We start from the raw sequence: 56,594 nt of genomic DNA, 5'->3' as shown, positions 1-56,594 counted from the left end.
GCGCCGTGCCCCATAAACACCACTTTTTCCTTTTCGCCAAGCGGCGGCATCTGCTGTTGCAGCGCCAGCATCAGCTGGGCGTAATCTTCATGGCTGCTCAGCAGCGGTACGCCGAGCGTCAGGCGAGAAAACAGCGGACGCATACTTTGCACTTCGCGGACAATTTTTTCGTATTCATCGCCGTTGATGATGTGCAGTGACTGAATAGCCACATCCTGATACCCCTGCTCCGCCAGCTTTTGCAGCGCCTGCAGCGGCGTGTCGATATCAATGCCATCACGCTGCTTGAGCTTGCGGATAATCATCCCAGAGGTAAACGCCCGAAACAGGTCACGATCCGGGCAACTGGCCGCGAGATCGCGCTCACAGGCCACAATATTTTTCTCACAAGTGTCGTGATAGCTGGTGCCAAAGCTGACCACCAGAAGCGCCTTTTTCATCTCTAACTCCTTAAGCAGCGGCCAGCCAGCGCGTTAAACGCGCCCCAAATGCGGCCTGACTTTCCAGTAACTCTTCTCCCGTCACCAACGGTGCCGGACGTGTAATCACGATGCAGGGGATACCGGCATCCAGACAGGGTTGAACTTTTTCCTGATAACCACCTTCCGCACCGGATGCTTTGGTGATCACCACATCAGCCTGACACTGACGATAAAACGCGGCGTTGAACTCGGTGCTAAACGGTCCGCACAAGGCGAAGATCTCACCGACGCCAAAGCCCAGATCAGCGCATTGCTGAATGACCTCAGGTACAGGCAGAACGCGCGCCAGCAGCGTTTTTTCAGGCAACCCTTCGCGCCAGATGGCCAGATCTTTACTGCCGGTGGTGAGCAACACGCGTTTACCGAAGCGTCGCGCCACCTCGCAGGCTTGCTGAATACTCTGCACGGTATGCAGATGCGGGTGGGTTAAACCACTCAACTGTTCAGGACGCTGATAGCGGCTCAGCAGTACGCCCGCGGCTTCACAAGCGCTCATGATGTTGCGGCTCACCACCTCGGCATACGGATGCGAGGCGTCGATCACCCAGCGCGTCCGATTTTCCTGCAGCCAGGCTATCATTTGCTCGCGTTCCAGACGCCCGCAGCGCACCTGACCTTTGATGTCTCCCGCCAGCTGTTTCCCCGTCGGGGTCGCAACTGACAGGGTGTAGGCCACGTTTGCCGCATCCAGTTGCTGGCACAGCATGCGCGCATCGCTGGTACCGCCCATGACCAACACATCACCGTAATTCACAGCACATAACCTCGTGGCGTAATCATCTGGCCGTCCTGCACATAGGTTGTTTTGTTGCCAACGATCACCAGACTGGTCATATCAACCGGTTCAAAGTCCATTTCACCCAAGGTGGTCAGCCATTTTTCCTGCTTTTTACGTCCGGCTGACTTCACAATACCGACCGGCGTTTGCGCGCTCTTGCTGGCGGAAAGCAGCTCAAATGCGCGCGCCAGATGTCCTTCGCGACCCCGACTGCGTGGGTTGTAGAAACAGATAACAAAGTCGGCTTCACCAGCGGCAACAATGCGTTTTTCGATAACCGGCCATGGCGTTAGCAGATCGCTTAAGCTGATGTGGCAGAAGTCGTGCATCAACGGCGCGCCCAGCAAAGAGGCGGCGGCAATGCTGGCAGTCATGCCTGGGATCAGTCTGACCTCAACATCCAGCTTTTGCTTACTGACCAGCTCCAGCACCAGCCCGGCCATACCGTAAATCCCCGCATCACCGCTGCTGATGAGTGCCACATTGTGACCCGCCTGCGCCAGTTCGATCGCCGCCTGACAGCGTTCAATCTCTTTGCACATTCCGGTTTTGATCACCTGCTTATCGCCTGTGAAAGCCTTTACCAGATGGGTGTAGGTTTTATAGCCAACGATAATTTCCGCTGCCTGCAAAGCTTCAACGGCTTCCATGGTCATCATTGCCTGCGAGCCAGGGCCAATTCCAATTACGCTTAACATCAGTGTGAAACTCCCAAAGTGATAGTGACGCCCTGTTCTCGCAGGGTCTCGCCTAACAGTTGTCCGTGGCTCAGCAGCCAGGCTGCAGGACCAGAAACGCTTCCTGTCCCCACCGTTTTGCGAACAAACGATGAGGCCGGAAAACGGTGCTCATGCTCACGCAGCGCGTCAGCGGTAAAGGTTTCGAAAGGCACGCGGCAGCACGAGGCCAACTGGATGAGGCCCTGCTCATCTTTTTTCAGCGTGATACTGCCAATGGCTTTTAGTGCCAACGGATCGAGCTGCTGGGCTTCAAGTTGGCGGGCAAGCAGCGCAGCCAGCAGCGGGAACGGTGTGTCGCGGCGACAACCAATCCCAGCCACAACCCGCTGCGGCACCAGCTTCCAGTGCGGAACAGGCAGATCGGGTAAATTGGTGCGTAAGGTGATACACACCAGCGCATCCAGTTCGGGAAGCTGATTGAGATCGGTTACCGTGATAAAACCACGGCGATCACAATGGCTGACATCCTGCGTCAGTTCGTCATCCCACCACAGGCCAACCCGTTTGTTGCTGACCAACATCTGATTAACGATCTTCACCGCCGAACGGAAATCACTCATCCGCGCATTCAACTGGAATGCCAGTGTATCCAGGGCCGCCATATCATTGACATCCGTCGCCGTGGTGATTACCGGGTCGGCCCCCAACATGCCTGCCAGATAACGCGCCAGCGCATTCGCGCCCCCCGCGTGACCGGAAAGCAGACTGATGACATGCTGGGCACGTTCATCAATGACCACCACCGCCGGATCGCAAAATTTATCGTTGACCAGCGGAGCCAGCACGCGAACCGCAATGCCGGTCGCCCCGATAAAAATCAGCGCCGAGTAGTTCATAAACGCATCACGGGCGGTATTGGCAAAGCCGTTTTCAAAGGGAATAAACCCCTCCTCCAGCAGCTTTTCACTGGTAAAACAGGTGACCGGCAGCATAGCCGCCAGACGTTTCGCCAGCACAACGCCGCCTGGCGTCAGGCAAAAAAGCGCAATTGACTCAGGCTTTACGGTATTCATGGCTAAAGTCCGCCGCATAGAGTTTGGAGTAGTGATACTCCGAGCCCAGGAAATTACCGACCAGAATCAGGGCCGTTTTGCGGATGCCCGCATCGCGCACCTTGTCGCCAATATCCGCAAGGGTACCGCGCACGGTCTGGCTTTCCGGCCAGGTCGCTTTGTAGATCACCGCCACTGGCGTGGTCGCCGGATAACCACCTTCAATTAAACGCTCGGCCACCCGATGAATACGCTGAACGGACAGATAAATCGCCATAGATGTCTGGTGACTGGCAAACGACTCCAGCTGTTCGCGCTCGGGGACCGGCGTGCGCCCTTCCAGACGGGTAATGATCAGGCTTTGTGAGACTTCAGGCACGGTGTACTCCACGCCGAGTTCTGCCGCCGCACCGAGGAAGGCGCTGACGCCGGGCACCACCTGCCAGTCGATCCCGCGTTTGGTCAGTTCCTCGCCCTGCTCGCGGACGGAACCGTACAGTGAGACATCGCCAGTTTGCAGACGCACCACGGTCTTGCCAGCCTTCACGCCAGCTTCCATCAGATCGAGGATCTGCTCCAGATGCAGTTCAGCGCTGTCGTGACATTCAGCATCGGCGGGACAATATTCCAGCAGTTCGGTGTTAATCAGCGATCCAGCGTAGATAACCACCTGCGCCTGTTGTAGCAAACGGTAACCTTTGAGGGTAATCAGCTCGCGATCGCCAGGACCTGCGCCAACGAACCACACGCTACGGGGATCAAAAATCTCAGACATGGTTTCCTTCCTTCTGACAGGCGATAACAAATACGGGGTTATTCGGTTTGAAATAATGACCACTGCCAAGCGTGGTAAGCGAGGAAACCTGTAGCTGCAGGCAATCCACTCCCTGTACGCCCAGATGGTCCAGATGAACCAGCGCGGTGTTGAGGTTTTCCTGGAGGATAAACGTCATGACCAGCCGCCCGGCGGGATGCAGTTGACGCATCGACCAGTCAATGAGATCGGTCAGATGCCCACCGCTGCCACCCATAAAAATGGCATCGGCTTTTTCGGCGATGGTCATCGGCGCAACGCCGGGAAAAATGTCGATATTTGCGCAAGCAAAATGCTGGCGATTTTCATCCAGCAACCTGAGCGCCGCCGGGTTACGTTCGATTGCCGTCACGCGCAATCCGGGATATTGCAGCGCCGCTTCTATCGACACGCTGCCGGTTCCCGCCCCAATATCAATCAGGTGACTGGCACGGTGTAATTCAAGTTTTGAGAGGGCAAGTGCGCGTACCGCTTCTTTGGTCATCGGCACCTTTTCTCCACGCAGAAACAGCTCATCTTTCATCAAGGATCACCACTGCATTCATGTCATAGTCGGCGTTAATTTCACTCACAGGCAGGACATGGATCCGCTCGTTTTCCATCGCCAGGTTTTCGCCAATGACCATCCAGCGATGTCCCTTGCCTCGAGTGATTAGCTCCTGTGCGATTTCACGTGGGCCGCACAACGCATCTGTTACCATCCCCACCTTGTTATGTCGGGCCAGCTCATCGAAACAGACGCTGCGCCCGTGGCTACTGGTCAGCCACATATCGTTCATATCGATACCGGACTGCGCGCACAGATACTGCACCGCGCTAATACCGGGAATTATGCGTACCTGCCCGATGCCAAAATGCGCCACCATGCGCGTCCCAATGCCGTAAAACAGCGGATCGCCAGACGCCAGCACGACGACATGCTTATCCTGGTGCGCAGTTACCCAGTTCAGGAGCTCCGCAATATTGGCGCCAAGAGCAAACCGCTCACCGGTAAAATCCGGGAATTGCTGCAAATGCCGCTTTCCGCCGACCAGCACATCAGCCGTTGCGACCGCTTCACGCGCTGCAGGCGTCATCAAATGCAAACCCGCGGGTCCCATTCCCACAACGGTTAACATTGCATCTCCTCAGCAATTTCAGCGATCGGGCGATTACTACCAAGCACCTGATTGTCAAACGAGAACATGATGGCGTCGCAGGTCGGGGGATTTTTGGTAAAGCGCAACGTTTGCAGAACGCGCATACAGATACGCTCCGCCAGATGGTTATAAATATGCTGAAAGCCGTACGCGTCGATGTGTTCCATCGCCGCTTCGGTAGTATCGCAGTCGCTGACCAGCCTCAGCAGTTCCAGCGGTGCGCCAAGCAACGCGAGATGGGCCACCAGCGTTTCCATGCGCGCATCGGCAATATGGCTGTGGGTATGGAAGATCCCCGCCGCGATTTTGATAAGTTTCCCGGGATGTCCCACCAGCACGATTTGCCGAAATCCCAGACGGACGGCTTCTTCAATCATGTAGCCGACAAAGTTGCTCATGGTGACCACAACCTGCGTGTCGATGCCCATCTGTTCGCGCACAAAACGTTCACCGTGGTTTCCCGGCACCAGAACCACGCGATCCAGACCCGCCGCGCGTTTAATTTCCAGCTCCAGCGACAGCGAACGCTTCCAGCTCTCTTCCGACATTGGCGTGACGATACCCGTGGTGCCAATAATCGAAATACCGCCCAGAATGCCGAGACGCGAGTTGTAGGTTTTTTGCGCCCGCTCTTCGCCTTCCGGCGCGAAGATCTCAATCTGCGCCCCACGATTTGGACCAATCGCCTCACGTACCGCAGACTCAATGGTCTGGCGAGGTGTCCGGTTAATCGCCGAACTCCCCACCGGTAGACCGATCCCTTTGCGGGTAACCGTACCGACCCCTTCACCGCCCTGTAAGGCGATCACGCCACTATCATCTAACGTCACGCGGGCAAAAATCAGCATCCCATGCGTGGCATCGACATCATCGCCACCGTCTTTACGGATCGCGGCTATCGCCTGCTGCCCTTCGATATGCGGCGATTCGACGTTCAGGCACAGCGTCACCCCGGAAGGCGTCACGATGGAAACCTGATGGATCAGGTGCTGGCGCAATACCATCAGCGCCGCCACTTTTGCAGCCGCCGTCGCGCACGATCCCGTGGTATATCCTTTACGCAGCGCTTTACCGTTGTGCCACACCGGCGTATCGAAGGCCTCGCTCATCGCGCCCCCTGCATGTGATAAAGCATGGCGTTGACGATAGCAGCGGCGACGTTACTTCCCCCTTTACGTCCTAACGCAGCAATGGCCGGGAGGTTGCTTTGGGTCAGCGCATCTTTCGACTCCTCAGCACCCACGAACCCGACCGGTACACCAACCACACCGCTGACGGCAACATCATGCTCAAGCAGACGGAACAGCGCTGTCGGCGCATTGCCAAAGACAAACAGCTTTTCCCCCTCTTCTTTCACCGCAATATCGACAGCCGCCATTGAACGAGTGATCCCCTGCTCTTTTGCCGTTCGTACGACCCGTGGATCGCTGATATAGCAGCGGCACTCACCGCCAAATTTTGCCAGCAGCGTTTTATTGATCCCGGAAAGGGCCATCGTGGTATCGGTATAAATCACGCTCGAACGGCTAAGCGCCGCGCAGAACTGCTCCAGCACATCACTGGAAAACCACAGAATGTCCAGCCAGTCGAAATCCGCGGTGGTGTGAATGACCCGCTTGATAATGGCTTCATGCAACGGACTGGCAAACTGATAGTCCGGACGGGTTTCACGGATAATCTCGCCAATAATGTCGAAACTTTTGGCCTCAATAGCCTGGGGTTGCTGGATATATTGCATAGTGTTGTCCTCAGGCTACACCGACCAGCAGCCACCGCAGCGCGATAAACAGCGCCAGTGCCAGCGTCGATGCCACCCACATCAATCGAATCGTATGGGAAATGTCGTCTACCGAAATGTCGCGTTGTGCATCACCGATCCACGGTTTCTCAACGCGCTCGCCGAAGTAGTCATTAGGGCCACCCAGACGAATACCTAATGCCCCGGCAACGGAGGCCTCCGACCACGCACAGTTTGGGCTGCTGTGGTTGTAGCGATCGCGCCAGCCGATCTGCAAAGCACGCGAACCGTCCTGACGGCATAAAAATGCAGCCACTCCCAGCAGCAGCCAGCTCAGTCTCGCAGGAATATAATTTGCGACATCATCCAGACGCGCGCTGACCATACCGATAGCGCGGTATTTTTCATGTTTGTAACCCACCATGGAGTCAAGGGTATTTACCGCTTTGTAGGCCATCGCCAAAGGCGCGCCGCCGAGAAGAAGGAAAAACAGCGGCGCGATGATGCCATCAACGGTGTTTTCGGCCACGGTTTCCACCACGGCGCGATTGATCTGCTGAGGTTGTAATTGCGAGGTATCGCGCCCCACGATCCATGACAGCTTTTCCCGACTTGCGGCAAGGTTACCGGCACGTAGCGGGCGTTCAACATCCTGCGCGGCGTTCGCCAGGCAGCGCCCCGCCAGCACGGTAAAGATCATCCAAACCTCTACCACCCAACCAAGCCAGGGATGAATAGATTGCGCCAGCGCCAGTACGCCCCAGGAGACAGTCCAGGTCAGGCCAACCACCACTATCCACATCGCCGCGCCACCAATGCGCAACGCACGATCGCTATGGCAATAACGCCGGATAATTCGCTGCACCGCAGAAATCAGATTGCCAATCCAGCGCACCGGATGCGGCCAGTTCTGCGGATCGCCGATAATAAAATCAAGCAGCCAGGCAACACACCACGCAAGGATTGTCATAGCGCATTCCTCGCGGCTGCTAACCAATGGTTAAGCATCTGCGGACGTTGGGCAAAATGAACGTGCAGGTAGCTGGCGAAGGTGTTTCCGACCTGCCAGCCGCCGGACCAGGCCTGCAGCGTTTTGCCATCGCGCATTTTGCGGCAGTGCATCACCGCAGGTGTCTCAGGAGTGAAATCGGAATAGTGGAATTCATGTCCACGCAGCACTTCGTCTTTTGCGGCTAACAAAGTTTGCTGTGCGGCCTGCGCTTCACAGTAACCAAATCGGGTCAGACGTTTCCCCATTTTGCTATGACCGGGAATAATATCCGCCATCAGCCAGCAATCACCGTGGCTGTCCTCCAGCGAACTGCCGAGATACATCAGCCCGCCGCACTCGGCGTAAATCGCGACGCCGCGCTGATGGGCGGCTCGCAATTGCTTCAGCATCGAGACATTGCGGGCCAGCGCCGCAGCATGTAACTCAGGGTATCCGCCCCCCAGCCAGATCATCTGACAATCGGGTAAACAGGTGTCGTGCAACGGACTAAAACGGACAATCTTCAGCCCGGTGCGTTCAAGCAAAGTGATATTGTCCGGGTAATAAAAGTTAAACGCTTCATCATCAGCGATAGCAAGCGTTAACCCTTCTCCGGCGTCAGTAGCGGGAAGCGCAGGCCATTCACCCGCAGGAAGGGTGTTTAGCTGGCTTAATTTCAGTAGAGCATCAATATCCAGCGTCTGCTCCAGCGTCGCGGCAAAGGCCTGCCACGGCTGCTGATTGATAACAGACTCACGTGCAGTAACCAGTCCCAGATGACGCTCTGGAAGCGCAACGCCTTCCATCCGCGGAACGTAGCCTAATACAGGAACGGAACAGTAACGCTCAATCGCCACCTTCAGCAGCTGATAATGCGTTTCGCTGTTAACCCGATTAACGATCACCCCGGCGATGTTCAGCGTGGGATCAAAATGCTGAAAACCCATTACCGTTGCGGCTATCGAGGTGGAAACGGCTTTACCATCAACAAGTAAGATGACCGGGCAACCTAACTGTTTGGCCATCGCGGCGGTGCTGCAATAGTTCGGGTCGGTACCATAACCGTCATACAGCCCCATTACGCCTTCAATCACCGCGATATCGGCATGTTGCATCTGCTCGCGGAATAAAGCATTCAGAGTGGAAGCGGGAAGCATGAAGCTATCAAGATTGCGGGAAGCGGTACCGCATACCGCTGTATGCCAGCCGGTATCAAGGTAATCAGGCCCCACTTTGCAAGGCTGGACGCGTAAACCGCGTTTTTTCAACAAGCTCAACAAGCCCAGCGTCACCGTGGTTTTACCACAGCCGCTTCCGGTACCTGCAAGAACAAATGCGTGAAAATTGGCCGCCATACCCTGATCCTGTTCAGGGTGGTAGGGGTGTAGAGATACCCAGTCTCTCGACTGTATGCATCTGAACCACCCACTTCCCACCGAAGTTGTTGGTAGTCACTGACAGGCAGGTCTTCTGGCTTAGCGTCATCCTCACCCGTCCTTCCCAATCTTGCGATCAGTGGTCCATACGGGGTCGTCAGCATCACAGCAGCGGGGGCTGCGGGGGATTCTCACCCCCTTCCCTACCACAAATGTGGCAAACCTGTCAGTTCAAGAGCCGTAATTAAGCTCCCTGTTATGAGGTAAATTCACGACCTCATGACAATAATTCAATTTAATATCTTACTGGGTTCATTCAGCCAATTTTCTGGCGTAAACCCACTTATTCATAATGTTCACATTTTGAATGAAAGTATCTGCAAAGAATAAAGAAAGTCATGCACACAGACACTGTATCTCATCACAAAAATAAAAACTGGTGCAGTTTATCCCTCTAATACTATTATTTTGTTGCGCTATGACAATTTATTGACTGCTGTTGTTACTTTTCATTTTATAGTGACTGACATAGCTCCCTATATCAAAAATCGGCAATAGCAAAATATTGCTATTTAAGCGGACTCACCGCGTGAAATGACATTTATTTGCTGGCGAAATGCCTGTGGCGTAACCTGATACGTCTGGCGGAATACTTTGCAGAAATAACTGGTTTGTGAAAAGCCTAAATTACGCGCAATGCTGGCTATGCTCCAGTCACTATGACAGAGCAACTCTTTGGCACTCGCCATTCGCTGTTGATTTACCCAGGCGTTAAACCCGATACCCTGATATTTTTTGAACAATTTACTGAAATAGTAAGGGCTAAGGTAAACATGAGACGCAACATCCTCCAGGCGTAACTCATCCGACAAATGCGCATCAATATAGCGCAGCGCTTTTTTCATTTTGCTGTCGTGAGGATTCGGTGTTCGGTTAGCACGTACCGGCTCTGCTTGCTGTGGGTTATCCTTGATAACCACAAAATTAAGTTGTTTCTTAAGACAATTTTCTACGATGAGCTTTAGCAGGTCCGCTGAGGCGATGACTCGCGAATAGTCCATCTCCGGCACATTACGAAATTCACTTAGCAGCTCGGGATCGGCTTGCCAGCGGTCATCGACGTTCAGGATATCAACCAGGCCAACATCGTTACTTAAACGCACCTGGCCACACAATACAAACCCAACCAGGTGACCCGCTATGACCAGCGGAATTGAGAAGTCGGTAAGCCCCGCGTGGCAGCGATAGATGCAGGGTTGATCGGATTTTGAAGCTTCCAGTCCTCCACAGCGATCGCTCATACGACAACGGGTACTGTGCTGAGGATGCTGGCGCATCAACTGACAAAAAGGGGTGAAATTAAAAAGCTCAGAAATTTCATCACCGTGAATATTGACAACCACAACAGCCAGACTGGTGGCCTGCGCAAAATCCTGTGCGATTTTATTAATGAGTTCTGAGTTCAGGGCACTCGCAGAAATCATGATAAAACCTCTCAGTTAATTTATTGTTATAAATAAAACATACTATTTACACATTCATTTTCATCTCGCTTTCCTGGGCGCTGATGAAAGTCATCATCGAACATAACAAAAGTCTCCCATTGTGGGGAGACTTTTTCAGCGGTTCAGGAAACCGGATCACGAAAACAGTTTTTACGCTTCAAAAATAAACATCTTCCGTGAAGCTAGCTCTCATTTTCCTCCAGCTTACACGTATTACACGGTAAATTTTTGCCAATAAAATAACGATAAATTGCTGCGCCCGCGCAAGCACCGATGATAGGAGCGACAATCGGTACGATGAAATAAGGAATATCACGCCCGCCGGTCATTGCCACATCGCCCCACCCGGCCATCCATGCAAACAGTTTTGGACCAAAATCACGTGCCGGATTCATTGCAAATCCGGTGAGCGGCCCGGTGGATGCGCCGATAACAGCGACCAGAATACCAATCAGCAATGGCGCCAACGGACCTTTAGGAACACCGTTACCGTCATCAGTAAGCGCCATGATCATGCCCATCAGAATGGAAGTGATCACCACTTCGACCAGCGCAGCCTGCCAGACGCTGAGCGCCGCCGCTGGATAAGTACTAAAAATACTGGCCAGTTGCAGGCTTTCAAGGCTGCCGCGCACCATTTGATGTGCCGACTCATACTCGGTAAATAAACTTCCGTACAGCAGATAGGCTAGCAACGCGCCGCCAAAGGCACCCGCAACCTGCGCTACGGTGTATGGCAATACTTTGCGCCCCGGAAAACAGGCAAATAACCACAGGGCGATGGTGATTGCAGGATTGAGATGCGCGCCAGAAATCCCCGCCGTCAGGTAAACGGCAAGCGAGATCCCCAACCCCCATATGATGCAGATCTCCCATAACCCCAAACTGGCACCCGCGACTTTAAGTGCGCTCAGGCATCCGATGCCAAAAAACAAAAACAGCCCGGTACCCAAAAACTCAGCAATGCATTGTGCTTTTAGTGAATCGTTCATTGTGACACCTTCTAAGCAGAGTTCGTGTCTTTACCAGCGGACTCCTTGCTGGCAAGTAGAATACTTCAAGGCTTACTATAAAAAGGCATGTCGGCAAATTGTTGGCAATCTGCGAGCGGTATGATTTTTAAAATCGTGCTGCGATAGCAAATTCTTGCTATCACCTTTATTAAAACAGGCCGAAAAACGGGGGAATCCACTATTAATGGTACATTTGTAAAATAATAAAATATTGTCATGGGCAGAATTATGATTTCAGACAACCATCACAATTTCATTTTTTCGCATAGCAAATGCTATTTTTAATGTCACTAACAAAAGTGTAAATATGGAATTAACATAGCCAAATATTCACATTGGAAAAATAATAAACAACCAACAAAAACAGATAGATACAATAAATCACAGCAATTTTATATCACCATATCCTCACTATTTTTTCACTCATACTTTCAACTCAGCCATTCTTTTTCCTCGCTTCTTTTTATAGTCATGAAAATCGGGACAACCCAGGCGAGGTCTTTATGCAACAAGAAGCGTTAGGAATGGTAGAAACCAAAGGCTTAACTGCAGCCATAGAGGCCGCAGATGCAATGGTGAAGTCAGCCAATGTAATGCTGGTCGGCTACGAAAAAATTGGTTCGGGGCTGGTAACAGTTATTGTCCGCGGCGATGTCGGCGCAGTCAAAGCAGCAACAGATGCCGGTGCCGCCGCAGCCCGTAATGTGGGAGAAGTGAAAGCCGTACACGTTATCCCACGCCCTCATACCGATGTAGAAAAAATCTTACCGAAGGGAATTAGCTAATGAGCAGCAATGAGCTGGTTGAACAGATCATGGCGCAGGTGATTGCTCGCGTGGCAACCCCAGAACAGCAGGCTATCCCTGAAAATAATCACCCAACACGAGAAACGGCTATGGCAGAGAAAAACTGCAGTTTAACGGAGTTTGTCGGTACTGCGATTGGCGACACCGTCGGTCTGGTTATCGCCAACGTAGACAGCGCCTTACTGGACGCGATGAAACTTGAAAAACGTTATCGCTCCATTGGCATCCTTGGCGCCCGTACTGGCGCGGGTCCGCACATTATGGCCGCCGATGAAGCGGTAAAAGCAACAAATACGGAAGTCGTCAGTATTGAATTACCACGAGATACCAAAGGCGGCGCGGGCCACGGCTCGCTGATTATCCTCGGCGGCAACGATGTTTCCGACGTGAAACGCGGAATTGAGGTTGCGCTGAAAGAGCTGGATCGCACCTTTGGCGATGTTTATGCCAACGAAGCCGGTCACATCGAGATGCAATACACTGCCCGCGCCAGCTACGCGCTGGAAAAAGCCTTTGGCGCACCTATTGGCCGTGCCTGTGGTGTGATTGTCGGTGCACCAGCCTCCGTAGGTGTCCTGATGGCTGATACTGCGCTGAAATCCGCCAATGTGGAAGTTGTAGCCTACAGCTCCCCGGCCCATGGCACCAGCTTCAGCAACGAAGCCATTCTGGTCATATCAGGTGATTCCGGCGCAGTTCGTCAAGCCGTTATCTCCGCCCGTGAAATCGGTAAAACCGTACTCGGGACCCTCGGCTCAGAGCCGAAAAACGATCGTCCGTCCTATATCTGATATCAGTGAGGCTGATTCATGAGATCGAAAAGATTTGAAGCACTGGCGAAACGCCCTGTGAATCAGGATGGTTTCGTTAAGGAGTGGATCGAAGAAGGCTTCATTGCGATGGAAAGCCCGAACGACCCTAAACCATCGATTAAAATCGTCAACGGTACAGTGACTGAACTGGATGGCAAATCCGCCAGTGAATTTGACTTAATTGACCATTTCATTGCCCGCTACGGCATTAACCTGGCGCGCGCTGAAGAAGTCATGGCAATGGACTCGGTCAAACTAGCCAATATGCTTTGCGATCCTAACGTGAAGCGCAAAGATATCGTGCCGCTGACCACCGCAATGACACCAGCTAAAATTGTCGAAGTGGTGTCCCATATGAACGTCGTCGAGATGATGATGGCCATGCAGAAAATGCGTGCTCGTCGTACTCCGTCTCAACAGGCGCACGTCACTAACGTTAAAGATAACCCGGTACAGATTGCCGCAGACGCCGCAGAAGGCGCATGGCGCGGATTTGACGAACAGGAAACGACCGTTGCCGTCGCACGCTACGCGCCATTTAACGCCATTGCCCTGTTAGTCGGTTCACAGGTTGGGCGCCCTGGCGTGTTAACTCAGTGCTCGCTGGAAGAAGCGACCGAACTTAAGCTCGGCATGCTGGGCCATACATGTTACGCGGAAACTATCTCCGTCTATGGTACCGAACCCGTCTTTACCGACGGCGACGACACGCCATGGTCGAAAGGCTTCCTCGCCTCTTCCTACGCCTCTCGCGGCCTGAAAATGCGCTTTACCTCCGGCTCTGGCTCAGAAGTTCAGATGGGTTACGCCGAAGGTAAATCAATGCTTTATCTGGAAGCCCGCTGCATTTACATCACCAAAGCCGCTGGCGTGCAGGGTTTGCAGAACGGCTCAGTAAGCTGCATCGGCGTGCCTTCCGCCGTACCGTCCGGTATTCGTGCGGTTCTGGCCGAAAACCTAATCTGTTCTTCTCTGGATCTGGAATGCGCCTCCAGCAACGACCAGACATTTACCCACTCGGATATGCGTCGTACCGCGCGTCTGCTGATGCAGTTCCTGCCAGGTACTGACTTCATCTCTTCCGGTTATTCCGCGGTGCCGAACTACGACAACATGTTCGCCGGTTCCAACGAAGATGCGGAAGACTTTGATGACTACAACGTTATCCAGCGCGACCTGAAAGTGGACGGCGGTCTGCGTCCGGTTCGAGAAGAAGATGTTATCGCCATTCGTAACAAAGCGGCGCGTGCGCTACAGGCAGTATTTGCCGGGATGGGATTACCACCAATCACGGATGAAGAAGTGGAGGCTGCGACCTACGCCCACGGTTCGAAAGATATGCCGGAGCGCAACATCGTGGAAGACATCAAGTTCGCACAAGAGATTATCAATAAAAACCGTAACGGTCTGGAAGTGGTGAAAGCCCTTGCTCAGGGCGGGTTTACCGATGTCGCTCAGGACATGCTCAACATCCAGAAAGCCAAGTTAACCGGGGATTATCTGCATACCTCCGCCATTATCGTTGGCGACGGACAGGTGCTATCCGCAGTAAATGACGTCAATGACTATGCCGGTCCGGCAACAGGTTATCGCCTGCAAGGCGAACGCTGGGAAGAGATCAAAAACATCCCTGGCGCACTTGATCCCAACGAACTTGGCTAAGGGGTGAAAAATGGAAATCAATGAAAAGCTGCTGCGCCAGATAATTGAAGACGTACTGTCTGAAATGCAGACCAGCGACAAACCCGTCTCATTCCGCACATCGTCAGCGGCAAGCGCGCCACAGACCACAGCGGTACAGGCCGACAGTTTTCTGACCGAGATTGGCGAAGCTAAACAAGGTCAGCAGCAGGACGAAGTGATTATTGCCGTAGGTCCGGCGTTCGGGCTCTCACAAACTGTCAATATCGTCGGGATCCCGCATAAGAATATCTTGCGCGAAGTGATTGCCGGGATTGAAGAGGAAGGCATTAAAGCACGCGTTATCCGCTGCTTTAAATCCTCTGATGTCGCGTTTGTCGCCGTGGAAGGCAACCGTCTGAGCGGTTCCGGGATCTCTATCGGCATCCAGTCAAAAGGCACCACGGTTATCCACCAGCAGGGGTTACCGCCGCTTTCTAACCTGGAACTGTTCCCTCAGGCGCCGCTTCTGACGCTGGAAACCTATCGTCAGATCGGTAAAAACGCCGCGCGTTATGCCAAGCGTGAATCTCCGCAACCGGTCCCTACGCTGAATGACCAGATGGCTCGCCCCAAGTACCAGGCGAAATCGGCCATTTTGCATATTAAAGAGACCAAATACGTCGTGACGGGCAAAAACCCGCAGGAACTGCGCGTGGCGCTTTGATAAAGGATAACTCCATGAATACCGACGCAATTGAATCGATGGTTCGGGATGTGCTAAGCCGGATGAACAGCCTGCAAAGCGAGTCCGCTACTCCGGTTGCGGCAAGTTCATCAGCACATACCGCGAAAGTCACGGATTACCCTCTCGCGAATAAACATCCTGAGTGGGTAAAAACCGCGACCAATAAAACTCTGGATGACTTCACGCTCGAAAATGTTCTGAGCAACAAGGTGACGGCACAGGACATGCGCATCACACCTGAAACGCTGCGCCTGCAGGCGGAAATCGCCAAAGATGCCGGGCGTGACAGGCTGGCGATGAACTTTGAGCGCGCCGCAGAGCTAACCGCTGTACCTGATGATCGCATCCTGGAGATCTACAACGCGCTACGCCCGTATCGCTCTACTAAAGATGAGCTGATGGCTATCGCTGACGATCTCGAAAATCGTTATCAGGCAAAGATCTGTGCGGCTTTCGTTCGTGAAGCGGCAGCGCTGTACGTTGAGCGTAAAAAACTCAAAGGTGACGACTAACTCAGGGACAGGATCATGCGATATATAGCTGGCATTGACATAGGTAACTCATCAACGGAAGTCGCTCTGGCTACCCTGGATGAGGCTGGAGCGTTGAGTATTACCAACAGCGCCCTGGCAGAAACCACCGGGATTAAAGGCACATTGCGTAATGTGTTTGGCATCCAGGAGGCACTTACGCTGGCAGCAAAAAACGCCGGCATCAATGTCAGCGATATTTCGCTCATCCGTATTAATGAAGCCACTCCGGTCATTGGCGACGTGGCGATGGAAACGATTACCGAAACCATCATCACTGAATCCACCATGATCGGCCATAACCCTAAAACGCCGGGCGGTGTCGGGCTGGGTGTTGGCATTACTATTACGCCGGAAGACCTGCTCAGCCGTCCGGCGGATACACCTTATATTTTGGTGGTGTCATCAGCATTCGATTTCGCTGATGTCGCCACGATGATTAATGCCTCGGTACGCGCCGGATACCAGTTAACTGGCGTAATTTTGCAGCAAGACGATGGCGTGTTGGTCAGCAATCGTCTGACTCACCCCCTGCCCATCGTGGATGAAGTGCTTCATATCGACCGTATCCCATTGGGTATGTTAGCTGCTATTGAAGTCGCGGTTCCAGGAAAGGTCATTGAAACGCTTTCTAACCCCTACGGGATTGCGACCGTTTTTGGTCTCAATGCCGACGAGACTAAAAACATTGTCCCGATGGCGCGGGCGCTGATCGGCAACCGCTCTGCCGTGGTGGTGAAAACGCCGTCAGGCGATGTGAAAGCACGAGCCATTCCTGCCGGGAATCTGGAGCTACAGTCACAAGGCCGCACCGTACGCGTCGACGTAGCAGCTGGCGCTGACGCGATTATGAAAGCCGTTGGTGAGTGCCCGAAACTGGATAACGTCACCGGCGAGGCGGGGACCAATATTGGCGGCATGCTGGAGCATGTACGCCAGACAATGGCTGAATTAACCAACAAACCCAGTCAGGAAATCTTTATTCAGGATCTACTGGCGGTTGATACCTCGGTTCCCGTCAGCGTGACCGGCGGGCTTGCCGGTGAATTTTCGCTGGAACAGGCTGTCGGCATTGCCTCAATGGTGAAATCAGATCGCCTGCAAATGGCGATGATTGCTCAGGAAATCACGCAAAAGCTCAACATTGATGTCCAGGTTGGCGGGGCTGAAGCCGAAGCTGCCATACTCGGGGCTTTAACCACTCCGGGCACAACGCGACCACTGGCTATTCTGGATCTCGGTGCGGGATCGACCGACGCCTCCATCATCAACCCGAAAGGCGAAATTATTGCCACACACCTGGCGGGCGCGGGCGATATGGTCACGATGATTATTGCCCGTGAACTGGGGCTGGATGACCGTTATCTCGCCGAAGAGATCAAAAAGTACCCGCTGGCGAAAGTTGAGAGCTTGTTCCATCTTCGCCACGAAGATGGCAGCGTTCAGTTCTTCCCTGAGCCTCTTCCGCCAACGGTTTTTGCCCGCGTGTGCGTAGTAAAACCTGATGAGCTGGTGCCCCTGCCAGGCGAACTGGCGCTGGAGAAAGTACGGGCCATTCGCCGCAGCGCCAAGGAGCGCGTTTTTGTCACCAACGCGCTCAGAGCGTTACGTCAGGTGAGTCCGACCGGGAACATTCGGGATATTCCCTTTGTGGTGTTGGTTGGCGGTTCATCCCTGGACTTCGAAGTACCGCAACTGGTCACCGATGCACTGGCGCATTATCGCCTGGTTGCCGGGCGCGGCAACATTCGTGGCACCGAGGGTCCGCGCAATGCGGTCGCGACCGGGCTGATTCTCTCCTGGCACAAGGCGTTCGCTCATGGAAAGTAATCTTAACACACCCGCTATCGTTATCTTCACCACCGGTGACTGCGCTGACACCTGGAACGACGTGCTGCTGGGTATTGAAGAAGAAGGGATCCCGTTTGTGATTCAGGAGAACCATTCAACCGACGTTATCCACAACGCATGGCTCGCGGCATGTCAGTCGCCGCTGCTGGTTGGCATTGGCTGCAGTCGCGAAAAACTGATCGTGCACTACAAAAACCTACCCGCGTCAGCGCCGCTTTTTACGCTGATGTATCAACAAGATAACCACGCTCGTCGCAGCATCGGTAATAACGCAGCGCGGCTGGTTAAAGGCATTCCATTCCGGGAATGCCACTCATAACCCACAGGAGACAAGCAGTATGAATAACGCACTGGGACTGGTTGAAACAAAAGGGCTTGTCGGCGCTATTGAAGCCGCTGATGCCATGGTGAAATCCGCAAACGTGCAGTTGGTCGGTTACGAAAAAATCGGCTCAGGCCTGATCACCGTTATGGTTCGCGGCGATGTCGGCGCGGTGAAAGCCGCAGTAGATGCAGGAAGCGCAGCGGCAAGCGCCGTTGGCGAGGTGAAATCCTGCCACGTTATCCCGCGTCCGCACAGCGACGTTGAAGCCATTTTACCTAAATCCGCATAAGTCGTTGCAACCAAGGAGCACAGCGTGAAGCAATCACTGGGATTACTCGAAGTTAGTGGTCTGGCATTAGCCATCAGTTGCGCGGACGTCATGGCGAAAGCCGCCTCCATCACGCTGGTGGGCCTCGAAAAAACCAACGGCTCAGGCTGGACGGTGATCAAGATAATCGGGGATGTGGCCTCCGTTCAGGCGGCCATTTCCACCGGTGTCAGTTTCGCTGACCAACGTGACGGACTGGTGGCTCACAAAGTCATATCGAGACCAGGGGACGGAATCCTGTCACATAGCGTTACCCCGGAAGCAGAGCCAACACCCGCCCCCATCCAGGTCGAGCCGCAAGAAGAGATATTGGTGGACAGTACAGCGTCCGAAGCACCGCAAAATGCGGAGTTGATTAGCTGCAATCTGTGCCTTGACCCAGCCTGTACCCGCCAGAAAGGTGAGCCCCGCTCTCTTTGTCTGCACTCTGGAAAACGAGGTAAAGCGTGATGGATAAACAGCAACTCAAGTCAACGGTCACCAAAGTTCTGGATGAAATGCGCGAGCGCCCTATTCCGCTGGGGATCTCTAATCGTCATATTCATCTTTGCGCTGAAGATTATGTCCGTTTGTTTCCCAATCAGCCTATCAGCGAGAAAAAAGGGCTGTTGCAGCCAGGCCAATACGCTGCAGAGCAGACCGTCACGCTGGTCGGACCTAAAGGACAGTTAAAAAATGTGCGTTTACTCGGCCCGCTACGTAGCACCAGTCAGGTTGAAATTTCACGTACCGATGCCCGTACGCTAGGTATTGCTGCCCCGCTGCGTATGTCGGGCAATATCCAGGGCACGCCGGGTATTCGCCTTGTCAGTCCATTTGCTGAACTGGACTTAACATGCGGCGTCATCGTTGCTCAACGGCATATCCATATGTCGCCGCTCGATGCTCTGATCCTGCGGGTTTCCCATGGCGATAAAGTCTCGGTCGCCATTAATGGCGATGAACGCCGGCTGATTTTCGATAACGTCGCCGTACGCGTTTCGCCGGATATGCGCCTTGAGATGCATATTGATACCGACGAAGCCAATGCTGCGGGGGCGGATAATCCTCAGGCATTCGCCACATTGGTGACTTCACGATGAACAACGAACTGCTGCAACGCATTATCGAGGAGGTTGTTTCCCGATTAAAAAAACGCGCGGCAAGCACGCTCACTCTTAGCGTCGCGCAGTTACGGGAAATAGACCCACGGATACTATGCTGCCAGTACTCGTCGCTGCACATTTTACAGGCTGATCTGCTCCTGCTGGAACAAATTGCCGAAAGCAGCTCTGCCAATATGTCGGTGGTCACGATCCACGAAGCGCTGGCATGCGGAGTCCGCGTGAAAATTTCACTACATCACCAATTGTTACCCGCAGTACCCGTGAAAAAACTCGCGCGTCTGCCGCTGGAATTTGGTGACGAACTGGGGCGAGCAATCGTTCTGCATCCTGAAAAACTTCTCAGTTACGCCGACGTCGCCCAATTGCACGATGCGGTTTTAGTGCTACGCCGTCGATGTGTCGTCACTGCGCTGGCTCAGGAAACTGTCAGTACGCGAAATGTCCAATTAATTAAGCAGGAGTGAGCTATGCATCTGGCACGGGTTACAGGCGTTGTTGTCTCCACGCAAAAGTCCCCCTCCCTGGTCGGGAAGAAGCTGTTACTGGTACGTCGGGTGAGTGCTGACGGAGAGCTGCCAGCCTCCCCGACGACCGGGGACGAAGTCGCCGTTGATTCTGTCGGCGCGGGAACCGGCGAACTGGTTTTACTCAGCAGCGGCTCCAGTGCCAGGCACGTTTTCTCCGGCCCAAATGAGGCCATCGATCTGGCTATTGTCGGCATTGTCGACACGCTTTCTCGTTAGGAGGAACTATGGCGATTTATACCCGCACTGGCGATGCCGGTACAACGGCCCTCTTTACCGGGCAACGCGTAAGCAAAACGCATCCACGCGTCGAGGCTTACGGGACGCTGGACGAACTCAATGCGGCACTTAGCCTGTGTATTTGTGCGGCGAAAAGCCCACAGCACCGCCAGTTACTTGAAAACATTCAACTGCAGCTTTTTTGGTTCAGCGCCGAACTCGCCAGCGAGAGCGAACAACCAAACCCAGAGCAGCGCTACATCAGCTCAGAAGAAATTGCAGCATTGGAAACCGCCATCGATACCGCGATGGGTAGAGTACCGCCGCTGCACAGCTTTATTTTACCTGGCCGCAGCGAAGCCGCCAGCCGTCTGCACTTTGCCCGCACGCTGGCCCGCCGCGCAGAGAGGCGACTGGTCGAGCTCTCTGCCGATATCGACGTCAGACACGTTCTGATGCGTTATATCAATCGTCTGTCCGACTGCTTATATGCGCTCGCACGGGCAGAAGATCATGACGCCCATCAAAACGACATTATTCAGAAAGTGGCTGAGCGCTATCTCTCCGCCATCCGTACATCAGCCATAAAGGAGCCGGCGATGTCTCTGTCTTTTCAGGAGCTCCACCAACTGACTCGCGCTGCAGTAACAAGAGCAGAAGAACTTCAGGTCCCGGTCGTCATCAGCATTGTTGATGCGAACGGGACCCAAACGGTGACCTGGCGCATGCCTGACGCATTGCTCGTCAGTAGCGAACTGGCACCTAAAAAAGCCTGGACCGCCGTGGCGATGAAAACCGCCACGCATGAATTAACGTCTGCGGTGCAACCAGGCGCAGCGCTTTACGGCCTGGAAAGCCATATGCAGGGAAAAGTCGTCACCTTTGGCGGCGGGTTCGCATTATGGCGTGAAGGTTTACTTCTTGGGGGTCTTGGCATCAGCGGGGGAAGCGTTGAACAGGATATGGACATTGCAGAAACGGCCATTGCGGCGATTAACGTGAGAACACATCAATGAATACTTCAGAACTTGAAACCCTCATCCGTAACATTTTGAGTGAACAACTCGCCCCGGCAAAAACAGAAACCAAAGGAAACGGAATCTTTCCGTCCGTTGGCGAAGCTATCGATGCCGCTCATCAGGCTTTTTTACGTTACCAGCAATCTCCATTAAAAACCCGCAGCGCCATCATTCACGCCCTGCGAGAAGAACTGACGCCTCATCTTGCTTCCCTGGCCGCTGAGAGCGCATCTGAAACTGGAATGGGCAACAAAGAGGATAAATTCCTCAAGAATAAAGCTGCGCTGGACAACACTCCAGGAATCGAAGATCTCACCACCACGGCACTGACCGGCGATGGCGGCATGGTGTTATTCGAGTATTCACCGTTTGGCGTGATTGGCTCCGTCGCCCCCAGTACCAACCCGACGGAAACCATAATTAACAACAGCATTAGTATGCTGGCTGCGGGGAACAGCGTTTATTTTAGCCCGCATCCGGGTGCGAAAGCGGTCTCACTCAAACTGATTGCCATGATTGAAGATATTGCTTTCCGCTGCTGCGGGATCCGGAATCTTGTCGTCACGGTCACAGAACCCACTTTTGAAGCTACCCAGCAGATGATGGCACACCCTAAAATTGCAGTTCTGGCGATTACCGGTGGCCCTGGCATTGTTGCTATGGGCATGAAAAGCGGGAAAAAAGTCATTGGCGCAGGCGCAGGAAACCCTCCCTGTATTGTCGATGAAACTGCCGACCTGGTTAAGGCGGCGGAAGATATCATCAACGGCGCATCCTTTGATTACAACCTCCCCTGCATTGCTGAGAAGAGCCTGATTGTTGTTGGTGCCGTTGCCGAACGCCTGGTTCAACAAATGCAGTCTTTTGGCGCGCTGCTTCTCACTAGCGAAGAGGTAGACAAACTGCGCGCAGTCTGTCTGCCCGAAGGCATGGCCAATAAAAAGCTGGTAGGGAAAAGCCCGGCAACCTTACTGGAAGCCGCAGGAATACCTGTTCCGGCAAAAGCACCTCGATTACTGATAGGTCTCGTCAAGGCTGACGACCCGTGGGTTACCAGCGAGCAACTGATGCCAATGCTCCCCGTCGTCACGGTGAGCGATTTTGACAGTGCGTTAACGTTGGCCCTGAAAGTTGAAGAGGGATTGCATCACACCGCCATTATGCATTCACAAAATGTGTCGCGTTTGAATCTTGCCGCACGCACGCTTCAAACCTCCATTTTTGTGAAAAATGGCCCCTCTTACGCCGGGATTGGCGTGGGTGGTGAAGGCTTTACCACCTTCACGATCGCGACGCCAACCGGTGAAGGAACAACATCGGCACGTACTTTCGCACGCTCTCGTCGTTGCGTGCTGACAAACGGTTTTTCTATTCGCTAATGGGGCCGTTATGAAAAGCTTTTCACTGCAAACTCGATTGTACAGCGGTCAGGGAAGCCTGGATGTGCTCAAACGTTTCACGAATAAGCATATCTGGATTATCTGCGATGGTTTTCTTGCGCGTTCTCCTGTGATTGAAAAGCTGCGCAACACGCTTCCTGCGGATAATCGCATCAGCATTTTCAGCGATATTACCCCCGATCCAACCATTAGCACGGTGGTGCAAGGGATTGCGCAAATGCAGTCTCTGCAACCAGATGTTGTCATTGGTTTTGGCGGAGGCTCAGCGCTGGATGCCGCGAAAGCCATCGTTTGGTTCAGCCGACAGTTCGGTATTGAAATCGAAACCTGTGTTGCTATTCCAACCACCAGCGGGACAGGCTCGGAAGTGACCAGCGCCTGCGTGATTAGCGATCCGGATAAAGGCATTAAATATCCGTTGTTTAATAATGCGCTTTACCCGGATATGGCCATCCTCGATCCAACGCTGGTTGTCAGCGTACCTCCAGCCATCACCGCGAATACCGGCATGGACGTCCTGACGCATGCGCTGGAGGCTTACGTGTCCACGAAGGCCAGCGATTTCACCGACGCGCTGGCGGAAAAAGCGGCACAAATCGTCTTTCAGTACCTTCCCGTCGCCGTCAGTAAAGGCGAGTGTCTGGCAACCAGGGGGAAAATGCACAACGCGTCGACACTCGCGGGAATGGCATTTAGTCAGGCGGGGTTGGGGATAAACCATGCGATTGCCCATCAGCTAGGCGGCCAGTTTCATCTGCCACACGGACTTGCCAATGCGCTGCTGCTGGCCCCTGTCATTCATTTTAACGCCCGCGCCCCCAGAGCCGCGAAGCGCTATGCCCGTTTCGCTAAAGCCTGCCATTTATGCCCGGATAATGCGAACGATACGGCTGCGCTGAATGCGCTCATTCATCACATTGAGCTTCTCAAAAAACAGTGTGCGTTACCTTCTTTAGTAGACGCGCTCAAAGACGGAAAGCAAATCTGGTCACAGCGTATACCGTCGATGGTTCAGGCCGCGCTGGCTGATGTCACGCTGCAAACCAATCCTCGTGTTGCCGACGCCAGTGCCATGCAGGAACTGCTTGAGGAATTATTATGAATACAGCCATGACGGCAGAGTCCACGCTTTATGATGCGCAGACGATACGCGAACGCGTTCGGGCTGCTGGCGTTGTCGGGGCAGGCGGTGCGGGTTTTCCTGCACACGTAAAATTACAGGCGCAGGTCGATACATTTTTGGTGAATGCCGCCGAATGTGAACCGATGTTAAAAGTTGACCAGCAATTGATGAGCGTCCAGGCAGGTCGACTTATTCGCGGCGTTAAATATGCCATGACGGCTACCGGAGCCAGTGCCGGTATTATTGCGCTTAAAGAAAAATACCAGAATGCTATCAATGCGTTAGTTCCCCTGCTGCCTGCCGATATCCGGTTACACATTTTACCAGATGTCTACCCGGCCGGTGACGAGGTGCTGACCATCTGGATGGCAACAGGCCGGAGGGTCCCACCTGCCGCACTGCCGGTCAGCGTCGGCGTGGTGGTCAATAACGTCCAGACCGTGCTCAACATCGCCAGAGCGGTTGAACAGCAATATCCCGTTACCCGTCGCACGCTGACCGTCAACGGCGCAGTCGCCAAACCAATCACTCTCACTGTCCCTATCGGGATGTCACTTCGCGAGGTGCTGGCGCTGGCGGGAGGCGCAACCGTTGACGATCCTGGATTTATTAATGGCGGCCCGATGATGGGCGGTCTGATTACCTCCCTGGATACCCCCGTCAGCAAAACCACCGGGGGGTTGCTGGTTTTACCAAAATCTCATGCGCTGATTCAGCGGCGAATGCAGGATGAACGCACCGTGCTTTCCGTCGCAAAAACCGTATGCGAGCAGTGCCGTTTGTGTACGGATTTGTGCCCAAGGCACTTAATTGGCCATGAATTATCACCACACCTGCTGGTTCGCGCGGTTAATTATCAGCAGGCGGCCACACCACAGCTGCTGCTCACGGCCCTGACCTGCTCAGAATGCAATGTCTGTGAAAGCGTAGCCTGTCCGGTTGGAATATCGCCGATGCGAATCAACCGCATGCTTAAACGCGAACTACGGGCGCTCAACCATCGTTATGAAGGGCCGCTAAATCCTGAGGATGAAATGGCGAAGTACCGGTTGATCCCGGTTAAGCGCCTTATTACCAAACTGGGTCTTAGCGACTGGTATCACGATGCGCCATTGGCTGAGACTGATTATTCCACCGATGAAACGACGCTGTTGCTACGCCAGCATATTGGCGCCAGCGCCATCCCATGTGTACAGCAAGGCGATCGCGTTGTTCGCGGTCAATGCGTTGCCGATGTGCCGGCAGGCGCATTAGGTGCGCCAGTCCACGCCAGTATTGACGGTATTGTCAGCGAAATCACTGAGCAATCCATCACGGTAATAAGAGGTTAATCATGTCTCAGGCTATAGGGATCTTAGAACTCACCAGCATTGCCAAAGGAATGGAAGCTGGCGATGCCATGTTAAAAAGCGCGAATGTGAATTTACTGGTCAGCAAGACCATCTGCCCGGGAAAATTCCTGCTTATGCTTGGTGGTGACGTAGGCGCAGTACAGCAGGCAATAGCCACTGGTACATCTCTTGCTGGCGATATGCTCGTTGACAGTCTGGTACTGCCTAATATCCATGCCAGCGTACTCCCGGCGATCAGCGGGTTAAATAGCGTGGATAAGCGTCAGGCCGTCGGGATTGTTGAAACATGGAGCGTGGCGGCCTGTATCTGTGCCGCGGATCGCGCAGTTAAAGCTTCCAATGTCACATTGGTTCGCGTGCACATGGCATTTGGTATTGGCGGCAAGTGCTACATGGTTGTCGCTGGCGATGTATCCGATGTGAATAACGCAGTAACGGTTGCCAGTGAAAGCGCGGGTGAAAAAGGCCTGTTGGTTTATCGTTCTGTCATACCTCGCCCGCATGAAAGCATGTGGCGGCAGATGGTGGAGGGATAATGGAAAGACAGCCCACCACGGATCGTATGATCCAGGAATATGTTCCTGGCAAGCAGGTCACGCTGGCGCATCTTATCGCCAATCCCGGAAAAGATTTGTTCAAGAAGCTGGGATTACAGGATTCAGTATCCGCAATCGGGATTTTGACGATTACCCCCAGCGAAGCCTCAATTATCGCCTGCGATATCGCCACGAAATCCGGGGCGGTAGAGATTGGTTTTCTCGACCGATTTACCGGCGCAGTGGTACTGACGGGCGATGTCTCCGCCGTTGAGTACGCGCTGAAACAGGTAACCCGAACGCTGGGCGAAATGATGCGTTTTACCGCTTGCCCCATCACCCGGACGTAATCTCATGAAACGCATCATGCTAATCGGACCCAGCCAGTGCGGAAAAACGTCGCTCACACAATGCATGCGGGGAGAAGCGCTTCACTATCAGAAGACCCAGGCCATAGTCTGGTCGCCCACAGCGATAGATACACCGGGCGAATACCTTGAAAACCGCTGTCTGTATAGTGCGCTGCTGGCCAGCTCCTGTGAAGCAGACATCATCGCGCTGGTCCTCAATGCTGACGCGCCGTGGTCACCATTTTCTCCCGGTTTCACCGGCCCAATGAACCGACCCGTTATTGGCCTCGTCACTAAAGCCGATTTAGCCAACCCGCAGCGCATTTCCCTCGTTGAGAGCTGGTTAATCGAGGCTGGCGCGCAAAAAGTGTTTGTCACCAGCGCGCTGGAGAATACTGGGGTCGATGAGATGTTCATTTTTCTGAATGCAAAGGAACTTTCATGTCTCACAAAATAATGGCCATTAACGCGGGGAGTTCCTCGCTTAAGTTTCAGTTGCTGGCGATGCCGCAAGGTGAAATGATCTGTCAGGGGTTGATCGAACGTATCGGTATGTCTGATGCGCAGGTCACCCTTAAGACGCCAGCGCAGAAATGGCAGGAAACATTGCCCGTAGCCGATCACCGTGAAGCAGTGACGCTGTTACTGGAAAAACTGCTCAGCCACAACATTATCAGCAGTCTGGAAGAGATTGACGGCGTAGGGCATCGCGTTGCGCACGGTGGGGAATCTTTTAAAGACTCCGCGTTGGTGACTGATGAAACGTTGGCGGAAATCGATCGCCTTGCCGAACTGGCGCCGCTACATAACCCGGTAAATGCCCTGGGGATCGCGGTATTTCGCCAGCTATTACCCGAAACGCCAGCCGTTGCGGTTTTTGACACGGCTTTTCATCAGACTCTTGACGAGCCTTCTTTTATTTATCCCCTGCCCTGGCGTTACTATTCAGAGCTGGGTATTCGTCGTTACGGTTTTCATGGCACCAGCCACAAATACGTCAGTGCCCAGCTTGCAGAAAAGCTGGGAGTGCCCCTCAGCGCCCTGCGCGTCGTTTGTTGCCATCTCGGCAACGGCAGCAGCATCTGCGCCATTAAGGGTGGGCAATCGGTTAATACCTCAATGGGATTTACGCCGCAGTCAGGCGTAATGATGGGCACGCGAAGCGGCGATATTGACCCATCGATTTTGCCATGGATTGCCCTGCGCGAAGGCAAAACACCGCAGCAGCTCAACCAATTGCTCAACAATGAATCCGGACTACTCGGTGTCTCTGGCATCTCACCTGACTATCGCGATGTTGAACATGCCGCAGATGCAGGTAATCATCAGGCGGCGCTGGCGTTGACGCTTTTTGCCGAGCGAATTCGCGCCACCATTGGCAGCTATATTATGCAGATGGGCGGCCTGGACGCGCTGGTGTTTACCGGTGGGATCGGCGAGAACTCAGCGCGAGCGCGAGCGGCAATTTGTCGCAATCTGAATTTCCTGGGACTGGTCGTCGATGAAGAAAAAAATCAGCGAAACGCCACGTTTATTCAGACAGAAAATGCGCTGGTTAAAGTGGCGGTGATTAATACCAATGAAGAGCTGATGATAGCGCAGGACGTTATGCGTTTAGCGATATCAGAAACTGTGACATTGGGCATTCCCGCTTAGCGCTGCCGCACCGCAAATTGCGGCAAATCATGGTAATAGCATGATCGCCATGACACTATGCGCCGAAGATTGCTGATCACAAAGGTGAAGACGTGGCTGTTGCGCAATGTCCCGCATCGTGCGGAGAACTTATCCAGGGCTGGATTCTGGGCAGTGAGAAATTGGTCTCCTGCCCGGTCGAATGGTATAGCACCGTTGAGGTCACTTCAGGCTCGCCGCTGGCAGAGGAACGTCCACTTTCACGGGCGATGGTTAATCGGCTATTGCAGCACTGGCAGTACCCGGCGCAGATGAGTCAGGATATCCGAATTGATGTCCAGTCAACTATTCCCATCGCTAAAGGAATGGCCAGCAGCACTGCAGATATTGCCGCCACCGCTGTCGCCACAGCACATCATCTGGGCCATCACCTGGATGAGCCTACGCTGGCGCACCTTTGCGTTTCGCTGGAGCCGACCGACAGCACCGTTTTTCGTAAGCTTACCCTTTTCGATCATAACGACGCCTCCACACAGATTTCCTGCGAAGCCCAGCCTCAACTCGATCTGTTGGTTCTCGAAAGCCCGGAGATCTTGCGTACTGCGGATTATCACCGTATTCCCCGTCATGCCGGGTTACAGGCAGGCGCTCCGGCCCTCAAACAGGCATGGGAAAAAGTACAGGATGCCTGTATCAGCCAAAACCCTTACCGGTTGGGCGAAGCCGCTACGCTTAGCGCAGTCGCCAGCCAGTTGCTGTTACCGAAGCCAGATTTTGATTTGCTCTTAGCGCTGGTAGAGGAATGTGATTTATACGGCGTTAACGTTGCGCACAGCGGCAGCGTTGTCGGCCTGATGCTGGACAGAACGCGTCATGATGTGGATTACATAAAATGGATGCTGACGCAGAAAAAACTGACGGTTCACTGGCCGGAACAGCATTTATTGCGGATGGTCGCAGGCGGAGTTGAACTGCGATAAGGGTCGCCGCACAGCAGCGACCCGGACAAGCATAAAATCGTTACTCAGCTTTCGCTTCGCCGTTTTTCAGTTCGCCCATGGCTTTCAGTTTCTTAGAAATATCGCGGCGCTCTTTTGAGATCTCAGCATTTTTGATGATGTAATCATCTACGCGATCTTCGTAATCGCTTTTCATGCTGGCAATAATGCCCTGGATCGCTTCGACGCTCATCCCAGGCTTGATGTAGTCGCTCAGGTTGTCCAACAGCAGGACACGTTTCTGGTTGTCACGGATCTTTTTCTCAACGTCCTGGATTTCACGTTGCAGTTTGTTTTTACGACGGAACAGACGAACAAATTCCAGCACGTCCTGGAAAGAAGGCTTGGTAGTTTCCATTTTTACACCCCTGATAATGTGAGATTCGGATTCGTTAAAACAACGGCTAAAGTGGGTCAACATTACTTTCATGCCCGCCATACTTCAAGTTGCATCTGCATCGACAATGCATGGTTGAAACCTGAATTATCGAGGGTAAAACCATTGCAGTTACCAATGGTTTTAGCCTTTTTCAGTATCATACCTCTAATCTTTGCTGAATCGAAGCAGCAGTAGAACCAATCCCCTCATCTGCTCTTTATTTGCGCAACGCGCGACAGATTAAATGCGAAAGTAACTCCAGCTGTCGCGCCATCTCCATATTCAACCAAACGTAGCCGTGAATAGGCGTTTCCGCGACATTATCACCTTTATGCTCAGCGATAAGCTGACGCAGCTCCACCACGGTATCGTTGAGCTTCTCCGTATTCGCCAGCACTGGCTGCGGGTTACCTTCATATAATGCATGCGTTATTGTCAGTAGCGCCTGCTGCGTCCTGAGCTGGGTTTCACGCAGAGTATGCGCGTTCAGCATAACAAAATGGCTGGTACGGCTGGCCCAGAGCGCATTAATTTGCAGCTCCAGCATGCAGACGAGGTTACGATTAACCGTCTGAATAGCCTCAAAAATGGATTTCTGAATGTGTGTTTCTTTACTGGCAGGGACGATGAGCCCGCGCATTTTGACAACCTCGCTCAACAGCTGTTGTAAATGCTTCTCCAGTCGCGGTTGTTCAAGCAGATTGGGGGAGAGCGCCGCCTGGTACACCCGATTGTACCCCGTTACGCAATGCGCCAGCTGAATACGCCAGTGTATAAATGCCCGTTGTGGCCACACGCCGGTAAACAGCATCGCCAGTAACGATCCCAGAATAACGTCGCCGCCACGCCATAACGCCGTATTCATATCCCCAGCGGGCGCGCCCACAACGACAGCAAGCGTAATACCAATCAGCAGCGCCTGATACGGTTTTTTGCCCAATGCCAGCCAACCGCAGAGAAACATCGCCACCGCGCACCATATCAGCATTAGCGGAAGCGAAAAAAGCTCCAGACGCAGGGCCACCAGCCCAAGCACCGATCCCAGGATCGTGCCGCCAATCCGTTCAAAAGCTCGGGGAACAACGTTACCCCAAAAAGAAATAGGCCCCATGATCACCACCAGAGTGATCAGAGGCCATGTACCTTCAGGAATGTTTAACAGGCGTACCAACAGAAAAGTGAGAATAAACGCAAGCGCAATGCGAATACCGTGCACTACACGATAATGACGATACAAACGAATTTCAAAAGGACTCAGTGACTTATTGGCACGCACTCATGCACTCCGTCAGCGAATAGCAAAGAACAAAATTGTACTCGTTTTTTGCCTGAAAATATCATCCTGTTTTGCATCAAAAACAGTTACTTCGACTGCACCGGTATGTACATTTCAATGTCCCAGTAGCCATCCTCCATGCCATTGTTCATGTACACTTCAAAGCAGGGTTTAGCGGCTATTTCGTAAGTCGTATCCTGCATCAGGCGGTCAAAGAACTGATACCAGGGCGTGGCAAAATCATGATTTTCAACGCGCGCAACGGCAATAGCATAGTCGCCACCCGCCACTTCGGTCAGGATCACCCCTTCGCTATTTTCCGGGATCGCAAAATCTTCAGGCACGGATACCACGGTATCGCAACGCAGTTTCTCCGCCGGGACAACGTCAGGATTGTCGTAATAAACGGCTATCCATTCCAGCGGAACAATTTGCTTCCCGTCGACCCACTTCATTAACTGCTCAAAACCTTGCTTTACCGTTTGTTCCCACGGACCAACCATGTGAAAACCGGCAATCCTGCGTTTATCGACCTGCTTAATCTCGTACTCCATATAACCTCCGCGATTACACTGTGTTTATATACAGTATAATTTTTAGGTATTACGGCCACAAGCAAATAGTGATTATTATGTGAGCAGATTCGCACTCTTGCCAGTCAGGCTTTCCAGGAAATAACTACGCCTTATGGTGGAAATAATCGCTCAGACGCGAGAAAACGCCGCCTTCGCTGACGGACTCCAGCGTAACCAGAGGCCAGTGCGCCACCAGCTTGTCCCGATCGTAGAGTTCAATTTCACCCACACGCTGATGTGCCGCGATTGGCGCGACCAGTTCTTTCTTATCAAGGACATATTTTGCTTTAATGTTAGCGACTTCCGTTTTAGGCAGGGCCATCCAGAAATCCTGCTCGGTGCCCAGGCTGATTTTTTCTTTGTCGCCATACCAGATCCGTTCAGTACCGACCTGCTTACCGCTACGCAAAACCTGCACCGTATCGAAGTTTTGTTGCCCCCATTGCAGCAGCTTACGCGCCTGGTCTTCACGCCCTTTCGCACTCTCCGCCCCCATCACAACCGCAATCAGTCGACGTTTTCCATCAACGGCGGAAGCGATCAGGTTGAACCCGGCCCCGGACGTATGCCCTGTCTTCAGACCATCAACGTTCATGGTTTTATCCCACAACAGGCCATTACGGTTTTGCTGCGTGATTCCGTTCCAGGTAAGGCTTTTCTCACTGTACATATGGTAGAAATCCGGTTCACCATGGATGATAGCCCTCGACAATACGGCAAGATCGTAAGCAGAGCTATGCTGACCTGGCGCATCCAGACCATGGACCGTTTCAAAATGGGTGTCCTGCAGGTTCAGCTTTTGCGCATAGCTGTTCATCATCGCCACAAACTGCGGTTGTCCCCCGGCGATGTAATCCGCCAACGCCACGCAGGCATCATTACCTGAATCAACAATTAGCCCGCGGCTGAGGTCGCGCACCGAAACACGATCGCCTTGTTTCAGGAACATCAGGGATGAACCGACGAATACCGGATTGTCTTTCGCCCAGGCATCGCGCCCAACGGTGACAATATCGGTTGGACTAATGCGCTTACTGTCGATTGCGCGATCAACAACATAGCCGGTCATCAGCTTGGTCAGACTGGCGGGGTTACGTTGCTGGTGTTCATTACCGGCTGTCAGAATTTGGCCCGTGGTGTAATCCATTAATACCCACGCCCCGGCATTTATCGCAGGCGGCTGAGGGGCGAAGCTGGTGGCATCGGTCGCCCAAGCGGACGTAAAACTCATCGTGAATAGTGAAGCGGCAATAAACAAACGGCGTTTCAACAGCATGTCCTCAGAAAAGGGAGAAATAGCCGTTCTTTTTACGGAAGTTCTGTCGAACAAACTTGAATAAATTGCAAGAAAATGTGACACAAGGCACATTTTCTTGCTGTTATACAAGGCTGTCAGAGACAAACCGCGCGCGAAATTATCCTTTGCGTGGCGCAGTCTCTGCGTGATGACTGCGATGGCGATGATAGCCGTCGATCATACTGCGGAAAATTTGCCCTGGCGTGTCGCCCAGCGTGCACAGGTAAATATGTGCGCAGATGAACAGTAAACCCACAATCGCTAACGCCATATGCAGCACCAGCATTACAGGCCCTGCCGCTACCACCTGCGGGTAGAGGCATAACAACCCGGTGATGATCAACAGCGGAACCAGCGCGTACATAATGGCCAGGTAGGCCAGTTGTTGCAGTGGGTTAAATTTATCCTTTGCCGTTGCGGCAAACGGATGCGGCTCGCCTTTCATGATGCCATACAGATAAAAGCGCGTTTGCAGCAGGCAGCGTGATATCAACCCGTTTAACTTCACGCGATAATGGCAGCCGTTGCCGCTGGTTGCGTTTATTAACACAAAGCCTATCCAGAAGGCCAGCAATGCGAAGCCGCACCAGGTATGCACCTGTACCATCAACGCTACCGGTCCGACAGAGAAGTGGCCAAACAGGCCGCTCAGCAAAAGCAGAATAAAGAGTAGCGCATTTCCCCAGTGCCAACGGCGAACAGCCAGCGAATAGAGGTATTCCCGGTGCTCCTCTCCGGTTGCCGTTTTCGGCGCCAGCATCCGACGTAACAGCGCGTGCGTGATGAGGCCCGCAATCATCAGCACAACAATAACGCCCGCATAAATGAGCCACAGCGGCCAGTAGTCCGGCGCATAGTTAAGCTCCGCTCCCCAGATAGAATTCATACTTTACCCTCCTGATGGATCTCTTTACGCCGATAAACACTCACCGGGCCACTACGCGTATCCTGCTGGCGATAAACCTCTTTTTGATTGATCCAGTGCTGTATTTCCGGATCATCGCGACGACCGAACTTCAACGCATCCGTAGGACAAACGGAAACGCAGGCGGGTGACTGTCCGACCTCCAGGCGGGTATCCGCGCAGAAATTACATTTGTCTGCGATTCCCGTTTGTGGATTGAGATAACGGACATGGAACGGACAAGCAGCAACGCAGTAGTCACAGCCAATACAGCGAGATTTATCCACCTGCACAATACCGTTTTCATCACGGAATGAAGCACCGGTTGGACAAACGCTGACGCACGGCGCATCTTCACAATGCTGGCAGGAAACACGAACAAACTGGAAGTGGGACAGTGCCTCGGGTTCCTGTTCCGGTGAACGGATCTGCACCTGTAAGCGGCTAAAACCTTCAGGCACGTCATTCAGTACCTTGCAGGCAACCGTACACGCCTGACAACCAATACAGCGTTTTTCGTCATGCAGCATGACATAAGGGTTTGTTGATTGATTCATGATGTACTCCTTTCTCATGCCCGACGAAGCGTAACGCCAGAGGTGTGGACCACCGTACCTGACACCGGACTGGTGACATGCGGAAGCAAATTACCGCAGTGAATACCGTGCGTCGTCGCGGCTGTTTTGGCTCCTGCCTTGGCGCCAAATCCCATATAGACGAATAGCGTATCGGGTCGAATACCAGCGGTGACCAGCGCTTTGCCTTTTTCCTTACCGGTTGCATTTTCCAGCCAGATGTCATCGCCGCTTTCGATACCTTTTTCACGGGCCGTTTGCGGGTGGATCCACACCGCGTTGTCCCACATCAGCTCACTCAGCAGTGGCACATATTGCGTTGCGCCATTGGTATGAACCGCCACTTTCCCTTGAATAAAGTAGAGTTCATTGTCGCCTTTGAGCGCGAAATTGCGGGCGCGAGGAACACCATAGCCAGGCAGGAGTGTTTCCAGCTCCGCAGAGTAGAGTTCGATTTTTCCTGACGGGGATTTAAAGCGCAGTTGTTCACCATAGGTGCCGTCGCTATCAACCGCAACCGCGCCCGGATAGCGCGCCACAAACTGACGCACCGCTTCGGGTTCGCGCAGCAATAGCGGAACACCCCACTCCCGATACCCTTTCTGACGTAGCTCAGCAGATAACGCATGATCGCCATTAAGCTGGTACAGCTGACGCGTTTGCATATCCTGCCATGGGTAGAATTGCCCAAGGCCTAACTGAACAGCCAGTTCTTTCCAGATTTGCCAGCTCGGACGCGCATCACCGATAGGCTCTACAACCTGCTGACGCAGGGCATAGGCTGGATTCAGCCCTGACATATCAGAAACTTCTTCATCGCGCTCAAGGTAAGTACATTCAGGTAAAAGATAATCGGCATACGCCGCGCTTTCGCTTAAATAGACATCGCAGCTGACCACCAGGTCGAGCTGTTCAACAGTCTTAACCAGATCTGGTCGACAGGTCACGGTCTGGAAAGGGTTGTGTCGGGACATAATCCATCCCTTCACCGGATACGGCGTTTGATTTAAGACGGCATCAATAATGCTCTGCACAACGCCGCCGCCGGCCGCGATGTACTTGAACTGCGGGGCAACCAGATCGATACGCTGCGCCGTTGGTTTGGGTAACTTGGCATCGGGTTTTGCCAGCACGGGAGCAACTTTCTCTCCGGCCAGCTTATTGTACGTTGCCGCCGCTTTTTTCTGATACAACCCGCCCTCACGCTCAATATTTCCAAGTAACACATTGAGGGTGAAAATCATGCGCCGCATATCAATTTCTTCTTGCGAAAACGTCGCACGATGACCCGGACTGACGATGGCGTGAGGCGCGCAGGCGGCCATTTCGCGGGTGACCCGGATAATCACATCAGCAGGCACATCAGCGAGCTTTTGCGCCCATTCCGGCGTGGTCTCTTGTACCGCCTCAGCCAGTTGGTCAAACCCTGTGGTGTAGCGTGCCACAAAGTCTGCGTCATACAGATTTTCTTTGATCATGACGTGACACATCGCCATCAGCACTGGTAAGTCACCGCCAGGCTTAAGCGCATGCCATTCATCCGCTTTGCTGGAGAAGACGGATAAACGGGGATCAAAGCTAACCATCTTCGCGCCCTTTTCCTGCGCGGTCATCAGTTCATGCGTGTCGGCAACTTCAATGCCTTCATAGAGGTTATGGCCAAAAGAGACCATATAACGGGTATTGACGATATCCATGGCTAAATCGCCGCCCATCATAACTTTAGCGGCAATCGCTTTTCCGGCGGGACATGTCGACGCGTGAGTAAACGTGTTCGGCGATCCAAAAGCCGTCGCGAGATGAAATAAATGGCCAGAAAGCGAACCGGACTTGGAAGAGAATACGACCCCCTCGGGACCATGCTGCGCTTTTATTACCGTCATTTTCTCGGCAATTTCTTTATATGCCTGCTGCCAGCTAATCACCTGCCATTCACCGCTCCCGCGAGGTCCTGTGCGTTTCATCGGTTTAACAATACGATGCGGGTCGTTGACCAGGCTAACACCGCTCCCTCCGCGCGCACAGACACGCGTGCCCTGCTGAGGCGCATTAGGGTTTCCTTGAATAAAAACCGTCTTATTATTAATTACCTGAGCCTGAATTGGGCAGCGAAAAGAACACATTTCGCACAAACTTGGCGTCAGGGATGTTTTCCCTTTTATGTGCTCGGGAGAATTTCGCGCCAGTGCGCCTGGTGGAAAACTTCCTATCGCACAGGCTGAGCAGCCTATACCCACCCCTCGTAGAAAATTACGCCGACTAATGCTCATATAACCTCCTGTTATTAGATATATCCAATTATTATATGGAGTTTAAATTATTAATTCTTAACCTCACTCACATTTTATTACAATGCATACAAGCGTATTAGTTGAAATATGAAACCGTTGTTTATAAAAGACTTTTAAAGTTTCCAGAACACAGAAAACGAAATGGAAATAACAATAATGGTTATCAATTAACTTATTTCCCAAGTTCTGATTTTAAGAAAATTTATTCCAGTAATTTCCTTTAATGAGGAGAAAATAATTAACCATTCGTTCAAAGCTTCGTTCAGCGCAATTTTCTTGCGGAGGTCATTCCGCATCGATAATCCTCTTGCTGATTCCCTCGCTATTTTTTGGTATTCTTAGATAAGCGCTAAATTGATCCCGGACATAACTGAACAATGAATGACGGCAAGCAGCAACCTGGTTTTCTCTTCCACGATTACGAGACCTTTGGTACCCATCCGGCGCTGGACAGACCCGCACAATTTGCGGCCATCCGCACAGATAACGATTTCAACATTATCGGTGAACCTGAAGTCTTTTATTGCAAACCCGCAGACGACTATCTGCCACAGCCAGAGGCGGTGCTGATTACCGGTATCACACCGCAGGAAGCACGTGAAAAGGGAGAAAATGAAGCTGCTTTTGCTGCGCGTATTCACGCCCTGTTTACCGTGCCGAAAACCTGCATTCTTGGCTATAACAACGTGCGCTTCGATGATGAAGTGACGCGAAACATCCTGTATCGCAATTTCTACGATCCCTATGCCTGGAGCTGGCAGCACGATAATTCGCGTTGGGATCTGCTGGATGTAATGCGAGCCTGCTATGCCCTGCGTCCTGAAGGTATTAACTGGCCGGAAAACGACGATGGCTTGCCCAGCTTTCGCCTGGAACATTTGACCAAAGCGAATGGGATTGAGCATGCCAATGCCCACGATGCAATGGCCGATGTGTATGCCACGATTGCAATGGCGCAATTAGTCAAGTCACGCCAACCACGTTTGTTTGAGTATCTCTATAGCCATCGTAATAAGCACAAACTGGCGGCGCTAATTGATGTGCCGCAGATGAAACCGCTGGTCCATGTCTCGGGCATGTTCGGCGCCTGGCGCGGTAACACCAGTTGGGTGGCGCCATTGGCCTGGCATCCGGAGAATCGCAACGCGGTTATCATGGTCGACTTAGCCGGTGATATTTCACCACTGCTCGAAATGGACAGTGACGCGCTGCGTGAGCGGCTCTACACCGCTAAGGCAGATTTGGGAGATAACCCAGCGGTTCCGGTTAAACTGGTGCACATCAACAAATGTCCGGTACTGGCACAGGCGAACACCCTGCGCCCGGAAGATGCAGATCGTCTTGGTATTAACCGCCAGCGTTGTCTGGATAACCTCAAAACTCTGCGCGAAAACCCACAGGTACGCGACAAAGTCGTGGCAATCTTCGCCGAAGCGGAACCCTTTGCGCCATCTGATAACGTAGACGCCCAGCTGTACAACGGCTTTTTCAGCGATGCCGACCGTGCCGCAATGAAAATCGTTCTGGAAACCGAACCGCGCAATTTACCGGCGCTGGATATCACCTTTGTCGATAAACGCATTGAAAAGCTGCTGTTTAACTACCGTGCGCGTAACTTCCCCGGCACGCTGGATGAAGCCGAACAACAGCGCTGGCTGGACCATCGTCGTCAGGTATTCACGCCGGAGTTTTTGCAAAATTACGCCAATGAATTACAGATGCTGAGTCAGCAATATGCGGATAACAAAGAGAAGCTGACGCTGCTGAAAGCGCTCTGGCAATATGCGCAAGAGATTGTATAAATCCCACGTATAAAAAAACGGAGAACATGTCTCCGTTTTTTTTCAGCTAAATGCAATTATTACGCGATATCTTCGTCGTACTGCGGGACCGGGTTGCGGAAGCTTTTGGTCACGCAAGCCAGGTAGATCAGACCGATACCCGCCCAGATCAGGCCCAGAACCATTGAGCTTTCTTCCAGGTTCACCCACAGCGCGCCAACGGTCAGCGCACCGCACATTGGCAGGAACAGGTACTGGAAGTGATCTTTCAGCGTCTTGTTACGCTTCTCACGGATCCAGAACTGGGAGATTACCGACAGGTTAACGAAGGTAAACGCCACCAGCGCACCAAAGTTAATCAGCGCCGTCGCCATCACCAGGTCGAAGTTGATTGCCAGCAAAGCAATCGCACCAACCAGAATGATGTTCATGGACGGAGTACGCCATTTCGGGTGTACATAACCGAAGAAGCTTTTCGGGAATACGCCATCACGGCCCATCACGTACATCAGACGCGCAACGCCTGCATGCGCCGCCATACCGGACGCCAGTACGGTAATGGTAGAGAAAATCAGCGCGCCTACCTGGAAGAACTTACCAGCAACATACAGCATGATTTCTGGCTGCGAAGCATCTGGATCCTTAAAGCGCGAGATATCCGGGAAGTACAGCTGCAACAGATAGGTGGAGACGATAAAGATCAGGCCACCAATCAGAGCGGTCAGGAAAATCGCACGCGGGATCACGCGCTCAGCGTCTTTGGTTTCTTCTGACAGGTTGCTGATACCGTCAAAACCGGTGAACGAGAAGCACAGGATGGTCGCACCGGTGATCATCGGGATCACGTGCGCATCACCAGACCAGAACGGACGGCTGCTTGCCAGCGTACCGGCCCCTTCCCCTTCGAACACGCCATAAACGACCATGCCGAGGATCACCGCAATCAGCACCACCTGCAACAACACGATCACAGTGTTGAAATTGGCGACGGATTTGAGGCTACGCAGGTTGAAGGCGGTCATAAAGGCCACCAGCGCCACCACGAACATCCACGATGGAATCGAGGGCACCAGCGCTTCAAAATATATTTTCGCCAACAGAATGTTGATCATCGGCGCGAACAGGTAGTCCAGCAGCGATGACCAGCCAACCATAAAGCCAACGGTCGGGCTAATGGATTTCTGGGCGTAAGTGTAGGCAGAGCCTGCGGACGGATAGCGACGAACCAGTTTACCGTAGCTTAGTGCGGTAAAGAGGATGGCGATCAGTGCAAAGGCGTAAGCTGTCGGGACGTGACCATCGGTCATTCCTGAGACGATACCGAATGTATCGAACAGCGTCATCGGCTGCATATAGGCAAGGCCCATCATGACAACCGGAACCAGCGTAAGCGTTTTACGTAATTCCACGCGAGAGGTGTTTGGAGTAGCGTTATGCGACATGGTTATCCCCCATTACGGCGAAAACCGTCGCGTAAGCAAAAAATTGCCCCATTTTTTGTTAATCCTCAGCGACAACAACTGTCGATTTTTAAGTAAGTATCTATCCGGTACGAAGCCCGGCCTCTTTTATGAATGATTGGTTTGATGCAAAAAAATAACCGACGCGTATTAAAACGTCGGTTAATGTCATTTTTTGCAAGCGGCGTATTTTGCACTAATTTGGGGAGAAATAACAAGAGATTGAAGCAACTGTAAAAAAATATTTTTTCTCAACTGATTGATTTATCAGCATCCGTTTTAACATACACCCCGGCAATAGCACTATTTGCTAAAATCTCATCCCGCCACCAGGCGCTGGCAAGCCCGGCGGTCTGTTCATTCCACCCTATCCACACGGGTTCAAACAGAATTTGTCCGACCACTTTCTTTTCAATCAGCGCGCCGCTGTCCAAAAATCGCTGCGCCAGGTAACGTGGAATATATCCGCATCCCAAACCACTAATTTGCAGCTCCAGCTTGGTTTTGAAGTCAAAAACGGTAATCGCTTCCTGATCGTCCAACACCTGAACGCCGGAGATGTTCGCTTGATGCGCATTATCTCCCACCACGATGGCGCGAAAACGTCGAATAGTACGCCGATGTAATGGTTCCTGTTCCTGCGCCAGGGGGTGATGCGGCGCAACGACAAACACCTGTTCCAAAGCGCCCAGCCGCGCAAAGCCAAATTCACTCCCCGCTGGCGGTTCATGCATAGCACCGACAATAATATCCGCCCGCCCCTGAGTCAGTGCATCCCAGGAGCCGCCCAGAACGCCGTTAATAAATTTCAGACGCGTCACACTATGACGTTGATAGAAAGATTCGATTAGGGGAGCCAGCAAGGAAAAGGGAAACGTATCATCGACGCCGATAACCAGTTCATTCTCCCAGCCTTCATGGAGCTTAATGGCTTGCTTTTCGAGTTCGCGGACGGAGTGCAATACCTCTCGCCCCTTTTCCAGCAGCATTTGGCCGGTGCGGGTAAACTTAGCCCGGTGCCCACTGCGATCTAATAACTGAATATTAAGATCGTTTTCCAGTTTATGGACGGTGTAGCTAAGCGCAGACGGCGTCTTATACAATTTTGCCGACGCCGCCGCGAAACTGCCCTCTTTTTCTAACGCATCGAGGATGATAAGAACGTCCAGCAGTGGTTTCATACTCGCCCCCTGGCGGTATACAGCGACACTCTGCTGGCCTGTCACTCCATCGGCATCACCAGCGGATCGGGATACTGGTACTCAAATCCAAGCTCATTACAAATACGGCTGCCATCAATGACTTTACCTTTACCGTTATCCGCACCGCCGCGAAATTCCGGCGGTTCCATCCCCAACTGGCGGGCCATCTGCGGATAGAACACATTACGCGCCGGATGCAAAGGCGCACATATATTATAGATGTGTCCCCCTTTGGGCGCTTGCAGCAGCAACGTGATGGCAGAAACGACATCATCCAGATGCACCAGATTGACGCCATGGTGCCCATCTGGCGCCGTCTTACCCGCGAAAAATCGGCCAGGATGTCTTCCCGGGCCAACCAGCCCGGCCAGGCGCAGAATATCAACCGAGGTGCCAGGCAAGTTGTGCAGCCAGTCTTCAAGTTCTTTCAGGACACGCCCGCTGGCGGTGACCGGGTTACGCGGTGTTCCCTCTTTCACGATGCCCTGGACATCACCATAGACCGACGTCGAGCTGGTAAAAATAATCCGCGGGATCCGGTACGCCAATGCACTGTCCACCAGCTCCTGCATGGCCTGCAGGTAAAATGCCTCCCCCGGCCCGCTACGGCGCGCAGGTAGCGTAATAACCAGAGCATCAGCGTCCATGAGTGCGTCGAGATCGTCGGCCTCACAGACCAGTTCAGGCTCCAGGCGCAGCGAGTAACTCTCGATACCGCTCATGCGGGCCGCTTCCACTCCATCTAATGTGGTTTTGCTGCCGGTCACCTGCCAGCCTCTCGCCGCCAGCGACATGGCTAACGGCATGCCTAACCAACCTAACCCGACAATTGCGACCTTTTTCATGCCTTCTCTCCTGACTTTTGGCCTATAATGCAAGGCTACGCCAGCCCACGGTGGCTGACAATTCATAGTATCAATATGAAATGAATTAATGATCAAAAAAAGCCCTTGCTTTCCGTAGCTAAAGTGGTTTAGGTTAAAAGACATCAAATGAATAAACATTCATCGAGAAATTTATGACACGCGCTCAATTTAAACACCATCACCACCATCATCCTGACTAGTCTTTCAGGCGATGTGTGCTGGGAGACATTTAAATCTTCCAGCGGTGCATGAGCGTATGAGAAAGCCCCCGGAAGATTTCTTCCGGGGGCTTTTTTTGTGCGTGACCCAAACTGATTCAGACAGGATAACGAGGAACAAATAATGTTAGACAACACCCGTTTACGCATAGCTATGCAGAAATCAGGCCGTTTAAGCGACGATTCACGCGAATTACTGGCCCGTTGCGGCATTAAAATTAATCTTCACACCCAACGCTTAATTGCGATGGCAGAGAATATGCCGATTGATATTCTGCGCGTGCGTGATGACGATATCCCGGGTCTGGTGATGGACGGCGTCGTTGATCTTGGCATCATTGGGGAAAACGTTCTGGAAGAAGAGCTGCTCAACCGTCGGGCACAGGGTGAAGATCCTCGCTATTTTACCCTGCGTCGTCTGGACTTCGGCGGCTGCCGTCTTTCGCTGGCAACCCCGGTTGATGAAGCCTGGGATGGCCCGACCGCGCTGAACGGGAAGCGTATCGCCACCTCTTACCCGCACCTGCTCAAGCGTTATCTCGATCAAAAAGGGGTGTCATTTAAATCCTGTCTGTTAAACGGTTCTGTCGAAGTCGCACCCCGCGCGGGCCTTGCCGATGCGATCTGCGATCTGGTCTCAACCGGTGCGACACTTGAAGCCAATGGTTTGCGTGAAGTGGAAGTGATTTACCGCTCTAAAGCGTGTCTGATTCAGCGCGATGGCGAAATGGCCGCAGCCAAACAGCAGTTGATCGACAAACTCCTGACCCGCATCCAGGGGGTTATTCAGGCTCGTGAATCCAAATACATCATGATGCACGCGCCGAGCGAGCGTCTGGACGAAGTCATCGCCCTGCTGCCTGGCGCTGAGCGCCCTACCATTCTGCCACTGGCGGGTGACCAGCAGCGTGTGGCCATGCACATGGTCAGCAGCGAAACCCTGTTCTGGGAAACAATGGAAAAACTGAAAGCGCTCGGCGCCAGCTCAATTCTGGTGCTGCCGATTGAGAAGATGATGGAGTAACGGCCATGAGCTTCAATACCCTGATTGACTGGAATAGCTGTAGCCCTGAGCAGCAGCGCGAACTGCTAATGCGCCCGGCGATTTCCGCCTCTGAAAGCATTAGCCGCACAGTGGCCGAGATCCTTGAAAACGTCAAAAACAACGGCGACCAGGCACTGCGCGAATACAGCGCGAAGTTTGATAAAACCGAGGTCGGCGCGCTATGCGTCACCGAGCAAGAAATTCAGCAGGCCAGCAGTCGCCTGAGCGACAAGCTGAAACAAGCCATGCAGGCGGCGGTACGTAATATTGATACTTTCCACAGCGCGCAAGTTCTGCCGCCGGTGGATATCGAAACCCAGCCGGGCGTACGCTGCCAGCAGGTTACCCGCCCTATCGCTTCCGTGGGCTTGTATATTCCTGGCGGGTCGGCACCGCTGTTCTCTACCGTATTAATGCTGGCGACCCCGGCGCGCATCGCCGGCTGCAAAAAAGTGGTGCTGTGCTCGCCACCGCCAATTGCCGATGAAATCCTCTACGCTGCGCAGCTGTGTGGCGTGAAAGAAGTGTTTAACGTGGGTGGCGCACAGGCCATTGCCGCGCTGGCGCTGGGCACGGAGTCTATTCCGAAGGTCGATAAAATCTTCGGGCCGGGCAATGCGTATGTGACCGAAGCCAAACGCCAGGTCAGCCAGCGTCTTGACGGCGCAGCCATCGACATGCCTGCCGGACCGTCCGAAGTATTGGTTATCGCCGACAGCGGCGCAACGCCAGATTTTGTCGCCTCCGACCTGCTCTCTCAGGCCGAGCACGGTCCGGACTCGCAGGTGATCCTGCTGACGCCGGACGCTAAGCTTGCCGAGGGAGTTGCCAAAGCTGTTGAACGTCAGCTCGCCGAGCTGTCCCGAGCCGACACCGCGCGTCAGGCGCTCTCTGCCAGCCGCTTAATCGTAGCGAAAGATCTGGCGCAGTGCGTTGAAATCTCCAACGCCTACGGGCCGGAGCACCTGATCATTCAGACCCGCAACGCACGTGAGCTGGTTGACGACATTACCAGCGCCGGTTCGGTGTTCCTTGGCGACTGGTCGCCGGAATCCGCAGGCGACTACGCTTCCGGCACCAACCACGTGCTGCCAACCTACGGTTATACCGCAACCTGTTCCAGCCTGGGGCTGGCTGATTTCCAGAAACGGATGACCGTACAGGAATTAACACCACAAGGTTTCTCTGCGCTGGCCGCCACCATTGAAACCCTGGCCGCGGCTGAGCTGCTGACCGCCCACAAAAATGCCGTCACCCTGCGCGTTAACGCCCTGAAGGAGCAAGTATGAGCACTGACAACTTTCTCAGCGTCACTGATTTAGCCCGTAAGAATGTCCGCGAGTTAACGCCTTATCAATCTGCCCGCCGTCTTGGCGGTAACGGCGACGTCTGGCTCAACGCGAATGAATACCCCACCGCCGTTGAGTTTCAGCTAAGCCAGCAAACGCTGAACCGCTACCCGGAGTGCCAGCCGAAAGCCGTGATTGAGAATTACGCGCAGTATGCAGGCGTCAAGCCGGAGCAGGTGCTGGTCAGCCGCGGCGCAGATGAAGGGATCGAACTGCTGGTGCGCGCTTTTTGCGAACCCGGTAAAGATGCGATTCTGTACTGCCCGCCGACTTACGGCATGTACAGCGTCAGCGCTGAAACAATTGGCGTCGAATGCCGTACCGTCCCGACACTTGACGACTGGCAACTGGATTTACAAGGTATCGCGGACAAGCTTGATGGCGTGAAGGTGGTTTATGTATGCAGCCCCAATAACCCAACGGGCCAGTTGATTAAGCCACAAGATCTGCGTTCGCTGCTCGACATGACGCAGGGTAAAGCTATCGTGGTTGCCGATGAAGCGTATATCGAGTTTTGCCCGCAGGCCACGCTGGCAGGTTGGCTGTCTGAATATCCGCACCTGGTGATTTTACGCACGCTGTCCAAAGCGTTTGCTCTCGCCGGTTTACGCTGCGGGTTTACGCTGGCCAATGAAGAGGTTATCAATCTACTGTTAAAGGTGATCGCCCCTTACCCGCTCTCTACGCCGGTGGCAGATATCGCCGCCCAGGCGCTGACGCCGCAAGGGGTTGCCGCCATGCGCCAACGTGTAGAGCAGATCCTGCAAGAGCGTCAGTATCTGGTAGAGAACCTGAAAACAATTCGCTGTGTAGAACAGGTTTTCGCTTCTGAAACCAACTATGTTCTGGCGCGCTTTACCGCCTCCAGCAGCGTATTTAAATCTTTGTGGGATCAGGGCATTATCTTACGAGACCAGAACAAACAACCCTCGTTAAGCGGCTGCCTGCGAATTACTGTCGGAACCCGTGAAGAGAGCCAGCGCGTCATTGACGCCTTACGTGCGGAGCAAGTATGAGCCAGAAGTATCTTTTTATCGACCGCGATGGAACCCTGATTTCCGAACCGCCAAGTGACTTTCAGGTTGATCGCTTTGACAAACTGGCTTTTGAGCCGGAAGTCGTTCCTGTTTTGCTGAAACTGCAAAAAGCAGGCTATAAGCTGGTGATGATTACCAACCAGGATGGACTGGGAACGCAGAGTTTCCCGCAGGCCGATTTTGACGGTCCGCATAACCTGATGATGCAAATTTTCACCTCTCAGGGCGTGGCATTTGATGAAGTGCTGATTTGCCCGCACCTGCCGACGGACGAATGCGCTTGCCGGAAGCCAAAAGTGAAGCTGGTTGAGCAGTACCTGGTTGAACAGGCCATGGACATAGCAAACAGCTACGTCATTGGTGATCGTGCCACAGATATTCAGCTGGCTGAAAACATGGGAATTCGCGGATTGCGTTATCACCGTGACACCCTGAACTGGGCGATGATCGGCGAACAGTTGACCAAGCGTGACCGCTACGCGCACGTTGAGCGCAATACCAAAGAAACGCAGATTGACGTCAAAGTCTGGTTGGACCGCGAAGGTCAAAGCAAAATCAATACCGGCGTTGGCTTCTTTGACCACATGCTGGATCAAATCGCCACTCACGGTGGTTTTCGCATGGAGATAGCCGTTAAGGGCGATCTGTATATTGACGATCACCACACCGTAGAAGATACCGGTCTGGCGCTGGGTGAGGCCTTAAAGCTGGCATTAGGCGATAAACGTGGCATCAACCGTTTTGGTTTTGTCCTGCCGATGGACGAGTGTCTGGCACGTTGCGCGCTGGATATCTCCGGGCGTCCGCACCTGGAATACCGCGCTGAGTTTACCTACCAGCGCGTGGGCGATCTGAGCACGGAGATGATTGAACACTTCTTCCGCTCACTCTCTTACACCATGGGCGTCACCCTGCACCTGAAAACCAAAGGGAAAAATGACCACCACCGCGTGGAAAGCTTGTTTAAAGCCTTTGGCCGCACGCTGCGTCAGGCAATTCGCGTAGAAGGCGACACGCTGCCCTCCTCAAAAGGAGTGTTGTAATGAACGTAGTGATCCTGGATACCGGCTGCGCCAATCTGAACTCGGTGAAATCCGCCGTTGCGCGCCATGGATACGACCCGGTTGTCAGCCGCGATGCGGATGTGGTGCTCCGTGCCGATAAGCTGTTTCTACCCGGCGTTGGTACCGCGCAGGCGGCTATGGACCAGTTGCACGAGCGTGAACTTATTGAGCTAATTAAGGCCTGTACGCAGCCGGTGCTGGGGATCTGCTTAGGCATGCAACTGCTTGGGCGGCGCAGTGAAGAGAGTAACGGTGTCTCCCTGTTGGGCATTATTGATCAGGACGTCCCTAAAATGACCGATTTCGGTCTGCCGCTGCCGCATATGGGCTGGAATCGCGTTTATCCGCAGGCGGGAAATCGTCTGTTCCAGGGTATTGACGATGGGGCGTATTTCTACTTTGTCCACAGCTACGCGATGCCAGTGAATCCATGGACCATCGCCCAATGTCATTACGGCGAACCGTTTACCGCGGCAGTCCAAAAGGACAATTTCTTTGGCGTGCAGTTCCACCCGGAACGTTCGGGTGCGGCTGGGGCGCAGTTGCTGAAAAACTTTCTGGAGATGTAATGATTATTCCGGCATTAGATTTAATCGACGGCACGGTGGTGCGTCTTCATCAGGGCGATTACGCACAGCAACGTGATTACGGCAACGATCCCCTGCCCCGTCTGCAGGATTATGCGGCACAAGGCGCACAGGTACTGCACCTGGTCGATCTGACCGGGGCAAAAGATCCGCAGAAACGACAAATACCACTGATTAAAACGCTGGTCGCGGGCGTCAATGTTCCGGTGCAGGTGGGCGGCGGTGTGCGTACTGAAGCGGACGTTGCGGCACTGCTTGACGCCGGTGTGGCGCGTGTGGTGGTCGGTTCGACGGCGGTTAAATCCCCTGAGGAAGTTAAGAGCTGGTTTACCCGTTTTGGCGCCGACGCGCTGGTGCTGGCGCTGGACGTGCGTATTGATGAGCAAGGAAATAAGCAGGTTGCGGTCAGCGGCTGGCAGGAAGATTCCGGGGTTTCGCTGGAAGAACTGGTGGAAACCTATTTGCCCGTGGGTCTAAAGCATGTGCTGTGCACCGATATTTCCCGCGACGGTACGCTGGCAGGTTCAAACGTCGCGCTTTATGAAGAAGTGTGCGCCAAATATCCGCAGGTGGCGTTTCAGTCATCTGGTGGCATTGGCGGAATCGAGGATGTAGCGGCCCTGCGCGGGACCGGAGTACGCGGCGTGATTGTCGGACGCGCCCTGCTGGAAGGTAAGTTCACCGTTGAGGAGGCCATCCAATGCTGGCAAAACGCATAATTCCTTGTCTGGACGTTCGCGATGGACAGGTGGTAAAAGGCGTCCAGTTTCGCAATCACGAGATTATTGGCGACATCGTTCCGCTGGCAAAACGCTATGCCGATGAAGGCGCAGATGAACTGGTGTTCTACGATATCACCGCTTCCAGCGATGGCCGTGTAGTCGATAAAAGCTGGGTATCGCGCGTGGCGGAAGTGATCGACATTCCGTTCTGCGTTGCCGGTGGGATTAAGTCCATCGATGATGCGGCGCGTATCCTCTCCTTTGGGGCGGATAAAATCTCGATCAACTCCCCAGCGCTGGCTGACCCGGCGCTTATCACGCGGCTGGCGGACCGCTTTGGCGTACAGTGCATTGTGGTGGGTATCGATACCTGGTATGACGCTGAAACCGGTAAATATCACGTTAACCAGTACACCGGGGATGAGAGTCGTACCCGCATCACGCAGTGGGAAACGCTGGATTGGGTGCAGGAAGTGCAGAAACGTGGCGCGGGCGAAATCGTGCTGAACATGATGAATCAGGACGGCGTGCGTAATGGCTACGATCTGGAACAGCTGAGAAAAGTGCGCGACGTTTGCCATGTACCGCTGATTGCCTCCGGTGGCGCGGGCACCATGGAACACTTCCTCGAAGCCTTCCGGGATGCTGACGTTGACGGCGCGCTTGCCGCTTCCGTCTTCCATAAGCAAATTATCAATATTGGTGAATTAAAAGCGTACCTGGCAACACAGGGCGTGGAGATCAGGATATGTTAACGAAGCAACAATGCCGCGAGCTGGACTGGGAAAAAACCGACGGACTGATGCCGGTTGTGGTGCAGCATGCGGTCTCCGGCGAAGTATTGATGCTGGGTTATATGAACCCGGAGGCGCTGGATAAAACGCTTGAAAGCGGTAAGGTAACCTTTTTCTCGCGGACCAAACAACGCCTGTGGACCAAAGGTGAAACCTCTGGCAACTTTCTTAATGTGGTCAGCATCACACCCGATTGCGATAACGACACCCTGTTAGCACTGGTTAACCCAATCGGGCCAACCTGCCACAAAGGCACCTCAAGCTGCTTTGCTGACACCAGCCATCAGTGGCTGTTCCTGTATCAGTTAGAACAACTACTTACTGAGCGTAAAACCGCCGACCCGGCAAGCTCTTACACCGCGAAACTGTATGCCAGCGGTACCAAACGCATTGCGCAAAAAGTGGGGGAAGAAGGCGTGGAAACCGCGCTGGCCGCCACCGTGAACGATCGTTTCGAGCTGACGAATGAAGCCTCTGACCTGATGTACCACCTGTTGGTACTGCTACAGGATCAGGAGCTTGACCTGACCACCGTGATTGAGAACTTACGTAAGCGTCATCAGTAATCTACAGACGTAAAAAAACCGGGCTTGCCCGGTTTTTTTGTTATTAGATTAGGCTTACTGCGCTCTGGCTTTGTAACCACGCAGTGCATTTCGCCCCAGCACGATACCTGCACCAATCATCCCACCCAGCAATACTGCCAGTACCAGGGTAATTGCTTTTTTCGGGCTATCGCGACGAATCGGCAACGTTGGTTTCATCACATAGCGATAGGAGTGCAGTTTTGCCTTCTCGATTTTTAATGCTTCAATATCCAGCAGGTTTTGCTTGGTCTGATAGTAATTACCAGAGAAAATCAATGGACGCGTTGCTTCGTGCTCAATCATTGATCTCAAAGCATCGCTGCCCAGCAGCAGCATACTATCCTGTGTAACATCCTGAGTTTGCTGAATTTGCGGCTTAGTGACACCGGCCTGTTCTGCATAACGTAACGCTTCCTGGATTTGCTTGATGCGCAAATCTTTTTGCTCCTGAGCAATAACCTCTTGGGTTTTCAGCGAGTCTGTAAGCGCTGTTGTTCGTAATTGAATATTATCTGCCAGATCAACAACCATCTCTTTGGCGACTTTGTCATCAATTTGTTGGATGTATTCAGAAAGCTGGCGCTGCGCCCTTTCCGCAGAATCCCCTACATAAGAGACAACCAATGGTAATTGCTGGCCTTTTACTGACTGCTCAATAGTCAGTTTTTCCGATTTTTCTTGATTGTCCAATGTTTCAACTAATGCAGAAAACGCGGTACTAAAACGCCCAATCACATTCATTTGAAGCGATGCAGGCGCACTTGCACCATACAATACATTCAAGGCATTGTTGTATGCGGCTATCTGCCCAACATCCGGTTGCGTGATAATTGCAGTTGATGTCCATTTCTCTTTCGCAACGGCCAGGTATCCCACGGCCAACACAATCGCGACAACCACACAGACAATTATCGTTACTTTACCACGCCATAATTGTATTAATAAATCAATAAGATCAATCTGATCCGGATCGTTGCTGCGTCCAGATATTTTGTTATCACCTACAGACATAAATACCCTAAACTCTGAATGAGGAAAGACTTAAACTCGAATTAGTTTAGCTATTATTTGAGGCAATGCCATAGGATTAATGATAAAAAAATCAAATTGTTTGAGAGAATTTGATTGGTATTTCAATCACTACTGAAGAAGGAAAAAGGTCAAACAGCAGTGTCAATACACAAGCCTCCTCCTGAGTAAATTATTTCACTCAACGGGTCCCATGCCAGACAGTCGATATAGTCTACTTTTCATTGTCACTGCATAAAATTCACGCCATGAATATTTGCATTCTAATCAGTAAAACGACAAGAGTAAAAAGAGATAACAATTAGCTTTTTAGCCATCTATCGGTATCATCCCATTTTTAGCAATATTCGCTGGTGTCTGGCTGCTTTTTAGCCGAAAAGAGGAACGAACATGAAATACCTGGTTACGGGGGCCGCTGGTTTCATCGGCTTCCATGTTAGCAAACGCCTCCTTGAGGCTGGCCATCAAGTCGTCGGTATCGATAATCTGAACGATTACTACGACGTGAGCCTTAAGCAGGCCCGTCTGGAGCTGCTGGTACACCCCGATTTCCATTTTCATAAGATTGATTTAGCTGACCGGGAAGGCATGTCAGCACTCTTCACATCCGAGCACGTTGATCGTGTAATTCATCTCGCCGCACAGGCTGGCGTACGTTATTCAATCGAAAATCCGCACGCTTACGCAGACTCAAATCTCACAGGTTTTCTGAACATACTGGAAGGTTGTCGGCATAATAAAATTCAGCATTTACTCTATGCCTCTTCCAGCTCGGTATATGGTCTGAATCGCAAAATGCCCTTTTCAACGGATGATTCCGTCGATCACCCCGTATCCCTGTATGCGGCAACCAAAAAAGCCAATGAGCTGATGGCCCATACCTATTCCCATCTGTACGGATTACCCACCACAGGCCTGCGTTTCTTTACCGTGTACGGTCCTTGGGGCCGCCCGGATATGGCGTTGTTCAAGTTCACCAAAGCGATGCTGGAAGGGAAAAGTATTGACGTCTATAACTACGGCAAAATGAAGCGTGACTTTACCTATATTGATGATATCGCAGAAGCAATCATTCGCCTGCAGGATGTTATTCCGCAAGCAAACGCCCACTGGACTGTTGAAACCGGTACACCTGCAGCCAGCATTGCCCCCTGGTGCGTCTACAATATCGGCAATAGTGCACCGGTAGAACTGATGGATTATATCAAGGCGCTGGAAGATGCGCTGGGTATAGAAGCTACGAAAAATATGCTACCGCTACAGCCCGGTGATGTACTGGAAACCAGCGCGGATACTAAAGCACTGTATGATGTTATTGGATTTAAACCTGAAACTACGGTTAAAGATGGGGTTAAGAACTTTGTTGACTGGTATCGTAACTTCTACAACGTTTAATTACTAACCTGTTTAATGTAAAAAGGCCTTTAATAAGGCCTTTTTAGAGAAGATAGTAATTAATCACTGCCGAACAAATCGCGGGTATACACTTTTTCTGCAACATCAGCCAATTCTGACGTCATACGATTAGAAATAATAACATCCGCTTCATTTTTGAACGCGTTAAGATCGCGGATTACCCGAGAGTGGAAAAATTCATCCTCTTCCATGACGGGTTCATAAATAATAACGGGTACGCCCTTGGCCTTAATACGCTTCATGATCCCCTGAATAGAGGAGGCGCGGAAGTTATCCGAGCCAGACTTCATGATCAGGCGGTATACGCCCACCACCTTCGGCTTGCGCGCGAGGATAGAGTCAGCAATAAAGTCTTTACGCGTACGATTAGCATCAACGATTGCACCGATGATGTTATTCGGCACCGATTCGTAGTTGGCCAGCAGTTGCTTGGTATCTTTCGGTAAGCAGTAGCCACCGTAGCCAAAGGATGGATTGTTGTAATGATTACCAATACGCGGATCCAGACATACACCCTCAATAATTTGCCGGGCATTTAGACCTAAGCTCTCAGCGTAGCTGTCTAACTCATTAAAATATGCTACACGCATAGCTAGATAAGTATTAGCAAAAAGCTTAATTGCTTCAGCTTCAGTGGAGTCTGTAAATAGCGTTGGAATGTTTTGTTTTACTGCGCCTTCCTGCAATAACGCTGCAAATCGTTTAGCTCGTTCAGAACACTCGCCAATCACAATACGTGATGGATGAAGGTTGTCATAAAGCGCTTTCCCTTCTCGCAAGAACTCCGGCGAGAAAATGATATTATCTGTTCCCAAACGTTCTTTAATTGACTGGGTAAAACCAACCGGGATGGTTGATTTAATAATCATCACTGCCTGTGGATTCACTTCCAACACATCACGGATGACTGACTCCACGCTAGAGGTATTAAAATAGTTGGTTTTAGGATCGTAATCGGTCGGTGTAGCTATAATGACATAATCGGCATTTTTGTAAGCATCTTGCTTGTCGGTTGTTGCGCGAAAATTAAGATTTTTCGTTAATAGATACTCTTCTATCTCTTTATCAACAATGGGGGATTGCTTCCTGTTAAGCATATCCACTTTAGCCTGCACAATGTCCAGCGCGACTACTTCGTGATTTTGGGCAATCAAAATACCGTTTGAAAGACCGACATAACCTGTTCCTGAAATAGTTATTTTCATTTGATCTGACTTCTTTTGGTTAAACGTTTTGAGAGAATACATTTCGCAACAATCGAAACAACTGTTAGGTTTTTACCTCTGATATCGCTGAACTGTCAAGGCGGGACAGTAAGCTGGAATACCTATATTATATCGCTATTCCGCTCAATCCCCCTACTTACGCTCCCGATACATACTGTTTTGCTCAATAAAAAAGCCCGGAGGAGCGCTCCGGGCCTGGCTTTAGTAGCTGGCTATTTCAGATTAATCCAGCCATTCGGTATGGAACACACCTTCTTTATCAGTACGTTTATAGGTGTGCGCACCGAAGTAGTCACGCTGAGCCTGAATCAGGTTCGCCGGCAGTACCTCAGAACGGTAGCTGTCGTAGTAGGCTACAGCAGCGGAGAATGTCGGTACCGGAATACCATTCTGCACCGCGTAGGCCACGACATCACGCAACGCCTGCTGGTACTCGTCGGCGATGTTTTTAAAGTACGGTGCCAGCAGCAGGTTGGCAATGCCTTTGTTTTCAGCGTACGCGTCTGTGATTTTCTGCAGGAACTGTGCACGAATGATGCATCCTGCGCGGAAGATCTTCGCGATTTCGCCGTAGTTCAGATCCCAGTTGTACTCATCAGACGCAGCACGCAGTTGAGAGAAGCCCTGCGCGTAGGAGACGATTTTGCCCAGATACAGCGCGCGACGTACTTTTTCAACAAACTCCGCTTTATCGCCAGCCAGCTTAGTCTGCGGGCCAGACAGTACTTTAGATGCTGCAACACGCTGGTCTTTCAGAGAAGAGATGTAGCGCGCGAATACAGACTCGGTGATCAGCGACAGCGGTTCGCCCAGATCCAGAGAGCTCTGGCTGGTCCATTTACCGGTGCCTTTGTTCGCTGCTTCATCCAAAATCACGTCAACCAGGTATTTACCTTCTTCATCTTTTTTGGTGAAGATGTCTTTGGTGATGTCGATCAGGTAGCTGCTCAGCTCACCTTCGTTCCACTCGGTGAAGGTGGTAGCCAGTTCTTCGTTAGACAGGTTCAGACCGCCTTTCAGCAGAGAATAGGCTTCAGCGATCAGCTGCATGTCACCGTATTCAATACCGTTGTGAACCATTTTCACGTAATGACCTGCGCCGTCAGCGCCGATATAGGTCACACAAGGCTCACCATCTTCGGCAACGGCTGCGATTTTAGTCAGGATCGGCGCAACCAGCTCATACGCTTCTTTCTGGCCACCAGGCATGATGGAAGGACCTTTAAGGGCCCCCTCTTCACCGCCGGAAACACCGGTACCGATGAAGTTAAAGCCTTCAGCAGACAGTTCGCGATTACGACGAATGGTGTCCTGGAAGAAGGTGTTGCCGCCATCAATGATGATGTCGCCTTTATCAAGGTACGGCTTCAGGGAATCGATAGCAGCATCGGTGCCAGCGCCCGCTTTCACCATTAACAGGATACGACGCGGGGTTTCAAGAGACTCGACGAACTCTTTCACCGTGTAATAAGGAACCAGTTTCTTACCCGGGTTCTCGGCAACAACTTCTTCAGTTTTTTCGCGGGAACGGTTGAAGATGGAGACGGTATAACCACGGCTTTCGATGTTGAGCGCCAGGTTGCGCCCCATCACTGCCATACCGACGACGCCGATCTGTTGCTTGGACATTACATACTCCTGTCAGGTGTGGTCACCGCGCGACATATGCGCGGCTTGAATGTGGCTTAGATGTTAACTCAACTCAGATATAAAATGATAGAAGCAAACTAAATACTATATTAAGTAAGTATTAAGTGCTCTGCCCCAACACATCATGTTTTTTCACATATGATTTATTCACTTTAACAAATTTCGACTCAACAAAATGCCATGAAAGGAATCCAAAAAAAAGTGACACAATGATACTAACAAACATCCCGAAATAAAATTCAAAGTGAAATTTATTTATAATAAATTGTTGGACAGGGAAAGAATATATATATATCCCATATGAATAATCAAATCGACCAGAAATTATTCTATCTTTAAATGAACAGCCAATAACTATCGTAATTGTTGATAATAAAACATACCCCAACACATTAATTTCATTTTTATAAGCGACAGAAAAAAGAATAGTAAATGATATTATTAATATATATTGCTTTGTTTTTTTATCACTCCAATAATTTATCGTGAGAGCCATTATAGCTCCAGTAAAAAAGGATAAAGCTCTCACCGGGAACGCTTGTAAAACCACACCAAAAAAAACTATTGCTGTTTTGTTGAAAAGTAAATAAATAGATATAATAAAGAGCACTACGAAAGCAATCAACATTGCTTTTAAAGAATTTTTAAATAAAAAAAACACCATCCCCAAAAGAAGATAACATAAAAACTCAAGTGGTAATGTCCATAAACTATCGTTAAGAGAGTATGGGTGAATAAAACCCTCAAATATACCTGTGTGAGGCGGTGCACCCTGGATGGTTACAACGCTAATAATATTTTTCAGAATTGATATATTAATATAAGAAGATAAGTCTCCCCACTTTAAGTACACACCTAACACTAGATACATAAAAATCGCGCATGGCAATAACGCTGGGAATATTCTCCTTGCACGCTTTAACATATATGAAACAAACCCTTTACTTCTCATGCAAGATTTGGAAATCAAGAACCCCGAGATAGCAAAAAAAACAATAACCGCCACACCTCCGTAGGTACTCATGCCAAGAAAAATTGGCTCAGACATCCCAGAAAGAGAGTATTGATGGGAGATAATGACAGTAATTGCTGCAAACAATCTAATTATATCAAAACAATTATTTCGATGTTCTATACTTTTCATTTTACAATCTTCATTTTATAAATTTTTATATCCATCACAGACTCAGCGATGTCTTTTATAAGCATAGCGAATTAAAAACAAAGGTAAAACATGAAAAAAGAATTTAATAATCAGAATAATAAACCTCTTAAAACTAGCCTCTTTTAGTTTAAACATATACTTGAAGCGAACAGAGAACTCACTTATTGCTTTCCCAATTCCTCTTCGTCTTGAAAAAGTGCTATCATTAAGCCTGTAGTCCAGCAACACCTCAGGGATATTATGAAAACGATATCCTTTTTCAAGGAGGCAAAACCACAACGCCATATCCTCAGTAAATTTTGTATCTAAAGGGTAACGAATCCCATCTTTGAAAACTGAACTTCTAAACATCACCGTTGGATGTATAAATGGGCAACGGATTATACTGTATGTTTTAAGATCATCATGTTCGAGCGGTACTTTCTTCAATTCAAGTGCGTACTCACTACCAAATTCATGGCAATATCCGCCCAGTACGTCAATATCAGGTCTTTCCTCCATGAACCTAAACTGTATTTCGATACGGTTTAAGCGTGAGACATCATCCGTATCCATCCTTGCAATATATCGATAACCTCGAATTAAAGCCACATCGATAAGTGTATTCAGCGCAAAAGCCAGCCCCTTATTTTCTTCTCCACGCACAACATAGAAATTAGGTTCAGTTTCAAAACTCTCGATCACACTTTCAAGAGACTTATTAACCCTCCCATCAATATAGAGGTAAATATCTGCTTTCATAGTTTGAGAGAAAAGGCTAGAAAGACTTTGATGCAAATAATCTGGTTTTTCTGAATTATAAACACTCAGAATTATTGCTATGCTATGATTCATCCTAAGAAATAATCCATCTGATGAAACCTTAAAAAAAACAAAGGCTATGATTTCGACACAGCCTTATACTTGAACATTACTTTAAAATTCTGAGTATTTCTTCTGTTTTACTTCGCATAAGTTGCTCATCGCCGCGCGATTCCACGTTCAGGCGCACCACCGGTTCGGTATTGGAAGAGCGTAAATTGAAACGCCAGTCGACAAACGACATGCTGATGCCATCCGTTCTGTCCACCGTCAGCGCCTCACGGGAAAAGTGCTGCTCCACGCGTGCAATCGCTGCTGCAGGCTCTGCCAGCGTACTGTTTATTTCTCCACTCGCCGGGTATGCCGCCATCCGGTCACGGACCAGTTCACCCAGCGACTGTCCTTTCAGGCACAGCAGTTCCGCCACCAGCAGCCACGGGATCATCCC

59 protein-coding genes, 2 pseudogenes, 1 riboswitch and 1 other annotated feature (1 of these 63 running past the window's edge) are annotated in these 56,594 nt (G+C 51.9%); of the genes and pseudogenes, 32 read left to right on the top strand and 29 right to left on the bottom strand.

Going from position 1 to position 56,594, the window contains the following annotated elements:
- The 13 genes from FDW92_RS08055 to pduF form a co-directional block, all read right to left on the bottom strand.
- Positions 1-440, bottom strand: the 5' portion of a protein-coding gene (locus tag FDW92_RS08055; RefSeq protein ID WP_042307607.1) for a sirohydrochlorin cobaltochelatase. It extends 355 nt beyond the left edge of the window; the window shows 440 of its 795 coding nt (coding positions 1-440); the start codon lies at positions 438-440; the stop codon falls past the left edge of the window.
- A gap of 10 nt (positions 441-450) precedes the next feature.
- Positions 451-1,236: a cobalt-precorrin-6A reductase gene (locus FDW92_RS08050; protein ID WP_042307605.1), complete on the bottom strand. Its 786-nt coding sequence runs from the start codon at positions 1,234-1,236 to the stop codon at positions 451-453.
- Positions 1,233-1,958, bottom strand: coding sequence for a precorrin-3B C(17)-methyltransferase (locus FDW92_RS08045; RefSeq protein WP_042307603.1), 726 nt, complete (start codon positions 1,956-1,958; stop codon positions 1,233-1,235). The genes FDW92_RS08050 and FDW92_RS08045 overlap by 4 nt, the downstream gene beginning before the upstream one ends.
- Positions 1,958-3,013 carry a cobalt-precorrin 5A hydrolase gene (gene cbiG / locus FDW92_RS08040; RefSeq protein WP_042307600.1) on the bottom strand — a complete coding sequence of 352 codons (1,056 nt, stop codon included), beginning with the start codon at positions 3,011-3,013 and terminating at the stop codon, positions 1,958-1,960. Before cbiG ends, FDW92_RS08045 begins: the two co-directional genes overlap by 1 nt.
- Positions 2,994-3,767, bottom strand: coding sequence for a cobalt-precorrin-4 methyltransferase (locus FDW92_RS08035; RefSeq protein ID WP_042307599.1), 774 nt, complete (start codon positions 3,765-3,767; stop codon positions 2,994-2,996). The genes cbiG and FDW92_RS08035 overlap by 20 nt, the downstream gene beginning before the upstream one ends.
- Positions 3,760-4,329, bottom strand: coding sequence for a decarboxylating cobalt-precorrin-6B (C(15))-methyltransferase (locus FDW92_RS08030; protein ID WP_042307594.1), 570 nt, complete (start codon positions 4,327-4,329; stop codon positions 3,760-3,762). The genes FDW92_RS08035 and FDW92_RS08030 overlap by 8 nt, the downstream gene beginning before the upstream one ends.
- On the bottom strand, positions 4,319-4,924 hold the full coding sequence (locus FDW92_RS08025) for a cobalt-precorrin-7 (C(5))-methyltransferase (RefSeq protein WP_042307592.1): 606 nt from the start codon (positions 4,922-4,924) through the stop codon (positions 4,319-4,321). The genes FDW92_RS08030 and FDW92_RS08025 overlap by 11 nt, the downstream gene beginning before the upstream one ends.
- A complete protein-coding gene (cbiD, locus tag FDW92_RS08020; protein ID WP_038641657.1) occupies positions 4,918-6,054 on the bottom strand; it encodes a cobalt-precorrin-5B (C(1))-methyltransferase CbiD in 1,137 nt (378 codons plus the stop codon). Before cbiD ends, FDW92_RS08025 begins: the two co-directional genes overlap by 7 nt.
- Positions 6,051-6,683 (bottom strand): cobalt-precorrin-8 methylmutase, encoded by a 633-nt coding sequence (locus FDW92_RS08015; protein ID WP_008785140.1) that lies wholly within the window; start codon positions 6,681-6,683, stop codon positions 6,051-6,053. Before FDW92_RS08015 ends, cbiD begins: the two co-directional genes overlap by 4 nt.
- A 10-nt stretch (positions 6,684-6,693) precedes the next feature.
- Positions 6,694-7,653 carry an adenosylcobinamide-phosphate synthase CbiB gene (cbiB, locus tag FDW92_RS08010; RefSeq protein ID WP_042307589.1) on the bottom strand — a complete coding sequence of 320 codons (960 nt, stop codon included), beginning with the start codon at positions 7,651-7,653 and terminating at the stop codon, positions 6,694-6,696.
- Positions 7,650-9,029: a cobyrinate a,c-diamide synthase gene (locus tag FDW92_RS08005; protein WP_042307587.1), complete on the bottom strand. Its 1,380-nt coding sequence runs from the start codon at positions 9,027-9,029 to the stop codon at positions 7,650-7,652. Before FDW92_RS08005 ends, cbiB begins: the two co-directional genes overlap by 4 nt.
- A gap of 87 nt (positions 9,030-9,116) precedes the next feature.
- Positions 9,117-9,292: riboswitch (cobalamin riboswitch) on the bottom strand.
- A gap of 330 nt (positions 9,293-9,622) precedes the next feature.
- Positions 9,623-10,534: a regulatory protein PocR gene (gene pocR, locus FDW92_RS08000; protein WP_006683984.1), complete on the bottom strand. Its 912-nt coding sequence runs from the start codon at positions 10,532-10,534 to the stop codon at positions 9,623-9,625.
- A 203-nt stretch (positions 10,535-10,737) separates the two neighbouring features.
- Positions 10,738-11,547, bottom strand: coding sequence for a propanediol diffusion facilitator PduF (pduF, locus tag FDW92_RS07995; protein WP_042307585.1), 810 nt, complete (start codon positions 11,545-11,547; stop codon positions 10,738-10,740).
- Between the two features lie 524 nt (positions 11,548-12,071).
- Here pduF and pduA point away from each other — a divergent pair.
- The 21 genes from pduA to FDW92_RS07890 all read left to right on the top strand — a co-directional run bounded on the left by pduA (position 12,072) and on the right by FDW92_RS07890 (position 28,832).
- A complete protein-coding gene (pduA, locus tag FDW92_RS07990; protein WP_003030255.1) occupies positions 12,072-12,353 on the top strand; it encodes a propanediol utilization microcompartment protein PduA in 282 nt (93 codons plus the stop codon).
- Positions 12,353-13,165 carry a propanediol utilization microcompartment protein PduB gene (pduB, locus tag FDW92_RS07985; RefSeq protein WP_042307583.1) on the top strand — a complete coding sequence of 271 codons (813 nt, stop codon included), beginning with the start codon at positions 12,353-12,355 and terminating at the stop codon, positions 13,163-13,165. The genes pduA and pduB overlap by 1 nt, the downstream gene beginning before the upstream one ends.
- 18 nt (positions 13,166-13,183) lie before the next feature.
- On the top strand, positions 13,184-14,848 hold the full coding sequence (gene pduC, locus FDW92_RS07980; RefSeq protein WP_042307581.1) for a propanediol dehydratase large subunit PduC: 1,665 nt from the start codon (positions 13,184-13,186) through the stop codon (positions 14,846-14,848).
- Between the two features lie 10 nt (positions 14,849-14,858).
- Positions 14,859-15,533, top strand: a complete 675-nt coding sequence (gene pduD, locus FDW92_RS07975) for a propanediol dehydratase medium subunit PduD (protein ID WP_042307579.1) — start codon at positions 14,859-14,861, stop codon at positions 15,531-15,533.
- A 14-nt stretch (positions 15,534-15,547) separates the two neighbouring features.
- Positions 15,548-16,066 carry a propanediol dehydratase small subunit PduE gene (pduE, locus tag FDW92_RS07970; RefSeq protein WP_042307577.1) on the top strand — a complete coding sequence of 173 codons (519 nt, stop codon included), beginning with the start codon at positions 15,548-15,550 and terminating at the stop codon, positions 16,064-16,066.
- A 15-nt stretch (positions 16,067-16,081) separates the two neighbouring features.
- Entirely contained in the window at positions 16,082-17,914 is a 1,833-nt protein-coding gene (locus tag FDW92_RS07965; protein ID WP_042307575.1) for a diol dehydratase reactivase subunit alpha, read from the top strand.
- Positions 17,904-18,254 (top strand): glycerol dehydratase reactivase beta/small subunit family protein, encoded by a 351-nt coding sequence (locus tag FDW92_RS07960; protein WP_042307573.1) that lies wholly within the window; start codon positions 17,904-17,906, stop codon positions 18,252-18,254. The genes FDW92_RS07965 and FDW92_RS07960 overlap by 11 nt, the downstream gene beginning before the upstream one ends.
- A gap of 19 nt (positions 18,255-18,273) precedes the next feature.
- The gene (pduJ, locus tag FDW92_RS07955; RefSeq protein WP_001057752.1) at positions 18,274-18,549 is read left to right on the top strand and encodes a propanediol utilization microcompartment protein PduJ; all 276 of its coding nucleotides are present in this window, start codon (positions 18,274-18,276) and stop codon (positions 18,547-18,549) included.
- Between the two features lie 24 nt (positions 18,550-18,573).
- A complete protein-coding gene (locus FDW92_RS07950; RefSeq protein WP_042307572.1) occupies positions 18,574-19,038 on the top strand; it encodes a BMC domain-containing protein in 465 nt (154 codons plus the stop codon).
- Positions 19,038-19,670, top strand: coding sequence for a phosphate propanoyltransferase (locus FDW92_RS07945; RefSeq protein ID WP_042307570.1), 633 nt, complete (start codon positions 19,038-19,040; stop codon positions 19,668-19,670). Before FDW92_RS07950 ends, FDW92_RS07945 begins: the two co-directional genes overlap by 1 nt.
- Positions 19,667-20,158, top strand: coding sequence for a microcompartment protein PduM (pduM, locus tag FDW92_RS07940; protein ID WP_042307567.1), 492 nt, complete (start codon positions 19,667-19,669; stop codon positions 20,156-20,158). Before FDW92_RS07945 ends, pduM begins: the two co-directional genes overlap by 4 nt.
- Before the next feature lie 3 nt (positions 20,159-20,161).
- Positions 20,162-20,437, top strand: a complete 276-nt coding sequence (locus FDW92_RS07935) for a EutN/CcmL family microcompartment protein (protein ID WP_042307565.1) — start codon at positions 20,162-20,164, stop codon at positions 20,435-20,437.
- Between the two features lie 8 nt (positions 20,438-20,445).
- Positions 20,446-21,453, top strand: coding sequence for a two-domain cob(I)yrinic acid a,c-diamide adenosyltransferase PduO (gene pduO, locus FDW92_RS07930; protein WP_042307563.1), 1,008 nt, complete (start codon positions 20,446-20,448; stop codon positions 21,451-21,453).
- Positions 21,450-22,835, top strand: coding sequence for a CoA-acylating propionaldehyde dehydrogenase PduP (gene pduP, locus FDW92_RS07925; RefSeq protein WP_042307561.1), 1,386 nt, complete (start codon positions 21,450-21,452; stop codon positions 22,833-22,835). Before pduO ends, pduP begins: the two co-directional genes overlap by 4 nt.
- A gap of 10 nt (positions 22,836-22,845) precedes the next feature.
- The gene (locus FDW92_RS07920; protein WP_042307559.1) at positions 22,846-23,958 is read left to right on the top strand and encodes a 1-propanol dehydrogenase PduQ; all 1,113 of its coding nucleotides are present in this window, start codon (positions 22,846-22,848) and stop codon (positions 23,956-23,958) included.
- The gene (gene pduS, locus FDW92_RS07915) at positions 23,955-25,310 is read left to right on the top strand and encodes a cobalamin reductase PduS (protein WP_042307557.1); all 1,356 of its coding nucleotides are present in this window, start codon (positions 23,955-23,957) and stop codon (positions 25,308-25,310) included. The genes FDW92_RS07920 and pduS overlap by 4 nt, the downstream gene beginning before the upstream one ends.
- A gap of 2 nt (positions 25,311-25,312) precedes the next feature.
- Positions 25,313-25,867, top strand: coding sequence for a propanediol utilization microcompartment protein PduT (gene pduT, locus FDW92_RS07910; RefSeq protein ID WP_003030201.1), 555 nt, complete (start codon positions 25,313-25,315; stop codon positions 25,865-25,867).
- Positions 25,867-26,217, top strand: coding sequence for a propanediol utilization microcompartment protein PduU (gene pduU, locus FDW92_RS07905; protein WP_032939586.1), 351 nt, complete (start codon positions 25,867-25,869; stop codon positions 26,215-26,217). The genes pduT and pduU overlap by 1 nt, the downstream gene beginning before the upstream one ends.
- Before the next feature lie 4 nt (positions 26,218-26,221).
- Positions 26,222-26,674 carry a EutP/PduV family microcompartment system protein gene (gene pduV, locus FDW92_RS07900; protein ID WP_042307555.1) on the top strand — a complete coding sequence of 151 codons (453 nt, stop codon included), beginning with the start codon at positions 26,222-26,224 and terminating at the stop codon, positions 26,672-26,674.
- The gene (locus tag FDW92_RS07895) at positions 26,659-27,873 is read left to right on the top strand and encodes an acetate/propionate family kinase (protein WP_042307553.1); all 1,215 of its coding nucleotides are present in this window, start codon (positions 26,659-26,661) and stop codon (positions 27,871-27,873) included. The genes pduV and FDW92_RS07895 overlap by 16 nt, the downstream gene beginning before the upstream one ends.
- A 92-nt stretch (positions 27,874-27,965) precedes the next feature.
- Positions 27,966-28,832 carry an L-threonine kinase gene (locus FDW92_RS07890; RefSeq protein WP_042307551.1) on the top strand — a complete coding sequence of 289 codons (867 nt, stop codon included), beginning with the start codon at positions 27,966-27,968 and terminating at the stop codon, positions 28,830-28,832.
- Between the two features lie 40 nt (positions 28,833-28,872).
- Here the strand turns inward: FDW92_RS07890 and FDW92_RS07885 are convergent, their stop codons facing one another.
- The 7 genes from FDW92_RS07885 to phsA all read right to left on the bottom strand — a co-directional run bounded on the left by FDW92_RS07885 (position 28,873) and on the right by phsA (position 36,126).
- Complete coding sequence (locus FDW92_RS07885) at positions 28,873-29,208, bottom strand: DUF496 family protein (RefSeq protein WP_032939582.1); 336 nt, start codon at positions 29,206-29,208, stop codon at positions 28,873-28,875.
- Between the two features lie 238 nt (positions 29,209-29,446).
- Positions 29,447-30,505: an FUSC family protein gene (locus FDW92_RS07880; protein WP_038641701.1), complete on the bottom strand. Its 1,059-nt coding sequence runs from the start codon at positions 30,503-30,505 to the stop codon at positions 29,447-29,449.
- An 86-nt stretch (positions 30,506-30,591) separates the two neighbouring features.
- On the bottom strand, positions 30,592-31,059 hold the full coding sequence (gene sbmC / locus FDW92_RS07875; protein ID WP_042307550.1) for a DNA gyrase inhibitor SbmC: 468 nt from the start codon (positions 31,057-31,059) through the stop codon (positions 30,592-30,594).
- A gap of 124 nt (positions 31,060-31,183) precedes the next feature.
- Positions 31,184-32,356 (bottom strand): serine-type D-Ala-D-Ala carboxypeptidase DacD, encoded by a 1,173-nt coding sequence (dacD, locus tag FDW92_RS07870; RefSeq protein ID WP_042307548.1) that lies wholly within the window; start codon positions 32,354-32,356, stop codon positions 31,184-31,186.
- A gap of 139 nt (positions 32,357-32,495) precedes the next feature.
- The gene (gene phsC / locus FDW92_RS07865) at positions 32,496-33,263 is read right to left on the bottom strand and encodes a thiosulfate reductase cytochrome B subunit (RefSeq protein WP_042307546.1); all 768 of its coding nucleotides are present in this window, start codon (positions 33,261-33,263) and stop codon (positions 32,496-32,498) included.
- Positions 33,260-33,838 carry a thiosulfate reductase electron transport protein PhsB gene (phsB, locus tag FDW92_RS07860; RefSeq protein WP_042307544.1) on the bottom strand — a complete coding sequence of 193 codons (579 nt, stop codon included), beginning with the start codon at positions 33,836-33,838 and terminating at the stop codon, positions 33,260-33,262. The genes phsC and phsB overlap by 4 nt, the downstream gene beginning before the upstream one ends.
- 14 nt (positions 33,839-33,852) lie before the next feature.
- A complete protein-coding gene (gene phsA / locus FDW92_RS07855) occupies positions 33,853-36,126 on the bottom strand; it encodes a thiosulfate reductase PhsA (RefSeq protein ID WP_042307542.1) in 2,274 nt (757 codons plus the stop codon).
- A 398-nt stretch (positions 36,127-36,524) separates the two neighbouring features.
- Between phsA and sbcB the strand changes: the two genes are divergently transcribed.
- A complete protein-coding gene (gene sbcB / locus FDW92_RS07850) occupies positions 36,525-37,949 on the top strand; it encodes an exodeoxyribonuclease I (protein ID WP_042307540.1) in 1,425 nt (474 codons plus the stop codon).
- A 59-nt stretch (positions 37,950-38,008) separates the two neighbouring features.
- On the opposite strand, the gene plaP is transcribed toward sbcB, so the two are convergent.
- The 3 genes and pseudogenes from plaP to FDW92_RS07830 form a co-directional block, all read right to left on the bottom strand.
- Positions 38,009-39,370 (bottom strand): putrescine/proton symporter PlaP, encoded by a 1,362-nt coding sequence (gene plaP, locus FDW92_RS07845; RefSeq protein ID WP_003030167.1) that lies wholly within the window; start codon positions 39,368-39,370, stop codon positions 38,009-38,011.
- Positions 39,371-39,584: 214 nt separating this feature from the next.
- Positions 39,585-40,569 (bottom strand): annotated as a pseudogene (locus FDW92_RS07835) (LysR substrate-binding domain-containing protein).
- 41 nt (positions 40,570-40,610) lie between these two features.
- The gene (locus FDW92_RS07830; protein ID WP_042307535.1) at positions 40,611-41,435 is read right to left on the bottom strand and encodes an SDR family oxidoreductase; all 825 of its coding nucleotides are present in this window, start codon (positions 41,433-41,435) and stop codon (positions 40,611-40,613) included.
- A gap of 173 nt (positions 41,436-41,608) precedes the next feature.
- Between FDW92_RS07830 and hisL the strand changes: the two genes are divergently transcribed.
- From hisL to hisIE, 9 genes are all read left to right on the top strand, one after another.
- Positions 41,609-41,656 (top strand): his operon leader peptide, encoded by a 48-nt coding sequence (gene hisL / locus FDW92_RS07825; protein WP_100250077.1) that lies wholly within the window; start codon positions 41,609-41,611, stop codon positions 41,654-41,656.
- Positions 41,632-41,754: a sequence feature (His leader region), on the top strand. It overlaps the preceding gene by 25 nt.
- A 44-nt stretch (positions 41,755-41,798) precedes the next feature.
- A complete protein-coding gene (hisG, locus tag FDW92_RS07820) occupies positions 41,799-42,698 on the top strand; it encodes an ATP phosphoribosyltransferase (protein WP_042307534.1) in 900 nt (299 codons plus the stop codon).
- A gap of 5 nt (positions 42,699-42,703) precedes the next feature.
- Positions 42,704-44,008 carry a histidinol dehydrogenase gene (gene hisD, locus FDW92_RS07815; RefSeq protein WP_042307533.1) on the top strand — a complete coding sequence of 435 codons (1,305 nt, stop codon included), beginning with the start codon at positions 42,704-42,706 and terminating at the stop codon, positions 44,006-44,008.
- Positions 44,005-45,084, top strand: a complete 1,080-nt coding sequence (gene hisC / locus FDW92_RS07810; protein WP_042307532.1) for a histidinol-phosphate transaminase — start codon at positions 44,005-44,007, stop codon at positions 45,082-45,084. The genes hisD and hisC overlap by 4 nt, the downstream gene beginning before the upstream one ends.
- Positions 45,081-46,148 carry a bifunctional histidinol-phosphatase/imidazoleglycerol-phosphate dehydratase HisB gene (hisB, locus tag FDW92_RS07805; protein ID WP_042307531.1) on the top strand — a complete coding sequence of 356 codons (1,068 nt, stop codon included), beginning with the start codon at positions 45,081-45,083 and terminating at the stop codon, positions 46,146-46,148. The genes hisC and hisB overlap by 4 nt, the downstream gene beginning before the upstream one ends.
- Positions 46,148-46,738, top strand: coding sequence for an imidazole glycerol phosphate synthase subunit HisH (gene hisH, locus FDW92_RS07800; protein WP_042307530.1), 591 nt, complete (start codon positions 46,148-46,150; stop codon positions 46,736-46,738). The genes hisB and hisH overlap by 1 nt, the downstream gene beginning before the upstream one ends.
- A complete protein-coding gene (gene hisA, locus FDW92_RS07795; protein WP_042307529.1) occupies positions 46,738-47,475 on the top strand; it encodes a 1-(5-phosphoribosyl)-5-[(5-phosphoribosylamino)methylideneamino]imidazole-4-carboxamide isomerase in 738 nt (245 codons plus the stop codon). The genes hisH and hisA overlap by 1 nt, the downstream gene beginning before the upstream one ends.
- Positions 47,457-48,233, top strand: coding sequence for an imidazole glycerol phosphate synthase subunit HisF (gene hisF / locus FDW92_RS07790; protein ID WP_042307527.1), 777 nt, complete (start codon positions 47,457-47,459; stop codon positions 48,231-48,233). Before hisA ends, hisF begins: the two co-directional genes overlap by 19 nt.
- Positions 48,227-48,838, top strand: coding sequence for a bifunctional phosphoribosyl-AMP cyclohydrolase/phosphoribosyl-ATP diphosphatase HisIE (gene hisIE / locus FDW92_RS07785; RefSeq protein ID WP_042307525.1), 612 nt, complete (start codon positions 48,227-48,229; stop codon positions 48,836-48,838). Before hisF ends, hisIE begins: the two co-directional genes overlap by 7 nt.
- 54 nt (positions 48,839-48,892) lie before the next feature.
- Here the strand turns inward: hisIE and wzzB are convergent, their stop codons facing one another.
- Complete coding sequence (gene wzzB / locus FDW92_RS07780) at positions 48,893-49,870, bottom strand: LPS O-antigen chain length determinant protein WzzB (RefSeq protein WP_042307523.1); 978 nt, start codon at positions 49,868-49,870, stop codon at positions 48,893-48,895.
- 408 nt (positions 49,871-50,278) lie between these two features.
- On the opposite strand from wzzB, the gene FDW92_RS07775 reads away from it, so the two are divergent.
- Entirely contained in the window at positions 50,279-51,283 is a 1,005-nt protein-coding gene (locus tag FDW92_RS07775) for an NAD-dependent epimerase (RefSeq protein ID WP_042307521.1), read from the top strand.
- Positions 51,284-51,342: 59 nt separating this feature from the next.
- Here the strand turns inward: FDW92_RS07775 and ugd are convergent, their stop codons facing one another.
- From ugd to FDW92_RS07750, 5 genes and pseudogenes are all read right to left on the bottom strand, one after another.
- A complete protein-coding gene (gene ugd, locus FDW92_RS07770) occupies positions 51,343-52,509 on the bottom strand; it encodes a UDP-glucose 6-dehydrogenase (RefSeq protein ID WP_042307518.1) in 1,167 nt (388 codons plus the stop codon).
- Positions 52,510-52,752: 243 nt separating this feature from the next.
- A complete protein-coding gene (gndA, locus tag FDW92_RS07765; protein WP_042307517.1) occupies positions 52,753-54,159 on the bottom strand; it encodes an NADP-dependent phosphogluconate dehydrogenase in 1,407 nt (468 codons plus the stop codon).
- A 121-nt stretch (positions 54,160-54,280) separates the two neighbouring features.
- Positions 54,281-55,324 (bottom strand): acyltransferase, encoded by a 1,044-nt coding sequence (locus tag FDW92_RS07760; RefSeq protein ID WP_042307515.1) that lies wholly within the window; start codon positions 55,322-55,324, stop codon positions 54,281-54,283.
- Between the two features lie 42 nt (positions 55,325-55,366).
- On the bottom strand, positions 55,367-56,179 hold the full coding sequence (locus FDW92_RS07755) for a glycosyltransferase (RefSeq protein WP_042307512.1): 813 nt from the start codon (positions 56,177-56,179) through the stop codon (positions 55,367-55,369).
- Between the two features lie 76 nt (positions 56,180-56,255).
- Positions 56,256-56,594 (bottom strand): annotated as a pseudogene (locus tag FDW92_RS07750) (phosphomannomutase CpsG); the annotation flags it as partial.

The organism is Citrobacter sp. wls706, from assembly GCF_005281305.1.
Classification (GTDB): Bacteria; Pseudomonadota; Gammaproteobacteria; order Enterobacterales; family Enterobacteriaceae; genus Citrobacter; species Citrobacter werkmanii.
This window is presented reverse-complemented; position numbering and strand designations above follow the sequence as displayed.

Excerpts from the sequence above, each read along its gene's own strand:
- pduU (WP_032939586.1), top strand. The coding sequence starts at position 25,867 with ATGGAAAGACAGCCCACCACGGATCGTATGATCCAGGAATATGTTCCT.
- hisIE (WP_042307525.1), top strand. The coding sequence starts at position 48,227 with ATGTTAACGAAGCAACAATGCCGCGAGCTGGACTGGGAAAAAACCGAC.
- wzzB (WP_042307523.1), bottom strand. The coding sequence starts at position 49,870 with ATGTCTGTAGGTGATAACAAAATATCTGGACGCAGCAACGATCCGGAT.
- sbcB (WP_042307540.1), top strand. The coding sequence starts at position 36,525 with ATGAATGACGGCAAGCAGCAACCTGGTTTTCTCTTCCACGATTACGAG.
- FDW92_RS08035 (WP_042307599.1), bottom strand. The coding sequence starts at position 3,767 with ATGTCTGAGATTTTTGATCCCCGTAGCGTGTGGTTCGTTGGCGCAGGT.
- pduD (WP_042307579.1), top strand. The coding sequence starts at position 14,859 with ATGGAAATCAATGAAAAGCTGCTGCGCCAGATAATTGAAGACGTACTG.
- hisG (WP_042307534.1), top strand. The coding sequence starts at position 41,799 with ATGTTAGACAACACCCGTTTACGCATAGCTATGCAGAAATCAGGCCGT.
- hisA (WP_042307529.1), top strand. The coding sequence starts at position 46,738 with ATGATTATTCCGGCATTAGATTTAATCGACGGCACGGTGGTGCGTCTT.
- pduP (WP_042307561.1), top strand. The coding sequence starts at position 21,450 with ATGAATACTTCAGAACTTGAAACCCTCATCCGTAACATTTTGAGTGAA.
- FDW92_RS08025 (WP_042307592.1), bottom strand. The coding sequence starts at position 4,924 with ATGTTAACCGTTGTGGGAATGGGACCCGCGGGTTTGCATTTGATGACG.
- phsA (WP_042307542.1), bottom strand. The coding sequence starts at position 36,126 with ATGAGCATTAGTCGGCGTAATTTTCTACGAGGGGTGGGTATAGGCTGC.
- FDW92_RS07935 (WP_042307565.1), top strand. The coding sequence starts at position 20,162 with ATGCATCTGGCACGGGTTACAGGCGTTGTTGTCTCCACGCAAAAGTCC.
- pduJ (WP_001057752.1), top strand. The coding sequence starts at position 18,274 with ATGAATAACGCACTGGGACTGGTTGAAACAAAAGGGCTTGTCGGCGCT.
- pduO (WP_042307563.1), top strand. The coding sequence starts at position 20,446 with ATGGCGATTTATACCCGCACTGGCGATGCCGGTACAACGGCCCTCTTT.
- phsC (WP_042307546.1), bottom strand. The coding sequence starts at position 33,263 with ATGAATTCTATCTGGGGAGCGGAGCTTAACTATGCGCCGGACTACTGG.
- pduS (WP_042307557.1), top strand. The coding sequence starts at position 23,955 with ATGAATACAGCCATGACGGCAGAGTCCACGCTTTATGATGCGCAGACG.
- pduA (WP_003030255.1), top strand. The coding sequence starts at position 12,072 with ATGCAACAAGAAGCGTTAGGAATGGTAGAAACCAAAGGCTTAACTGCA.
- FDW92_RS07885 (WP_032939582.1), bottom strand. The coding sequence starts at position 29,208 with ATGGAAACTACCAAGCCTTCTTTCCAGGACGTGCTGGAATTTGTTCGT.
- FDW92_RS07830 (WP_042307535.1), bottom strand. The coding sequence starts at position 41,435 with ATGAAAAAGGTCGCAATTGTCGGGTTAGGTTGGTTAGGCATGCCGTTA.
- hisH (WP_042307530.1), top strand. The coding sequence starts at position 46,148 with ATGAACGTAGTGATCCTGGATACCGGCTGCGCCAATCTGAACTCGGTG.
- dacD (WP_042307548.1), bottom strand. The coding sequence starts at position 32,356 with ATGCTGTTGAAACGCCGTTTGTTTATTGCCGCTTCACTATTCACGATG.
- plaP (WP_003030167.1), bottom strand. The coding sequence starts at position 39,370 with ATGTCGCATAACGCTACTCCAAACACCTCTCGCGTGGAATTACGTAAA.
- pocR (WP_006683984.1), bottom strand. The coding sequence starts at position 10,534 with ATGATTTCTGCGAGTGCCCTGAACTCAGAACTCATTAATAAAATCGCA.
- hisB (WP_042307531.1), top strand. The coding sequence starts at position 45,081 with ATGAGCCAGAAGTATCTTTTTATCGACCGCGATGGAACCCTGATTTCC.
- FDW92_RS08005 (WP_042307587.1), bottom strand. The coding sequence starts at position 9,029 with ATGGCGGCCAATTTTCACGCATTTGTTCTTGCAGGTACCGGAAGCGGC.
- FDW92_RS08030 (WP_042307594.1), bottom strand. The coding sequence starts at position 4,329 with ATGAAAGATGAGCTGTTTCTGCGTGGAGAAAAGGTGCCGATGACCAAA.
- cbiD (WP_038641657.1), bottom strand. The coding sequence starts at position 6,054 with ATGAGCGAGGCCTTCGATACGCCGGTGTGGCACAACGGTAAAGCGCTG.
- pduB (WP_042307583.1), top strand. The coding sequence starts at position 12,353 with ATGAGCAGCAATGAGCTGGTTGAACAGATCATGGCGCAGGTGATTGCT.
- cbiG (WP_042307600.1), bottom strand. The coding sequence starts at position 3,013 with ATGAATACCGTAAAGCCTGAGTCAATTGCGCTTTTTTGCCTGACGCCA.
- pduV (WP_042307555.1), top strand. The coding sequence starts at position 26,222 with ATGAAACGCATCATGCTAATCGGACCCAGCCAGTGCGGAAAAACGTCG.
- ugd (WP_042307518.1), bottom strand. The coding sequence starts at position 52,509 with ATGAAAATAACTATTTCAGGAACAGGTTATGTCGGTCTTTCAAACGGT.
- pduM (WP_042307567.1), top strand. The coding sequence starts at position 19,667 with ATGAACAACGAACTGCTGCAACGCATTATCGAGGAGGTTGTTTCCCGA.
- pduT (WP_003030201.1), top strand. The coding sequence starts at position 25,313 with ATGTCTCAGGCTATAGGGATCTTAGAACTCACCAGCATTGCCAAAGGA.
- FDW92_RS07965 (WP_042307575.1), top strand. The coding sequence starts at position 16,082 with ATGCGATATATAGCTGGCATTGACATAGGTAACTCATCAACGGAAGTC.
- FDW92_RS07920 (WP_042307559.1), top strand. The coding sequence starts at position 22,846 with ATGAAAAGCTTTTCACTGCAAACTCGATTGTACAGCGGTCAGGGAAGC.
- FDW92_RS07945 (WP_042307570.1), top strand. The coding sequence starts at position 19,038 with ATGGATAAACAGCAACTCAAGTCAACGGTCACCAAAGTTCTGGATGAA.
- pduE (WP_042307577.1), top strand. The coding sequence starts at position 15,548 with ATGAATACCGACGCAATTGAATCGATGGTTCGGGATGTGCTAAGCCGG.
- hisC (WP_042307532.1), top strand. The coding sequence starts at position 44,005 with ATGAGCACTGACAACTTTCTCAGCGTCACTGATTTAGCCCGTAAGAAT.
- pduF (WP_042307585.1), bottom strand. The coding sequence starts at position 11,547 with ATGAACGATTCACTAAAAGCACAATGCATTGCTGAGTTTTTGGGTACC.
- FDW92_RS08045 (WP_042307603.1), bottom strand. The coding sequence starts at position 1,958 with ATGTTAAGCGTAATTGGAATTGGCCCTGGCTCGCAGGCAATGATGACC.
- FDW92_RS07775 (WP_042307521.1), top strand. The coding sequence starts at position 50,279 with ATGAAATACCTGGTTACGGGGGCCGCTGGTTTCATCGGCTTCCATGTT.
- pduC (WP_042307581.1), top strand. The coding sequence starts at position 13,184 with ATGAGATCGAAAAGATTTGAAGCACTGGCGAAACGCCCTGTGAATCAG.
- cbiB (WP_042307589.1), bottom strand. The coding sequence starts at position 7,653 with ATGACAATCCTTGCGTGGTGTGTTGCCTGGCTGCTTGATTTTATTATC.
- sbmC (WP_042307550.1), bottom strand. The coding sequence starts at position 31,059 with ATGGAGTACGAGATTAAGCAGGTCGATAAACGCAGGATTGCCGGTTTT.
- FDW92_RS07960 (WP_042307573.1), top strand. The coding sequence starts at position 17,904 with ATGGAAAGTAATCTTAACACACCCGCTATCGTTATCTTCACCACCGGT.
- FDW92_RS07760 (WP_042307515.1), bottom strand. The coding sequence starts at position 55,324 with ATGAAAAGTATAGAACATCGAAATAATTGTTTTGATATAATTAGATTG.
- hisD (WP_042307533.1), top strand. The coding sequence starts at position 42,704 with ATGAGCTTCAATACCCTGATTGACTGGAATAGCTGTAGCCCTGAGCAG.
- FDW92_RS07895 (WP_042307553.1), top strand. The coding sequence starts at position 26,659 with ATGTCTCACAAAATAATGGCCATTAACGCGGGGAGTTCCTCGCTTAAG.
- gndA (WP_042307517.1), bottom strand. The coding sequence starts at position 54,159 with ATGTCCAAGCAACAGATCGGCGTCGTCGGTATGGCAGTGATGGGGCGC.
- FDW92_RS08015 (WP_008785140.1), bottom strand. The coding sequence starts at position 6,683 with ATGCAATATATCCAGCAACCCCAGGCTATTGAGGCCAAAAGTTTCGAC.
- phsB (WP_042307544.1), bottom strand. The coding sequence starts at position 33,838 with ATGAATCAATCAACAAACCCTTATGTCATGCTGCATGACGAAAAACGC.
- FDW92_RS07755 (WP_042307512.1), bottom strand. The coding sequence starts at position 56,179 with ATGAATCATAGCATAGCAATAATTCTGAGTGTTTATAATTCAGAAAAA.
- hisF (WP_042307527.1), top strand. The coding sequence starts at position 47,457 with ATGCTGGCAAAACGCATAATTCCTTGTCTGGACGTTCGCGATGGACAG.